53 protein-coding genes and 1 pseudogene (1 of these 54 only partly in view) are annotated in these 56,189 nt (G+C 70.0%); 29 read left to right on the top strand and 25 right to left on the bottom strand.

What is annotated here, in order from left to right:
* From U9R90_RS12630 to hutH, 4 genes are all read left to right on the top strand, one after another.
* On the top strand, positions 1–1,261 hold the 3' portion of the coding sequence (locus U9R90_RS12630; protein WP_411056533.1) for an adenylate/guanylate cyclase domain-containing protein. The gene continues 11 nt to the left of window position 1, outside the view; 1,261 of the gene's 1,272 nt are visible here — the last part of the coding sequence; its start codon lies beyond the left edge, outside the window; it ends in the stop codon at positions 1,259–1,261.
* A gap of 201 nt (positions 1,262–1,462) precedes the next feature.
* Entirely contained in the window at positions 1,463–2,260 is a 798-nt protein-coding gene (locus U9R90_RS12625) for an enoyl-CoA hydratase/isomerase family protein (RefSeq protein WP_411056532.1), read from the top strand.
* A gap of 100 nt (positions 2,261–2,360) precedes the next feature.
* Entirely contained in the window at positions 2,361–3,509 is a 1,149-nt protein-coding gene (locus U9R90_RS12620) for a diguanylate cyclase domain-containing protein (protein ID WP_411056531.1), read from the top strand.
* A 74-nt stretch (positions 3,510–3,583) separates the two neighbouring features.
* Positions 3,584–5,122, top strand: coding sequence for a histidine ammonia-lyase (gene hutH, locus U9R90_RS12615; protein WP_411057723.1), 1,539 nt, complete (start codon positions 3,584–3,586; stop codon positions 5,120–5,122).
* Between the two features lie 99 nt (positions 5,123–5,221).
* Here the strand turns inward: hutH and U9R90_RS12610 are convergent, their stop codons facing one another.
* Positions 5,222–5,497, bottom strand: a complete 276-nt coding sequence (locus U9R90_RS12610) for an LAETG motif-containing sortase-dependent surface protein (RefSeq protein WP_411056530.1) — start codon at positions 5,495–5,497, stop codon at positions 5,222–5,224.
* Positions 5,498–5,606: 109 nt separating this feature from the next.
* Between U9R90_RS12610 and U9R90_RS12605 the strand changes: the two genes are divergently transcribed.
* Positions 5,607–6,023 carry a hypothetical protein gene (locus U9R90_RS12605; protein ID WP_411056529.1) on the top strand — a complete coding sequence of 139 codons (417 nt, stop codon included), beginning with the start codon at positions 5,607–5,609 and terminating at the stop codon, positions 6,021–6,023.
* A gap of 160 nt (positions 6,024–6,183) precedes the next feature.
* A complete protein-coding gene (locus U9R90_RS12600; RefSeq protein ID WP_411056528.1) occupies positions 6,184–7,458 on the top strand; it encodes a L,D-transpeptidase in 1,275 nt (424 codons plus the stop codon).
* Positions 7,459–7,539: 81 nt separating this feature from the next.
* On the opposite strand, the gene U9R90_RS12595 is transcribed toward U9R90_RS12600, so the two are convergent.
* Positions 7,540–7,947, bottom strand: a complete 408-nt coding sequence (locus U9R90_RS12595; protein ID WP_411056527.1) for a YybH family protein — start codon at positions 7,945–7,947, stop codon at positions 7,540–7,542.
* Between the two features lie 219 nt (positions 7,948–8,166).
* On the opposite strand from U9R90_RS12595, the gene U9R90_RS12590 reads away from it, so the two are divergent.
* On the top strand, positions 8,167–8,493 hold the full coding sequence (locus U9R90_RS12590; protein WP_411056526.1) for a winged helix-turn-helix transcriptional regulator: 327 nt from the start codon (positions 8,167–8,169) through the stop codon (positions 8,491–8,493).
* Here the strand turns inward: U9R90_RS12590 and U9R90_RS12585 are convergent.
* Positions 8,483–9,370, bottom strand: coding sequence for a helix-turn-helix domain-containing protein (locus tag U9R90_RS12585; protein ID WP_411056525.1), 888 nt, complete (start codon positions 9,368–9,370; stop codon positions 8,483–8,485). The two genes, U9R90_RS12590 and U9R90_RS12585, sit on opposite strands and share 11 nt — an antisense overlap.
* A gap of 153 nt (positions 9,371–9,523) precedes the next feature.
* Here U9R90_RS12585 and U9R90_RS12580 point away from each other — a divergent pair, with 153 nt between their 5' ends.
* Together U9R90_RS12580 and U9R90_RS12575 are read left to right on the top strand one after the other, a co-directional pair.
* Complete coding sequence (locus U9R90_RS12580; protein ID WP_411056524.1) at positions 9,524–10,564, top strand: NAD(P)-dependent alcohol dehydrogenase; 1,041 nt, start codon at positions 9,524–9,526, stop codon at positions 10,562–10,564.
* Positions 10,565–10,702: 138 nt separating this feature from the next.
* On the top strand, positions 10,703–11,089 hold the full coding sequence (locus U9R90_RS12575; protein WP_411056523.1) for a VOC family protein: 387 nt from the start codon (positions 10,703–10,705) through the stop codon (positions 11,087–11,089).
* A 124-nt stretch (positions 11,090–11,213) separates the two neighbouring features.
* Here U9R90_RS12575 and U9R90_RS12570 read toward each other — a convergent pair whose 3' ends face one another.
* From U9R90_RS12570 to U9R90_RS12560, 3 genes are all read right to left on the bottom strand, one after another.
* A complete protein-coding gene (locus U9R90_RS12570; RefSeq protein WP_411056522.1) occupies positions 11,214–11,861 on the bottom strand; it encodes a DUF4360 domain-containing protein in 648 nt (215 codons plus the stop codon).
* 180 nt (positions 11,862–12,041) lie between these two features.
* Entirely contained in the window at positions 12,042–12,506 is a 465-nt protein-coding gene (locus U9R90_RS12565; protein ID WP_411056521.1) for a VOC family protein, read from the bottom strand.
* A gap of 103 nt (positions 12,507–12,609) precedes the next feature.
* Positions 12,610–13,350, bottom strand: a complete 741-nt coding sequence (locus U9R90_RS12560; RefSeq protein ID WP_411056520.1) for a D-Ala-D-Ala carboxypeptidase family metallohydrolase — start codon at positions 13,348–13,350, stop codon at positions 12,610–12,612.
* 214 nt (positions 13,351–13,564) lie between these two features.
* Here U9R90_RS12560 and U9R90_RS12555 point away from each other — a divergent pair, with 214 nt between their 5' ends.
* Together U9R90_RS12555 and U9R90_RS12550 are read left to right on the top strand one after the other, a co-directional pair.
* Positions 13,565–14,482, top strand: a complete 918-nt coding sequence (locus U9R90_RS12555) for a hypothetical protein (RefSeq protein WP_411056519.1) — start codon at positions 13,565–13,567, stop codon at positions 14,480–14,482.
* A 37-nt stretch (positions 14,483–14,519) separates the two neighbouring features.
* Positions 14,520–15,056, top strand: coding sequence for a 2'-5' RNA ligase family protein (locus tag U9R90_RS12550; protein WP_411056518.1), 537 nt, complete (start codon positions 14,520–14,522; stop codon positions 15,054–15,056).
* Positions 15,057–15,074: 18 nt separating this feature from the next.
* Here the strand turns inward: U9R90_RS12550 and msrA are convergent, their stop codons facing one another.
* Both msrA and U9R90_RS12540 read right to left on the bottom strand, forming a co-directional pair.
* Positions 15,075–15,737, bottom strand: coding sequence for a peptide-methionine (S)-S-oxide reductase MsrA (gene msrA / locus U9R90_RS12545; RefSeq protein WP_411056517.1), 663 nt, complete (start codon positions 15,735–15,737; stop codon positions 15,075–15,077).
* Between the two features lie 75 nt (positions 15,738–15,812).
* Positions 15,813–16,934 (bottom strand): hypothetical protein, encoded by a 1,122-nt coding sequence (locus U9R90_RS12540; RefSeq protein WP_411056516.1) that lies wholly within the window; start codon positions 16,932–16,934, stop codon positions 15,813–15,815.
* A 74-nt stretch (positions 16,935–17,008) separates the two neighbouring features.
* Between U9R90_RS12540 and U9R90_RS12535 the strand changes: the two genes are divergently transcribed.
* Positions 17,009–18,178, top strand: coding sequence for a cystathionine gamma-synthase (locus tag U9R90_RS12535; RefSeq protein WP_411056515.1), 1,170 nt, complete (start codon positions 17,009–17,011; stop codon positions 18,176–18,178).
* A gap of 31 nt (positions 18,179–18,209) precedes the next feature.
* Here U9R90_RS12535 and U9R90_RS12530 read toward each other — a convergent pair whose 3' ends face one another.
* The 3 genes from U9R90_RS12530 to U9R90_RS12520 all read right to left on the bottom strand — a co-directional run bounded on the left by U9R90_RS12530 (position 18,210) and on the right by U9R90_RS12520 (position 19,569).
* Positions 18,210–18,461: a hypothetical protein gene (locus U9R90_RS12530; RefSeq protein ID WP_411056514.1), complete on the bottom strand. Its 252-nt coding sequence runs from the start codon at positions 18,459–18,461 to the stop codon at positions 18,210–18,212.
* Positions 18,458–18,937: a sigma factor-like helix-turn-helix DNA-binding protein gene (locus U9R90_RS12525; RefSeq protein ID WP_411056513.1), complete on the bottom strand. Its 480-nt coding sequence runs from the start codon at positions 18,935–18,937 to the stop codon at positions 18,458–18,460. The genes U9R90_RS12530 and U9R90_RS12525 overlap by 4 nt, the downstream gene beginning before the upstream one ends.
* 131 nt (positions 18,938–19,068) lie before the next feature.
* A complete protein-coding gene (locus U9R90_RS12520) occupies positions 19,069–19,569 on the bottom strand; it encodes a MarR family winged helix-turn-helix transcriptional regulator (protein ID WP_411056512.1) in 501 nt (166 codons plus the stop codon).
* 145 nt (positions 19,570–19,714) lie between these two features.
* On the opposite strand from U9R90_RS12520, the gene ilvA reads away from it, so the two are divergent.
* The 6 genes from ilvA to U9R90_RS12490 all read left to right on the top strand — a co-directional run bounded on the left by ilvA (position 19,715) and on the right by U9R90_RS12490 (position 27,235).
* Positions 19,715–20,962, top strand: coding sequence for a threonine ammonia-lyase (ilvA, locus tag U9R90_RS12515; RefSeq protein WP_411056511.1), 1,248 nt, complete (start codon positions 19,715–19,717; stop codon positions 20,960–20,962).
* Between the two features lie 112 nt (positions 20,963–21,074).
* Positions 21,075–22,094 (top strand): ATP-binding cassette domain-containing protein, encoded by a 1,020-nt coding sequence (locus U9R90_RS12510; RefSeq protein ID WP_411056510.1) that lies wholly within the window; start codon positions 21,075–21,077, stop codon positions 22,092–22,094.
* Complete coding sequence (locus U9R90_RS12505; protein ID WP_411056509.1) at positions 22,091–22,942, top strand: ABC transporter permease; 852 nt, start codon at positions 22,091–22,093, stop codon at positions 22,940–22,942. The genes U9R90_RS12510 and U9R90_RS12505 overlap by 4 nt, the downstream gene beginning before the upstream one ends.
* Before the next feature lie 976 nt (positions 22,943–23,918).
* On the top strand, positions 23,919–25,163 hold the full coding sequence (locus U9R90_RS12500) for an ice-binding family protein (RefSeq protein ID WP_411056508.1): 1,245 nt from the start codon (positions 23,919–23,921) through the stop codon (positions 25,161–25,163).
* A gap of 349 nt (positions 25,164–25,512) precedes the next feature.
* The gene (locus U9R90_RS12495; protein ID WP_411056507.1) at positions 25,513–26,097 is read left to right on the top strand and encodes a DUF5819 family protein; all 585 of its coding nucleotides are present in this window, start codon (positions 25,513–25,515) and stop codon (positions 26,095–26,097) included.
* Between the two features lie 61 nt (positions 26,098–26,158).
* The gene (locus U9R90_RS12490) at positions 26,159–27,235 is read left to right on the top strand and encodes an HTTM domain-containing protein (RefSeq protein ID WP_411057722.1); all 1,077 of its coding nucleotides are present in this window, start codon (positions 26,159–26,161) and stop codon (positions 27,233–27,235) included.
* A 58-nt stretch (positions 27,236–27,293) separates the two neighbouring features.
* On the opposite strand, the gene greA is transcribed toward U9R90_RS12490, so the two are convergent.
* Positions 27,294–27,791, bottom strand: a complete 498-nt coding sequence (gene greA / locus U9R90_RS12485) for a transcription elongation factor GreA (RefSeq protein WP_411056506.1) — start codon at positions 27,789–27,791, stop codon at positions 27,294–27,296.
* A gap of 143 nt (positions 27,792–27,934) precedes the next feature.
* Complete coding sequence (locus U9R90_RS12480) at positions 27,935–28,327, bottom strand: DUF4307 domain-containing protein (protein WP_411056505.1); 393 nt, start codon at positions 28,325–28,327, stop codon at positions 27,935–27,937.
* Between the two features lie 145 nt (positions 28,328–28,472).
* On the opposite strand from U9R90_RS12480, the gene mca reads away from it, so the two are divergent.
* A complete protein-coding gene (gene mca / locus U9R90_RS12475) occupies positions 28,473–29,354 on the top strand; it encodes a mycothiol conjugate amidase Mca (RefSeq protein WP_411056504.1) in 882 nt (293 codons plus the stop codon).
* On the top strand, positions 29,347–29,595 hold the full coding sequence (locus U9R90_RS12470) for a hypothetical protein (RefSeq protein ID WP_411056503.1): 249 nt from the start codon (positions 29,347–29,349) through the stop codon (positions 29,593–29,595). The genes mca and U9R90_RS12470 overlap by 8 nt, the downstream gene beginning before the upstream one ends.
* A gap of 429 nt (positions 29,596–30,024) precedes the next feature.
* On the opposite strand, the gene U9R90_RS12465 is transcribed toward U9R90_RS12470, so the two are convergent.
* The 3 genes from U9R90_RS12465 to U9R90_RS12455 form a co-directional block, all read right to left on the bottom strand.
* Positions 30,025–33,222 (bottom strand): tetratricopeptide repeat protein, encoded by a 3,198-nt coding sequence (locus U9R90_RS12465; RefSeq protein WP_411056502.1) that lies wholly within the window; start codon positions 33,220–33,222, stop codon positions 30,025–30,027.
* A gap of 165 nt (positions 33,223–33,387) precedes the next feature.
* The gene (locus tag U9R90_RS12460) at positions 33,388–34,635 is read right to left on the bottom strand and encodes a PQQ-binding-like beta-propeller repeat protein (RefSeq protein ID WP_411056501.1); all 1,248 of its coding nucleotides are present in this window, start codon (positions 34,633–34,635) and stop codon (positions 33,388–33,390) included.
* 234 nt (positions 34,636–34,869) lie between these two features.
* Entirely contained in the window at positions 34,870–35,163 is a 294-nt protein-coding gene (locus U9R90_RS12455; RefSeq protein ID WP_411056500.1) for a hypothetical protein, read from the bottom strand.
* A gap of 185 nt (positions 35,164–35,348) precedes the next feature.
* On the opposite strand from U9R90_RS12455, the gene U9R90_RS12450 reads away from it, so the two are divergent.
* Entirely contained in the window at positions 35,349–35,780 is a 432-nt protein-coding gene (locus U9R90_RS12450) for a hypothetical protein (protein ID WP_411056499.1), read from the top strand.
* Positions 35,781–35,976: 196 nt separating this feature from the next.
* On the opposite strand, the gene U9R90_RS12445 is transcribed toward U9R90_RS12450, so the two are convergent.
* From U9R90_RS12445 to U9R90_RS12430, 4 genes are all read right to left on the bottom strand, one after another.
* Entirely contained in the window at positions 35,977–36,273 is a 297-nt protein-coding gene (locus U9R90_RS12445) for a hypothetical protein (protein WP_411056498.1), read from the bottom strand.
* A gap of 505 nt (positions 36,274–36,778) precedes the next feature.
* Complete coding sequence (locus tag U9R90_RS12440; RefSeq protein ID WP_411056497.1) at positions 36,779–37,372, bottom strand: hypothetical protein; 594 nt, start codon at positions 37,370–37,372, stop codon at positions 36,779–36,781.
* Positions 37,365–37,883, bottom strand: a complete 519-nt coding sequence (locus U9R90_RS12435) for an RNA polymerase sigma factor (protein WP_411056496.1) — start codon at positions 37,881–37,883, stop codon at positions 37,365–37,367. The genes U9R90_RS12440 and U9R90_RS12435 overlap by 8 nt, the downstream gene beginning before the upstream one ends.
* Before the next feature lie 146 nt (positions 37,884–38,029).
* Positions 38,030–38,596, bottom strand: coding sequence for a Uma2 family endonuclease (locus tag U9R90_RS12430; RefSeq protein ID WP_411056495.1), 567 nt, complete (start codon positions 38,594–38,596; stop codon positions 38,030–38,032).
* Positions 38,597–38,737: 141 nt separating this feature from the next.
* Between U9R90_RS12430 and U9R90_RS12425 the strand changes: the two genes are divergently transcribed.
* From U9R90_RS12425 to U9R90_RS12400, 6 genes and pseudogenes are all read left to right on the top strand, one after another.
* Complete coding sequence (locus U9R90_RS12425; protein WP_411056494.1) at positions 38,738–40,765, top strand: thioredoxin domain-containing protein; 2,028 nt, start codon at positions 38,738–38,740, stop codon at positions 40,763–40,765.
* Between the two features lie 176 nt (positions 40,766–40,941).
* The gene (locus U9R90_RS12420; protein WP_411056493.1) at positions 40,942–42,195 is read left to right on the top strand and encodes a glycosyltransferase; all 1,254 of its coding nucleotides are present in this window, start codon (positions 40,942–40,944) and stop codon (positions 42,193–42,195) included.
* Positions 42,192–43,883: an ArnT family glycosyltransferase gene (locus U9R90_RS12415; RefSeq protein WP_411056492.1), complete on the top strand. Its 1,692-nt coding sequence runs from the start codon at positions 42,192–42,194 to the stop codon at positions 43,881–43,883. The genes U9R90_RS12420 and U9R90_RS12415 overlap by 4 nt, the downstream gene beginning before the upstream one ends.
* On the top strand, positions 43,880–45,184 hold the full coding sequence (locus U9R90_RS12410; protein WP_411056491.1) for a glycosyltransferase: 1,305 nt from the start codon (positions 43,880–43,882) through the stop codon (positions 45,182–45,184). Before U9R90_RS12415 ends, U9R90_RS12410 begins: the two co-directional genes overlap by 4 nt.
* Before the next feature lie 27 nt (positions 45,185–45,211).
* Positions 45,212–47,662 (top strand): galactose oxidase-like domain-containing protein, encoded by a 2,451-nt coding sequence (locus tag U9R90_RS12405; protein WP_411056490.1) that lies wholly within the window; start codon positions 45,212–45,214, stop codon positions 47,660–47,662.
* A 121-nt stretch (positions 47,663–47,783) separates the two neighbouring features.
* A pseudogene (locus tag U9R90_RS12400) lies at positions 47,784–48,563 on the top strand (phosphoenolpyruvate carboxykinase domain-containing protein); the annotation flags it as partial.
* A gap of 9 nt (positions 48,564–48,572) precedes the next feature.
* Here U9R90_RS12400 and U9R90_RS12395 read toward each other — a convergent pair.
* From U9R90_RS12395 to U9R90_RS12380, 4 genes are read right to left on the bottom strand one after another with little or no spacing between them, the layout of a single operon-like run.
* Positions 48,573–49,220 carry a hypothetical protein gene (locus U9R90_RS12395; protein WP_411056489.1) on the bottom strand — a complete coding sequence of 216 codons (648 nt, stop codon included), beginning with the start codon at positions 49,218–49,220 and terminating at the stop codon, positions 48,573–48,575.
* Complete coding sequence (locus U9R90_RS12390; RefSeq protein WP_411057721.1) at positions 49,207–50,754, bottom strand: substrate-binding and vWA domain-containing protein; 1,548 nt, start codon at positions 50,752–50,754, stop codon at positions 49,207–49,209. Before U9R90_RS12390 ends, U9R90_RS12395 begins: the two co-directional genes overlap by 14 nt.
* Before the next feature lie 53 nt (positions 50,755–50,807).
* The gene (locus U9R90_RS12385; protein WP_411056488.1) at positions 50,808–52,037 is read right to left on the bottom strand and encodes a toxic anion resistance protein; all 1,230 of its coding nucleotides are present in this window, start codon (positions 52,035–52,037) and stop codon (positions 50,808–50,810) included.
* Between the two features lie 30 nt (positions 52,038–52,067).
* Entirely contained in the window at positions 52,068–53,192 is a 1,125-nt protein-coding gene (locus tag U9R90_RS12380; RefSeq protein WP_411056487.1) for a hypothetical protein, read from the bottom strand.
* Positions 53,193–53,381: 189 nt separating this feature from the next.
* On the opposite strand from U9R90_RS12380, the gene U9R90_RS12375 reads away from it, so the two are divergent.
* Positions 53,382–53,849 carry a hypothetical protein gene (locus U9R90_RS12375; protein ID WP_411056486.1) on the top strand — a complete coding sequence of 156 codons (468 nt, stop codon included), beginning with the start codon at positions 53,382–53,384 and terminating at the stop codon, positions 53,847–53,849.
* 234 nt (positions 53,850–54,083) lie between these two features.
* Positions 54,084–54,707: a DUF4142 domain-containing protein gene (locus tag U9R90_RS12370; RefSeq protein ID WP_411056485.1), complete on the top strand. Its 624-nt coding sequence runs from the start codon at positions 54,084–54,086 to the stop codon at positions 54,705–54,707.
* 94 nt (positions 54,708–54,801) lie between these two features.
* Here U9R90_RS12370 and U9R90_RS12365 read toward each other — a convergent pair whose 3' ends face one another.
* Positions 54,802–56,013, bottom strand: coding sequence for a pyridoxal phosphate-dependent aminotransferase (locus U9R90_RS12365; protein WP_411056484.1), 1,212 nt, complete (start codon positions 56,011–56,013; stop codon positions 54,802–54,804).
* Between the last annotated feature and the right edge of the window lie 176 nt (positions 56,014–56,189).

The raw sequence follows: 56,189 nt of genomic DNA, 5'->3' as shown, positions 1-56,189 counted from the left end.
CGACACGGGCTCCGGCACGGGCACACACCCTGCCTCCCGGCATGCCGACGAAGCTGGCTCCGCCCCCGCCTCTCGCGCTGCCGGTGGCCCTGACTCACCGCAGGCCGACGACCCCGCAGCCAAGGGCGACGAGCCCGCCCCGCTGAGCGCCGGAGCCGCCCACAGAGGCGACGATCCGGCCCCCAGGCACCTCGACGACGACTCCGGCGGACACGCCGACGACCCCCTCGCGCTCCGCCTGGAGCAACTGATCCTCGGGGCCGAGCGCCGCTACACGGCCTTCCAGGCGGCCCGTACGGCGGGCGTCTCCATGGAGCTGGCGTCCCGCTTCTGGCGGGCCATGGGCTTCCCCGACATCGGCCAGGCCAAGGCGCTGACCGAGGCGGACGTGCTCGCGCTGCGCCGCCTGGCGGGTCTGGTCGAGGCGGGGCTGCTGAGCGAGGCGATGGCCGTGCAGGTGGCCCGCTCCACCGGCCAGACCACGGCCCGCCTCGCCGACTGGCAGATCGACTCCTTCCTGGAGGGCCTCACCGAGCCCCCCGAGCCGGGCATGACCCGCACCGAGGTCACGTACCCCCTCGTCGAACTCCTGCTGCCCGAGCTGGAGGAGTTCCTGGTCTACGTCTGGCGCCGCCAGCTCGCGGCCGGGACCCTGCGGGTGGTCCAGGTCGCCGACGACGAGGAGATGGTCGACCGCCGGCTGGCCGTCGGCTTCGCCGACCTGGTCGGGTTCACGCGGCTGACGCGGCGGATGGAGGAGGAGGAACTCGGCGAACTGGTCGAGGCCTTCGAGACCACGGCGGCCGATCTGGTCGCCGCGCACGGAGGGCGGCTGATCAAGACACTCGGCGACGAGGTCCTGTTCGCGGCGGACGACGCGGGGACCGCCGCGGAGATCTCGCTCCGTCTGATCGAGACGATGGCGGGCGACGAGACGATGCCCGAGCTGCGGGTCGGGATCGCGTTCGGGACGGTCACCACGCGGATGGGCGACGTCTTCGGTACGACGGTGAACCTGGCGAGCCGGCTGACGTCGATAGCGCCCAAGGACGCGGTGCTGGTCGACAGCGCGTTCGCGGAGGAGCTGTCGCGTACGGGTGACGCGCCGGCCTCCGAGGCGGAGGCGGCGGCCGAGGCCGAGAAGGCGGCTGAGGCAGGGGACGAGCCTCCCGCGTACCGCTTCGGCCTGCAGCCGATGTGGCAGCGGCCGGTGCGCGGCCTGGGCGTCATCGAACCCTGGATGCTCTCGCGTCGGGTGTAGTGCGGGCCAGGTGCGGGCCGGTGGTGGGTGCCGGTCAGGGAGTGTCCCCCACCCCACCCCGCCCCTTCCCTAAAGGCCTCGCAGGCCGGGCTCAAAGATGTCCTCGATCGCCGGACGGGCTGGTTTTCTCGCCCTTGGCCCAGCCCCCACCCTCCTGACATGATCCGGGTAACGGTCGTTAACCAGCAGGGTGGAGGGCACATGGCGGAGCAGCGCTTCGGGGAGTTCATCGGCGTGCGGCGGCACGGCGACGGCGGCCACGTCGCCGAGTTCGTACTGGACCGGCCGAAGGCCATGAACGCCGTGTCCACGGAGATGGCCCGCAGCATCGCCGCGGCCTGCGACGCCCTGGCCCAGGACCGCGACATCCGCACCGTGGTCCTGACCTCCAGCAACGACCGCGCCTTCTGCGTCGGCGCCGACCTGAAGGAGCGGAACTCGTTCTCCGACGCGGAGCTGGTGCGCCAGCGCCCGACCGCGCGGGCCGCGTACACCGGCGTACTGGAGCTCCCGATGCCCACCATCGCCGCCGTGCACGGCTTCGCACTCGGCGGCGGCTTCGAGCTGGCGCTCGCGTGTGACGTGATCGTGGCGGACGCGAGCGCCGTGGTCGGACTGCCCGAGGTGTCGGTCGGCGTGATCCCCGGCGGCGGCGGTACGCAGCTGCTGCCGCGCCGGGTCGGCGCGGCCAGGGCCGCCGAGCTGGTGTTCTCGGCGCGCAGGGTGGCGGCCGACGAGGCGCGCGAGCTGGGCCTGGTGGACCAGCTCGCCGACGACGCCCGCACCGGCGCGCTGGAGCTCGCGGCGGGCATCGCGAAGAACTCGCCCGTCGGGCTGCGCGCCGCCAAGCGGGCGCTGCGGCTCGGGCAGGGCCTGGACCTGCGGGCGGGCCTTGAGGTCGAGGACGCGGCCTGGCGCTCGGTGGCGTTCTCGGGTGACCGGGCGGAGGGCGTGGCCGCCTTCAACGAGAAGCGGACCCCGCGCTGGCCTGGCGAGTAGACACGCGCCCCACGGCGACCTGGCGAAGAGGTGCACCCCGCCGCCCCCTGTTCGCCGCATCAATGTCCCAAACCAGGATGAATGTCCCTAACCTGGGTTAATGGCTGAGGAAGACCGGCTGCACGCCGTGGTCACCCTGGCGCAGGCCATGGCCGCGGCGCACACCCCGCGCGAGTCCTGGTCGGCCGCCGCGCAGGGCGCCCGGCACGCCCTGGCGGGGAGCTTCGCCGCGCTGTCGGTGTGGGAGCGCGAGCGCAGTCGGCTGCGGGTGCTGGTCAACGCGGGGGAGCGGGCGCCGGGGGAGGAGGAGTTCCCCGAGGGGGAGGCCTACCCGGTGCACCAGTTCCCGGAGATCACCGAGTTCCTGCACGAGCAGTGGGCGGGCGGCGGCGAACCGGACGCCTGGGTCGAGACGGCCGAGGGCCCCGCACCGGGCGCGGCCGGTGACGGCGGCTACTGCCACCAGCGGGTCGCCGCGCTGCGCCGCCGTGGCCGCGGCTGCTGTGTCGTCGCGCCGATCGTGCTGCACGGCAGGGCCTGGGGCGAGCTGTATGTCGCCCGCCCGATCGGGGCGCCGGTCTTCGACCGGGGCGACGCGGACTTCGCCACGGTGCTCGCCGCGGTGGTCGCGGCCGGGATCGCCCAGACCGAGCGCCTGGAGGAGGCGCGCCGCCTGGCGTATACGGACGCGCTGACCGGCCTCGCCAACCGCCGCGCCGTCGACGCCCGCCTGGACGAGGCCGTCGAGCAGCACCGCGCGGACGGCACCGTCGTCTCCCTGGTCGTCTGCGACCTGAACGGCCTCAAACGGGTCAACGACACCCGCGGGCACGCCGTCGGCGACCGCCTCCTGGAACGCTTCGGCTCGGTGCTCTCGCTGTGCGGCGCGATGCTCCCGGGCGCGCTCGCGGCCCGGCTCGGCGGCGACGAGTTCTGCCTGGTGTCGGTGGGTCCCGCCGCCGACGAGGTGGTACGGGCCGCCGACGAGCTCTGCGTACGCGCCGCCGAACTGGAGCTCGGCGACGGCGTGGCCTGCGGTGTCGCCTCGACCGGCGACCCGATCGGCCAGGTCCGTACCGCCCGGCGGCTGTTCCGCCTCGCGGACGCGGCCCAGTACCGGGCGAAGGCGGCCCGCTCCGCGAAGCCCGTGGTGGCCGGGCGCGAGGGCCCGGACGACCCGGTCGTACGGCTCGCGGACGCCCCCGCGCCGCCGCCGCCGTCGGCGGAGCGCCGCCGCTTCCGCAGGTGACGTAGGGCACGTACGGGCGCGAAAATCGCCTCGTGACAGCTGGCGATTCAATCCGTAGGGTGCTGAATATGGATATGCAAACTGTGGTGCTGGGGACCTCCGGGACGACGGCGTCCGACGTGGTCGCGGTGGCCCGCCAGAACGCCCGGATCGAACTCTCGGCTCAGGCCAGGTCCGCCCTCGCGACGTCCCGCGAGATCGTCGACGCGCTGGCCGCCAAGCCCGACCCCGTCTACGGCGTCTCGACCGGCTTCGGCGCGCTCGCGACGCGGCACATCAGCCCCGACCTCCGCGCCCAGCTGCAGCGCAACATCGTCCGCTCGCACGCGGCCGGAATGGGCCCGCGCGTGGAGCGCGAGGTGGTCCGCGCGCTGATGTTCCTGCGCCTCAAGACGGTCTGCTCCGGCCACACCGGCGTACGCCCCGAGGTCGCCCAGACCATGGCCGACATCCTGAACGCGGGCATCACCCCCGTGGTGCACGAGTACGGCTCGCTCGGCTGCTCGGGTGACCTGGCCCCGCTCAGCCACTGCGCCCTGACGCTGATGGGCGAGGGCGACGCGGAGGGCCCCGACGGGACCGTACGCCCGGCTGGCGAGCTGCTCGCCGAGCACGGTATCCGCCCCGTCGAGCTGCGCGAGAAGGAGGGCCTCGCGCTCCTCAACGGCACCGACGGCATGCTCGGCATGCTGGTCATGGCCCTCGCCGACCTGGAGCGCCTCTACCGCAGCGCCGACGTCACGGCCGCGCTTTCGCTGGAGGCCCTGCTCGGCACCGACAAGGTCCTCGCTCCCGAACTGCACGCGATCCGGCCGCACCCCGGGCAGGCCGCGGCCGCCGCCAACATGCTGCGGGTACTGGCGGGCTCGGGCCTGACCGGCCACCACCAGGACGACTCGCCGCGCGTCCAGGACGCCTACTCGGTGCGCTGCGCGCCGCAGGTCGCGGGCGCCGGGCGGGACACCATGTCCCACGCGCGCGTGGTCGCCGACCGCGAGCTCGCCTCCTCCGTCGACAACCCGGTGGTCCTGCCCGACGGCCGGGTCGAGTCCAACGGCAACTTCCACGGCGCCCCGGTCGCGTACGTCCTGGACTTCCTGGCCATCGCGGCCGCGGACCTCGGCTCGATCGCCGAGCGCCGTACGGACCGGCTCCTCGACAAGAACCGCTCGCACGGCCTGCCGCCGTTCCTCGCCGACGACGCGGGCGTCGACTCCGGCCTGATGATCGCCCAGTACACGCAGGCCGCGCTGGTCAGCGAGATGAAGCGGCTGGCCGTTCCGGCCTCGGCTGACTCCATCCCGTCATCGGCGATGCAGGAGGACCACGTCTCGATGGGCTGGTCCGCGGCCCGCAAGCTGCGCACGACGGTCGACAACCTCACCCGGATCGTCGCGGTCGAGCTGTACGCGGCGACGCGGGGCATTGAGCTGCGGGAGGGGCTGACCCCGGCCCCGGCTTCGCAGGCCGTGATCGCGGCGGCCAGGGCTGCGGGCGTCCAGGGCCCGGGCCCCGACCGCTACCTGGCGCCCGACCTGGCGGCCGCGGAGGCGTTCGTGCGTAGTGGGGGACTGCTCCATGCCGCGGAGTCGGTGACGGGCCCACTGGCCTGAGGTCAGGGATTAGTCCCCCACCCCGCCCCTTCCCGAAAGGCCTCGCCGGCCGGGCTNTGGGGGCTTGCCCCCAGTTACGGGAAGGGGCGGGGTGGGGGGCTAAAACCCTCCAGCCGTACCCGCGCCCGACTCCCGCCGCACCGAATAGACGACAAGCCCCGCCCCCGCCGCGAGCGAGACCGCCCCACCCAGCAGATAAGGCGTGGTGTCCACCGAGCCGGTCTCGGCGAGCCGGGGCCCGGTGGCCGCGGGCTCGCTGCCGGGCGCGGCCTGAGGCTCCTCCATCGTCGCGTTGGCGGATGGCACAAACCACAGGGCGCCCAGGACAGCGGCCGCTGCGGCGGACGTGAGCAACGGACGACGTGCTACGGACACGGAATCGATCCCCCTTGCGGAACTGGCGATTTGGCCGTGTGGGGCGATGCTAGTGAAAGTCGCGGGTCGTGGGAAAGTCGCGGCGGCCAGGCGCCGTACGCTCCGTCATATGAGCACTCCTGAGACATCCCGTTTTGTACGACTGCGAGTGGAACTGGTGTTGGAGGTCACGGACTCCACCGAGCTGACCGACGCCGCGCTGGGGCGCATCGCCCATGACGAGAGCATGCCCGATGCGGAGCGTGCGCACGCGGACGCCGCCGTACGCGAGGACGCGGCCGAGGCACTGGCGTATCTGGTCGACCCGTTCGACCTGGTCAGCGAGGTGCCGGGGGTGGACCTGGCGCAGGCCTCGTGGAGCAGCGAGCCGGTCGAGTACGACCCGGACGCCCCGGACTGGGACGACGACCTCGACGGAGACCTCGACGACGAGCTCGACGGTGATCACAACGAGGACCTGGACGGGGACCTCGACGAGGACCTGGACGGGGACCTCGACGGCGAGCCCATCGAGAGCAGGGCGTAGTCTCGTCGTCCACGCGCCGCACGTGGACAACGTGTCGTACCCCACATCCCAGCCAGACGTGGAACCGGGCGAACCGGAAAGCGTGTTGTAAGTGTTGGCGGGAGGTGTCGGCTCGGGGACCGGCAGCGCCCGCCAACGGGATTCTTGGGGATCGGCAACGATGGAGAAGCGTGTGATAACGGACAGCAAGCGGCGCAGAGGCCTCACGGCCGCGTCCGCACTGCTCGGTGGCGTGTTGGTGCTCTCTGCTTGCAGCGGCGACTCGGACGACGGCGACGGTGGCTCCGATGCCGCGAAGAAGCCGCAGTCGCAGTCCCAGGCCGACAAGGCGGCCGCCAAGGACGCATCGGCCGCCCGCATAAAGATCACGCCCAAGAACGGTGAACAGGGCGCCAGCATCAACAACGCGGCCAAGGTCGCGGTGACCGACGGCACCCTCAGCAGCGTCTCGATGAAGACCTCCGAAGGCACCGAAGTCCCCGGCACCATCGCCGCCGACAAGAAGTCCTGGAAGCCCGACGGTCAGCTGGAGCGAGCCACCTCGTACCAGATCACGGCCGAGGCGGAGGACGCCAAGGGCCGTAAGTCACACGAGAACTCCTCCTTCACGACCGTCTCGCCTGCCAACAGTTTCATCGGGAACTTCACGCCCGAGGACGGCTCCACCGTCGGCGTGGGCCATCCGGTGTCGATCGTCTTCGACAAGGCGATCACCGACAAGAAGGCCGTGCAGTCCGGGATCACCGTGTCCTCCGACAGCGGCCAGGAGGTCGTCGGCCACTGGTTCAACGAGAAGCGCCTGGACCTCCGCCCCGAGGACTACTGGAAGGCCAACTCCACCGTCTCGCTGAAGCTGGACCTGGACGGCGTCGAGGGCGCCGACGGTGTCTTCGGCGTCCAGCAGAAGACGGTCACCTTCAAGATCGGCCGCAGCCAGGTCTCCACGGTCGACGCCAAGACCAAGCAGATGACGGTCGTCCGGGACGGCAAGACCCTCAAGACCATCCCGATCTCGGCGGGCTCCCCGGAGAACAAGACCTACGAAGGCCAGATGGTGATCTCCGAGAAGTTCAAGGAGACCCGGATGAACGGCGCGACGGTCGGCTTCACCGACGACGACGGCAAGGGCGAGTACGACATCAAGGACGTGCCGCACGCGATGCGCCTGTCCACGTCGGGCACCTTCATCCACGGCAACTACTGGGGCGCCAAGTCCATCTTCGGCTCCGCCAACACCAGCCACGGCTGTGTCGGCCTGCAGGACAAGCAGGGCGCCGACGACCCCAAGACGCCGGGTTCGTGGTTCTTCGACAACTCGATGATCGGTGACGTGGTCGTCGTCAAGAACACCGGCGACGAAACCATCCAGCCGTACAACGGCCTCAACGGCTGGAACATGGACTGGTCCAAGTGGCAGGCCGGCTCCGCCGTCTGACCCGCTGATCAACCGTGTACGGAAACGGCCCGCTGGAGCGTGTGTGCTCCAGCGGGCCGTTCGTCGTCGTAGACCCCCGTGCTACGACGGCTCCCCCGTCCCCCCGAAGGGGCTGTCAATGAGGTACCGCCAGCAGCCGTCGGCCCCGCGCCTGGCGACATCGGTGGCCGTGCCCCGTACCGTGCTCTGCGCGCCGTGCTCGCCGACCTCCCAGTCGACGACCAGCAGCGCGATGTCGCCGTTGACGTGAACGTGCCGCGGGCGTACGGAGATCGGCTGCCCGAGCCCGAGGAACGGCGCGTTCTCGGCGGCGATGGCCTCGCCGCCGTACACCGCGGCCCCCGACCTCGGGACGAAGGCGGCGTCGGCCTCGTACAACTCCCGCACCGCTTGCGGGTCACCACTGTTGAAGCGCTCGGCGAAGACGGCGGGCACGTCCTGCGCGCGCCGGGGCAGCCCCGCTCCGTTACTCTCCAGACTCTCCAGCATGTGGCCACAGTAGGAGGCGAGTTCGTGACTCACCGAACGGTAGGCCACGCGCGCGTGGAGCGTCCTGGGCCGGAGAGGTGCCCTGGGCCGGGGGAGCGTACTGGGCCGGGGGAGCGCCCGGGACCGGAGGAGCGCCCGGGACCGGAGGAGCGCCCCGGACCGGGGGAGCGCCCCGGACCGGGGGAGCGCCCCGGACTGCCCGATGACCCGCGCGCGGCGGTGACCGCGCCCACCCCCACCTGCCCTGTCGAGATCACCCTGTCCGCGCTGCGCGGCCGTTGGACCACCCTGGTCGTACGGGAGTTGCTGCGCGACGGCCCGCACACCTACAGCGCGCTGGCCGCCGTGCTGCCCGCGCTCTCCGACAAGGTGCTGAGCGACCGCCTGGACCACCTCGTCGAGGCGGGCGTGGCCGAGCGCACCCGCACCGCGAGCTGGCCGCCCACCGTGACGTACGCGCTCACGCCGCGCGGCCGGGAGCTCGGCCCCGTACTGCAGGCCCTCTGGGACTGGGGCGCGGGTGCGGGCGGGGGCGCTACGAGCTGAGTGAGGCGTCCCCTTGGGGCTGGGCCGCGTCCGTGCCCCAGCTCGACAGCAGGCGCAGGGACTCCTGGGCGGCCGAGCCCGGCTCCGGGTGGAAGACGATCAGGGACTGGTCATGGCTGTCGGGAAGCTTCAGCGTCTCGTACGCGAGGGTCAGTTCGCCCACCAGCGGGTGGCGCAGCCGCTTGATCCCGTGCCCCTTCTCCTGCACGGTGTGCGCGGCCCACAGACGCCGGAAGTCGTCGCTCTTCACGGACAGTTCGCCGACCAGCGCCGACAGCTGTGGGTCGTCCGGATAACAGCCCGCCTCAAGCCGCAGCACGCTCACCACCTCGATCGCCTTGCACTCCCAGTCCAGGTAGAAGTCGCGCGCGGACGGGTCGAGGAACACGTGCCGCGCCACGTTCCGGTCCTCGGGTGTCTTCGCCGCCAGGTCGCCGAACAGCGCGGCCGCCATGCGGTTCCAGGCGATCACGTCGAGCCGCCGCCCGATGACGTACGCCGGAACCCCTTCCATGGCGTCGATGAGGTGCTGCACCTGCACCCGCACCTGCTGCGACTTGCCCGAGAACCGCTTCTTCTTACGGGTCAGCTTCGGCTTGGCCAGATGCGTCAGATGGTTGTGCTCGGCGTCCGACAGGCGCAGCGCGCGGGCGATCGAGTCGAGCACCTCGGCGGACACGTTGCGGCCGTTGCCCTGTTCCAGGCGGGTGTAGTACGCCACCGAGACCCCGGCCAGCTGCGCCAGCTCCTCGCGGCGCAGACCCGGCACCCTACGGTGCCGCCCGTAGTCCGGCAGCCCCACGTCCTCGGGCTTCAGCCGCGCCCTGCGGGTCCGCAGGAACTCACTGAGCTGGGCCTCCGCCGACTGACCATCCATGGCGCCCAGTATCCCGCCTCGCCACCGGTCGTACGAGGGTGAGCCTGACCCCGCCAGTAGTAGGACCACTGGACGTAGGCACAACAGAGGGCTGGGTGACCGGGCCGCGCGGCAGCAGGCTTGGGAGCAAGCCGAACCGAGGAGAAACACCACATGACCACCGTCGCCGCTTATGCCGCTCCCGCCGCCAAGGCTCCGCTGGAGCGCACCACCGTCGAGCGTCGCCCGGTCGGCGAGTTCGACGTCCTGATCGACATCAAGTACGCCGGAATCTGCCACTCCGACATCCACCAGGCCCGTGACGGCTGGGGCGAGGGCAGCTACCCCATGGTGCCGGGCCACGAGATCGCCGGTGTGGTCAGCGCGGTCGGCTCCAAGGTCACCAGGTTCGCGGTCGGTGACCGGGTGGGCGTCGGCTGCTTCGTCGACTCCTGCCGGGAGTGCGAGTACTGCGAGCAGGGCCTGGAGCAGTACTGCGTGAAGGGCGCCACCGGCACCTACAACGCCCTCGACAAGAACGGCCGGCCGACCTACGGCGGCTACTCCACCCACATCGTGGTCGACGAGAACTACACGGTCCGCATCCCGGACGCCCTCTCGCTGGACGTCGCGGCGCCGCTGCTGTGCGCCGGGATCACCCTCTACTCGCCGCTGCGGCACTGGAACGCGGGCCCCGGCAAGAAGGTCGCGATCCTCGGCCTGGGCGGCCTCGGCCACATGGGCGTAAAGATCGCGCACGCCCTCGGCGCGGAGGTGACCGTGCTCAGCCAGTCGCTGCGCAAGAAGGACGACGGGCTGCGGCTGGGCGCCGACCACTACTACGCGACCAGCGACCCGGCGACGTTCGAGCAGCTCGCCTCGTCCTTCGACCTGATCGTGTCCACGGTCTCCGCGCCCCTGGACATGGACGCGTTCATGTCCCTGCTCAAGACGGACGGCGCGTTTGTGAACGTGGGCGCGCCCGAGGAGCCGAACTCGCTCAACATGTTCTCGCTGATCGGCGGCCGCAAGACGCTGGCCGGTTCGATGATCGGCGGCATCGCGGAGACCCAGGAGATGCTCGACTTCTGCGGCGAGCACGGCCTCGGCTCGGAGATCGAGCTGATCCGCGCGGACCAGGTCAACGAGGCGTACGAGCGGGTCGTGGCGAGCGACGTCCGGTACCGCTTCGTGATCGACACGGCCACGATCTAGGCGTATCGCCGCGCAGCGTCCGTCCAGGGGCCTAGGCCGGAATGTAGGGGCCTAGGCCGGAATGTCGATGGTGTGCGCAGAGTTATGCGACATAGCGTCTTCCGTGACCACACAGGATCAGCCGGAGGGGGCAGCACCATGTCCATCAACCTCAACCACACCATCGTCAACTCCCACGACAAGCAGGCGTCCGCCGAGTTCCTCGCCGGTCTGCTCGGCCTCGAAGTCGGCAAACCGTACGGACCGTTCATCCCGGTCGAGGCCGACAACGGCGTCACGCTCGACTTCATGGACAGCGGTCCGGGCCCGATTACCGAGCAGCACTACGCCTTCCTGATCTCGGAGGAGGAGTTCGACGCCGTCTTCGCCAGGATCAAGGCGGCGGATGTCCCGTACTACGCCGATCCGTGGTTCCGGCGCGTCGGTGAGATCAACACCAACGACGGTGGTCGCGGAGCGTACTTCAGGGACCCGAACGGCCACGCCATGGAGATCCTCACCCGGCCGTACGGCAGTGGCGCCTGACGCCCGATGCCTGACGCCCGATGCCTGACGCCCGACGCCCGACTTCCGACCCCCGACGCTCAACGGCCGGCGGTGGAGCCGGGCCGCGCCGAGGGCACGCGGCCCGGCCCGGGCGCTCGCCGGATCAGGACTTCTTGCACTCCTTCCAGGCGAGCCGGTAGACGGTGTTGATGTCACCGTCCGTGGAGTCCATGGTCATGAAGCTGGTCTTGGTGCGGTCCGATGTGCCCGCGTCGACGCGCAGCTCAGTGTTGATGTTGAAGTTCCGCTTCACCCCGCAGGGCGCCCAGACCAGCTGCCCCCAGTCGGTCTCGTCGGTGGCCTGCCAGCTGTCGTTGTACGGCCCCGAGAACGGGTGGGTGATGGACGCGGTGTCCGGCGACCCCTGGAAGTAGTACGAGGCCTTCTGCTGGCTCCTGGCGCCGGGCTGCAGGGACGCGAACCCGCGGTAGTCGGCGCTGGCGACCGCGTAGGTGAAGCCGTGCGGGACGTGCACGATCAGGTTGAGCTGGCAGTTCTTCCGGAAGTCGACCGGGTCGGACGACCCGCCGACGCGGGCGAGGTAGTCGCTGTACGTCACGGTGAACGCGGTGTTGTCCCCGGACACGGCCACGGCGGCCGTCCCCTCGGGGCACCCCGACCCGTTCACCGTCGCGATCTCGATCACGATCTTGTCGGGCGGCGGGTCGGTGATCGTCGACGTGCCCTGCGGGGCGAGGGTCGTGGCGAACAGTCCGATCGCCGCACCACTCGTGAGAATTCCGCCGTACATGGGTCTCCCATCGGTTGCGTTGAGGTGGGGGGTGTTACCTGTGCCTCGTGCAACGTGCGACGGCATGCGCATGCCAAGACAACGGATCGTGCAGAATGGTACGGACCACTTTGGGGCTCGCCTAGAGCGATGTCCGGCCATCGACGCGGGACGTACGGCTTTCGGACAGGTGCCCGATCATCACTCGCCGACGCGCGGCTCGTAGCGGCGCTCGTCGTCAACGGGGCTCTTCAGGCCGACCTCGTTGCCGTCGGGGTCGACGACGATCGCGTAGCGGGAACCCCAGAAGGCGTCGTACGGCGGCTGGCCGACCTGGTGCCCCGCCGCTTCGACGGCCCGGTAGGTGCCGTCGACGTCGTCGCGGGCGTCGACCAGTAAACCGACGACGATGTTGCCGGCCGCGTTGCCCGCCCCGTTGCCCGCCCCGCGCTCGGCGTCGAAGCGGGTGTTCCAGATGCGCGCCATCTCGTGATTGTCGAAGGCGAGGTAGGCGCCGCCCGGCGTCGGCACCTCGACGTGCTTGGCCCCCGAGCCCGGCGGCCACTCGAACGCATCGGGCACGTCAAGACCGAGCAGCCGGTAGAAGGCGATCGTCGCATCCATGTCCCGTACCGGGATGTTGATGTGCCCGAACACCGTTGCCATGCCTGGCCTCCGGAGGTGTCGATGGACCCTGGTTCGACATTACTCCTCGGCAGGGGGGCGCTGGTCGGGTGCGAGGCCGGCAGCGACCTGTTTCCGCTCTGACTCAGGAGACGCCGCAGGTGGGTGCCGACCAGTAGCGGCTGGGGCGGAAGTCGAGGTGCGTGTGGTCGTTGTGGCCCGGGTAGCCGGGGCCGAGTATGCCCGGGAAGCCGTGGTAGCGGGCCCGCTTGGCCAGGGTGCACAGGGAGTGCGAACCGGCGCCGAGGTCGGCCGCGTCGCCGTACAGGTGGCGGCTGCCCGAGGCACCGCCGACCGCGCTGTTGCAGGAGTAGGAACGGAAGCCGCTGGTCACCCGGATCGGCTGGTCACCGAGGGCGTGCCGCAGGGCCTCCAGCTTCCACATCGTGCGCCGCGCGTTGGCCTTGGCGGTGGCCGCGCTCACGGCACCGCCGGACCAGGTGCTGTTGCAGCGGTTGAGCTCGGCGTACGAGAAGTGTGCCGGGGTGCAGTCGGCGTCCTGGAGCGCGTAGATCTTGCTGAAGGTCGCCGGGCCGGCGATGCCGTCGGCGGCGAGACCGTACGCGGACTGGAAACGCTTGACGGCGGCGGCGGTCGCGGGCCCGTACTGCCCGTCGACCGCGAGCACTTGGCCGTAGCCCGGATAACCGCCGACCCGGACCTGGAGCTGGCGGACGTCGGATCCGGACGAGCCCTGCGACAGCGTGCGGTTCCAGGTGTAGCACGCGTCGGCGTGCGCGGTACCGGCGCTCGTGGCTACCGTGCCGATCGTCAGACCTGCCGTGAGCAGGACGAGGCTGAGCGCGAGTCTGAGGGAGCGGGACATTCGCTGGAGCATGGGACCTCCGGGAGGGAGCCATGGGGGCGCGGAAGGCAAGCTGCAGACATGAGCACTGCATGCCATGGGCATGCCAGAACTGAGAATGTCGGGGAGGTCTACGCGAGTCAACCCCGCCGAGGTGAAGCCTGCTTGTCAGTGCGCGGGGATAGTTTGCCCCGCGCATGATCCAGCAGACCCGCTTCGGGAGGCTCCGAACACCGTGCCCCGCACCATCCCCGAACCGCCCTTCGAACTGTCGGCGCTCATACCGGAGTTCGCCGATCTCGCCAGGGAGACGACCCTGCTGTACCCGAGGAGTGGCAACCCCGGCGTCGAACAGAGCTCGATGGGCGGCCCGCTGCTCTGGCCTGCCGACGAACCGTGGCCGTACTGCGATCAGCCCGGCCACTGGACGTGCGGCCCGGGTTCTTCGGCCTGGGAGAAGGTCACCCCGGAGACCGTGCCCATGGTGCCGGTGATCCAGCTCTTCGCCCGCGATGTGCCCGGCCTCTCGTTTCCCCCGGGCAAGGACGTGGTGCAGTTGGTCTGGTGCGCTCTCCTCCACGAGCAGGACCCGGCCGGTGTCGTCCTGCCGAGGATGTACTGGCGCAATGAGGCCGAGACGGTCGCCGCGGGGCTGCTGGGTGACGCCCCCGCCCCTGACGAGGGCGAGTACGACGAAGACCTCATCCCCCGCCCGTGCACGGTCTGCCCGACTCCCGCGGTCGAGTACCCGCAGCGGGACCTCCCCGAAGGCCTGCTGCAAGCCTTGCTCCCCCGCCTCGAAGAGCTCGAAGAGCGCTACGGGTTCTGGTACTCGGAGGTCGCCTGCGCGTTGCAGAACAAGGTGGGCGGATATCCGGCCTGGACCCAGAGCCCGGACTGGCCGCACTGCTCACAGGGCCACCGTATGGAGCACCTGTTCAGCATCACGGGCGAGGTGGCCTACGGCCGTTGGCTCCCGCTGGACGAGCACCGGCCCGGGACGGCACAGCCGATTTGGGACGCACCCGCAGACCCGGAGATCTTCGACGCCATCGGCCCGGAGCTGGAGATCGGAGACGCGGGCGGTCTCTATGTCTTCCTGTGCCGCCGGTGCCCGGACCTGCCGTACGCGCACCGCTCCGACTGCCACTAGAGGTCACTGCCTCCGGTCCCGCTGATAGACATGTGCGATGGCAGGCGACGACTCCGGCAAGTTTCGAGCAGGGCAGTCAGGGCTGATCGTAAGGGTCCCTGAGGCGGAACATGTTGTTCAAGCATGGCGTGAGCGGCTGGACCCCTCGGCCCGTGCGGGTGTTCCAGCCCATGTCACTGTGCTCTTCCCGTTTCTCGACGACAGCCACATCGATAGCGACACCTGCGGTGCCATCGGTGAGGTGATCGGGCGCCACCGGTCCTTTGAGGCTCGGTTCGAGCACTGCGGGCGGTTCCCCGGAATCCTGTACCTTGCCCCCGAACCGGACACGCCGTTCCGTCGACTCACGGAGGCGATCGTGGATCGGTGGCCTGAGGCACCGCCGTTCGAGGGGAAGTTCGACGACGCCGTCCCGCATCTGACCATCGTCCAGGGTCAGGACGACGCCGTCTTGGAGGAGGTCGAGGCGGACCTTCGCAGCCGACTTCCCATCATCGCCCGGGTAACGTCGGTTGATCTCATGGTCCACGACGGAACGCGGTGGCAGCAGCGGGCGTCGTTCACGCTCCGCTGACGCCACTGCCGACCGGGCTCAGCTATCCGCTTTCGCGACACCAATCGGGCAGGAGACGCCCGTCCCGCCGATCCCGCAGTACCCGCCCGGGTTCTTGTCGAGGTACTGCTGGTGGTAGCCCTCGGCCGGGTAGAAGGGGCGGCCGTCCGCCGAGAGGATTTCCGTGGTGATCGTGCCGTGGCCGGAGGCCGTCAGGACCTGCTGGTAGGCGTCGCGGGAGGCGGCTGCTGCCGTGGCCTGGTCCGCGGAGTGGGTGTAGATGGCTGAGCGGTACTGGGTGCCTACGTCGTTGCCCTGGCGGAAGCCCTGGGTGGGGTTGTGGGACTCCCAGAAGAGCTTCAGGAGCGTGGCGTAGGAGACCGTGGCCGGGTTGAAGACCACGCGGACCGCCTCGGTGTGGCCGGTCAGGCCCGAGCAGGCCTCGTCGTACGTCGGGTTCGGGGTGTGGCCGCCCTGGTAGCCGACCAGGGTCGTCCAGACGCCCTCCGTCTGCCAGAACTTGCGCTCGGCGCCCCAGAAGCAGCCCAGGGCGAAGTCGGCCACTTCCAGGTGCGGCGGGTAGGGGCCGAGCAGCGGGTTGCCCAGGACCGTGTGGCGGTCGGGGACGGAGAACGCGGGCTCGGCGCGTCCGCTCAGGGCCTCCTCGGGGGTGGGGAGCACGGGGGTGCGACCGAACAGCATGGGGTTCTCCGGAGGGGTGAGATGTACGGGGACTCGTACAACGTCGGGGGAGCGGTGGGGATTCCGCGCCGCGCCCTACTGCGGCAGCGTCGCCGGGCTCCCGCCGTTCGCCTCGTAGCCGCCTACCGCCAGGGCGCGGTGGACCGCGTACGTGGCGGCCGGGTCCGGGGAGAGGGTCCAGGGGAGGGCGCCGACGTGGCCGTCCACCTCCACCAGCTGCTGCATGGCCTCGCCCCAGCGCTCGGAGCTGACCAGGAAGAAGACCAGCAGGTGGCGTACGTGCGCGAGCATCGGGTCATCGGGGCGGGCGGAGTGCACCGCGAACTGGGCGCCTTCGATGGCATCGCGGATCACCCCGCTCTCCCAGAAGCTGCTCACCAGTGCCACCTCGGGGAGGTGGTCGTACACCGCGAAGAGGGGGAGGGCGGAGAGGAGCGAGCCGTGCGGGGCGCGGGCCGCCGCGGCCTCCGCGAACTCGTAGGCGTGGGCGCGCGAGCCCTGCCACTTCTCGCTCACATACGGCAGCGCGGCCAGATGCGCCCCCATGTGCTGCGGCGCGCGGTCCAGGATCTTCAGCCAGAGCTGGTCGAAGTCGTCGCGGGGGTAGCCCAGTCCGCGGGCGATCGCCAGTTCGGTGATGTAGGGGATGGGGTCGCCCGGGGCGAGTTGCGCGGCCTGGGCGCTCGCCGCGCGGGCCTCGTCCAGGATGATGCGGTGCTCTTCCGTGCCGGGCGCCGCCGTACGGAACGCCTGCTGCACCAGGAACTCCGCGTACACGGCCGCGCCGCCCGCGTCCTTGGGCGCCTCGGACCGCCAGTTCCGCAACCACTGGGCGCCCTGCTTCTCCAGGCCGCCGCCCGGCCGCTCGGCCAGCTCCAGCGACGCGGCACCGGCGAACGCCTGCACCCGCTGCCAGCGCCGCTCGCCCTCCACCTCCGTGCCCGACAGGAGCTGTGCCGCCGCCCGCCAGTCCTGGGTGCGCTGCACCACGTCCAGGACGTCCAGCAGGTCCTGGTCGGGGCCCGGCATCCGGATGTCCAGCTCTTCCTGGCGTACGAATCCGTAGGCCGCCGGGTCGGCGGCGTCCGGCGCGCCCGGGGCGGCCAGCTGGATCCCGCCCGCGCCGCGCCTGCGCAGAATCATCGTGACGGCCGCCCCCAGCATCATCGCGGCCATCAGGGCCCAGAGAATCTCCATACCCCCAAGCGAACCAGACGGCTGTGACAAACGACGAACCAGAGGGGCCTCCGGCGCGACTACGCTCGGGGCCTATGAGCGACAGGCACACCACTGACAGCCACAGCGGGCAGAGTTTCGAGACGCTCGCCATCCACTCGGGCAACACCGCGGACCCCCTGACGGGCGCCGTCGTACCGCCCATCTACCAGGTATCCACGTACAAGCAGGACGGCGTGGGCGGGCTGCGCGGCGGCTACGAGTACAGCCGTAGCGCCAACCCGACCAGGACCGCCCTGGAGGAGAACCTCGCGGCCCTGGAGGGCGGCCGGCGCGGGCTCGCCTTCGCGTCCGGGCTCGCCGCCGAGGACTGCCTGCTGCGTACGCTGCTGAGCCCCGGCGACCATGTCGTCATCCCGAACGACGCCTACGGCGGCACCTTCCGGCTCTTCGCCAAGGTCGTCTCGCGCTGGGGCGTGGACTTCTCGGTCGCCGACACCAGCGACGTGGCCTCGGTGCGGGCCGCGCTGACCGACCGTACGAAGGTGATCTGGGTCGAGACCCCATCGAACCCGCTGCTCGGCATCACGGACATCGCCGCGCTCGCCTCCGTGGCCCGCGGGGCGGGGGTCAAGCTGGTCGTCGACAACACCTTCGCCAGCCCGTATCTGCAGCAGCCGCTCGCACTCGGCGCGGATGTCGTCGTGCACTCCACGACCAAGTACATGGGCGGCCACTCGGACGTGGTCGGCGGCGCGCTGATCGTCGACGACCCCGAGCTGGGCGAGGAGTTGGCCTACCACCAGAACGCGATGGGCGCGGTCGCCGGGCCCTTCGACGCCTGGCTGGTGCTGCGCGGCATCAAGACCCTCGCCGTACGGATGGACCGGCACAGCGAGAACGCCACGCGGATCGCCGAGATGCTCAGCGGCCACGCGCGCGTGACGCGTGTGCTCTACCCGGGGCTGCCCGAGCACCCCGGACACGAGATCGCCGCCAAGCAGATGAAGGCCTTCGGCGGCATGGTGTCCTTCCAGGTCGAGGGCGGCGAGGAGGCGGCGGTCGAGGTCTGCAACCGCGCGAAGCTCTTCACGCTGGGCGAGTCCCTGGGGGGTGTGGAGTCGCTGATCGAGCACCCGGGGCGGATGACGCACGCGTCGGTGGCGGGCTCGGCGCTTGAGGTGCCGGTCGATCTCGTCCGGCTTTCGGTGGGCATCGAGAACGCCGACGACCTGCTCGCCGACCTGCGGCAGGCGCTCGGCTGACGCGCCGGGCCCGGTTGCACGGGAGCCGCCGTCACCAGCCCGTCAGGGGTGGGGTCGTCTCTGATGGCGGCTCCACCCAGGGCTGGGCGACCGACACCCAGATCACGAAGGCCAGCAGCGCCGCGGTCAGCAGGAACCAGGTCAGGCGTCGCGTCCAGCGTCGACGCCTCAGCAGGCGGCCGCCGCGGCGTACCGCGTCCGCGTACAGCTGGGGCGGTACGGCGGGCGGCGGGGCGTCCAGGATGCGGCGGACCTGGATCTCCTTGCGGTCGGGCGGGCTCATAACGGCGCCACTTTCACGGCGGCGCCCGCGGCCCCCGCGCGCGGGTGGCTCAGCAGGGCCGACATCCCACGCATGGTGAGCGTACGGACCCGTTCCATCGGGAGGCCGAGCTGCGCCGCGGTCTGCTCCTCGGCGACGCCCTCGTAGAACCTCAGCACCAGGACCAGCCGCTCGCGCGGGGTGAGCTTGGCCAGCACGCCCGTGCCGCCGCGCTCGGCGTGCCAGCCGCCGCGGGCGAAGCGGGTGGCGAGCTCCTGGCGGGCGTGTTCGTACGGGTCGTCGCCGCGCAGCCGGTCCCAGCAGGCGTACGTCCTGGCGAACGCGGCGGTCAGCAGGCGCCGCGCGCGGGGGTTGGCGTCGGGCGGCTCGGCGGTGAGCAGCGTCGCGGCATGCAGCAGCCGCCCTGCCGCGCCCGCGACGAATGCCTCGAACTCCCGGGCACGACGGGCGTCCTGAGCCGCCTGCCGCTGTCGCACCGAGCCTCCACCGGGCCCGTGGCAACGGAGTACCAAGGGCCTGATCTCATATCAGGCCAGGTACCTGTTCCAGGTCAAGAGGCGGGAAGCACCCAGTAAGGCCCAGTACGGCTCAGTACGGCCCAGTACGGCTACGAGGACTCGCCGGTCGCCGACGCCCCGGCCTGCCTGGCCGACAGCGCGGAGTTGAAACGGGTCAGCAGCGTGCAGAACGCCTCGCGCTCCTTGGGGGCCCAGTCCTCGGTCAGCTGCGCCATCAGCTCGCGCCGCGAGGACCGCACCTCCTCCAGCCTGGCCAGCCCGCGGGGCGAGAGCTGCAGAACGACGGCGCGGCCGTCCTCCGGGTGCGAGGCGCGGTTCACCAGACCGCTCTCCACCAGCGGGGCGACCTGCCGGGTGACGGTCGACGAGTCGATCCCCATGCTGGCCGCGAGCGCCTTGACGCCCATCGGGCCTTCCTTGTCGAGCCGGTTGAGCAGCAGATACGCGGCACGGTCCATGGAGTTGCGCACCTGGCCGACTCCACCGAGCCGGGTCTGTTCGGCACGGCGCGCGAAGACGGCAACCTCGTGCTGCAGGCTGTCGAGGAGGCCGGGGCTGCCGGCGGTCGTCATGTCCGAAGGTGTGGGCATGGCCGGGGGCTCACTTCATGCGAGGGCAGTGGGATGGGGGACAGGGTACGCGGCCAAAGGCCCGCCCGTACCTGCGCGGGGCAAACCCGTGGTGCTCCCTTCGGGCCCCTGCGCCCCGCGAGCCGTCAGGTGCCAGACTTGCGTCATGAGCTACGGCAGGCCTGACTCCTTTCCCACCTCGGATCCCGCCGCGACGGTGACGCTCGACGACGTGCGCGGGGCACAGAAGATGCTCTCCGGGGTGGCGCGGGTGACCGCGATGGAGGGCAGCCGCCACCTGACCCAACTGGTGGGCTCCCCGGTCCACTTCAAGTGCGAGAACCTCCAGCGCACGGGCTCCTTCAAGCTGCGTGGCGCCTATGTGCGGATCGCCGGCCTGATCGCCGAGGAGCGCGCGGCCGGGGTGGTCGCGGCCAGCGCCGGCAACCACGCCCAGGGTGTCGCCCTGGCCTCCTCGCTCCTCGGGGTGCGCTCCACGGTGTTCATGCCCGTCGGGGCCCCGCTGCCGAAGGTCGCGGCCACGCGCGAGTACGGCGCGGAGGTACGGCTGCACGGGCAGGTGGTTGACGAGACTCTCGCCGCCGCCCAGGAGTACGCCCGTAAGACCGGTGCCGTGTTCATCCACCCCTTCGACCACCCCGACATCATCGCGGGCCAGGGCACGGTGGGCCTGGAGATCCTGGAGCAGTGCCCCGAGGTGCGCACGATCGTGGTCGGCATCGGCGGCGGCGGTCTGGCGGCCGGGATCGCGGTGGCGGTCAAGGCGCTGCGGCCCGATGTGCGGGTCATCGGGGTACAGGCGGCGGGCGCGGCCGCGTATCCGCCCTCGCTGGCGGCCGGACGCCCGGTGGCGATCGAGAACCCGGTGACGATGGCGGACGGCATCAAGGTCGGCCGCCCCGGCGACGTCCCGTTCAAAATCATTGGCGGACTGGTGGACGAAGTCCGTACGGTCTCCGAGGACGCGCTCTCCAGCGCGCTGCTGCTCTGCCTGGAGCGAGCCAAGCTGGTGGTCGAACCGGCCGGCGCGAGCCCCGTGGCGGCGCTGCTCGGTGACCCGGAGGCCTTCGAGGGGCCAGTGGTGGCGGTGCTGTCCGGCGGCAACGTCGACCCCTTGCTGATGCAGCGGATTCTGCGGCACGGCATGGCGGCGGCGGGGAGGTATCTCTCGCTGCGGCTGCGTCTTACCGACCGGCCGGGGGCGCTGGCCACACTTCTCGGGGTGTTGTCAGTGGTGGATGCCAATGTGTTGGACGTCAGCCACGTACGGACCGACCCACGGCTCGGACTCACGGAGGCGGAGGTGGAGCTGCATCTGGAGACGAAGGGTCCTGAGCACTGTGCCGAGGTCGGTACGGCGCTGCGGGACGCGGGCTACACCGTCATGGCGTGACGCGATGTATCGCGTTACGCTGAACTGCGCGTTGCCGTTCCACCAGGCGGGGCAGGTCCGCCAAACCTAGGATTTAACGCGGAAAATCACCCAAAACACTGGGAGAGTTCACATGCCAGGCGCCATCTACGCCGAAGGGCTGGTCAAGCACTTCGGTGACGTAAAGGCTCTGGACGGCGTCGATATCGATGTCCCCGAAGGCACCGTCCTCGGCCTCCTCGGGCCGAACGGTGCCGGCAAGACCACCACGGTGCGCTGCCTGACGACCCTGCTCACGCCGGACAGCGGCAAGGCGGTCGTGGCGGGGATCGACGTCCTCAAGCACCCCAACGAAGTGCGGCACTCCATAGGCCTGTCCGGTCAGTTCGCCGCCGTCGACGAGTACCTCACCGGCCGTGAGAACCTCCAGATGGTCGGGCAGCTCTACCAGATGAGCGCGCGGGACGCGAAGAAGCGGGCAGGGGAGCTGCTGGAGCGGTTCAACCTCGCGGACGCCGCCGACCGCCCCTCCAAGACCTACTCCGGCGGTATGCGCCGCAGGCTCGACCTCGCCGCCGCCCTGGTGGTCTCGCCGCCCGTGATGTTCATGGACGAGCCGACCACCGGCCTCGACCCCCGCAACCGCCAGGCCCTGTGGGACGTCATCAGGGAGCTGGTCGGCGGCGGTACGACCCTGCTGCTGACCACCCAGTACCTCGAAGAGGCCGACAACCTGGCGCACGACATCTGCGTCATCGACCACGGCCGGGTCATCGCGCGTGGCACATCCGACCAGCTCAAGTCCCAGACCGGCGGCGAGCGCGTCGAGGTCGTGGTGCACGACCGCGAGCAGATCGCACCCGCTGACGAGGTGCTGCGCGGCTTCGGCAAGGGCGCCACCACGGTCGAGGAGCACACCCGCAAGCTGACCGTCCCGGTCACCGGCGGGGCCAAGCTGCTCGCCGAGGTGATCCGCGAACTGGACACCCGGGGCATCGAGATCGACGACATCGGCCTGCGCCGCCCGACCCTGGACGACGTGTTCATCTCGCTCACCGGCCACCACGCCGAGACGGCCGGGCCGGAAGACGCCGAGGGCGAGTCCGTAGCGGACGCGAAGCCCCGGCAGGGCGCGAAGGAGGACGTCAAGTGAGTGCCGTAACCGAAGCCGTGAAGCCCCGGGCTCCCCTGGCCAGCGGCGGAGTCAGCCAGTCGGTCCGGGACTCGCTGGTAGTCGCCAAGCGCAACCTGATCCGGATGAGCCGCATCCCGGAGATGGTCATCTTCGGGCTGATTCAGCCCGTCATGTTCGTCATCCTGTTCACGTACGTGTTCGGTGGCTCGATGAACATCGGCGGCACCACCGACCCCGGTGTGTACAAGGAGTTCCTGATGGCGGGCATCTTCGCCCAGACCGTCACCTTCGCCACCGCGGGCGCCGGCGCAGGCATCGCCGACGACATGCACAAGGGCCTGATCGACCGCTTCCGCTCGCTGCCCATGGCACGCGGCGCGGTGCTCACCGGCCGCACCCTGGCGGACCTGGTGCAGACGGCCCTGACCCTGTTCGTACTCGCCATGGTCGCGCTGCTCGTCGGCTGGCGCACCCACGAGAACCTCGGCAAGGTGGCCGCCGCCTTCGGGCTGCTGCTCCTCCTCGGGTACGCCTTCACCTGGGTCGGCGCGCTGATCGGCCTCTCGGTCCGCACCCCGGAGGCGGCGACCTCGGGCGGACTGATCTGGCTGTTCCCGGTCACGTTCGTCTCGAACGCCTTCGTGGACTCCAGCAAGATGACGCCCTGGCTGCGCCATGTCGCGGACTGGAACCCGTTCAGCGCCACGGTCCAGGCCTGCCGCGAGCTCTTCGGCAACCCTGGTGTCTCGAACTCCAGCGCCTGGCCGATGGAGCACCCGGTCATCGCCTCGGTGCTCTACTCGGTCGCGATCATCGTGATCTTCCGGACCCTCGCGGTCCGCAAGTACCGCTCGGCCACTGTTTGATCAATGCACGCTGATGGCTTCCGGGCGGGGGTCCACTGGATGGCAGTCCAGCGGGCCCCCGCCCTTACGGCTGGAGGGTGTCAGTCGCCGGTACCGGCCCAGCCAGGCGAAACGTCGCTCGATCACCCAACTCCCGGGAAGCACCGATAACATCGGCACCTCGCGCGGCGGGGCGTCGGCCTTGGCCCAGGTGCTGCGGAAGCCACCGGCCTTGTGCTGCACGATCCGGATGGTGATCCCGATCTCCTCATGGACCCGGGCCAGGAAGTTCTGGCCGCGCCAGCCCTGGTCGGCCCACAGGTGCCGCAGCCGCGGGAACTTCCCAGCCGCTTGATGCCCTGTACCTTCTTGCCGCCGTCATACCCGTGCCAGCCGCCCCGCTCGGTGGCCTTGACGCTCTGACTGTTCCTCGCCCCGCGCCGGAGCGCCTCCAGGGCATGCGGGATGAGCGAATGCCGCCACGAGAATCACGATGGCGATGATCAAGACGAGAGGCGCGGTGTGGCGCTGTCGTGACACCACCCTGATATCGGGTGCCGCTCGGTCGGTTCCGCTGTCCACAGCCGCAGATCCGGAATCCGGAGCCGACTGGGCGGGTGTTTCGGCCGGCCTCTGACATCCGGGGGACATCCACTGGCCCCTTTTCCCATTGCGCGGCAGCGCCTCCCAGCCGAGGGAAAGCACTTATCCGAGTGAATCACGGGCCTTCCTTTCCCTCCCGTGCCGGGCGGGCGCCATTGATCGATGCGACGGAAGGCGACACTGGATTCGCGATGGCCCACCGCACGGAACAATGACAGCCATTCGGCTCAGCATTTGGTCATACATTCTTTGGTGGATATTGATGATTCCGGCGCCACCACTCGGTGAATCCTCGCCCGATGTGGATCCCTGCGTAATATGCCACCGGCAGAAGCGGCGATTCTGTTCAACAAGAAACGCCGGATGTCACCAACCCACAGGAGTTGGCTCCTCGATGAGACTAGATACTGCCGATGTGTCGCATCGGCGCACAATGACAGCCTGGATTGCGGGGGTACTCACCCTGCTCGTCGCCGTTGCCGTTGTCGCGGTGACGCCTACACGGGCAAGTGCCGTCGCGACGGAAGTGGAACTGGGAACGGCGGAAAGCTTTGCGGTACTGGGTGGTTCCGCAGTCACCAACACCGGCCCCTCGGTGATCAACGGAGACCTCGGAGTAAGTCCGGAGTCGTCCGTCACCGGATTCCCTCCCGGAATCGTGAACGGGGCTACGCATGTCACGGATGCAGTGGCTGATCAAGCCCAGAGCGACCTGACGACGGCGTACAACGATGCGGCCGGGCAGGCACCGGACGTAGTGTTCCCCGACGATCCTCCGGTGGAGCTCGGTGGTAGGACGCTGGCTCCAGGCGTCTACAACGCCCCTGTCAGTGCCGCCATCACCGGCACGCTCACCCTGGACGCCGACAACGACCCCGACGCCGTCTGGGTGTTCCAGGTCGGTTCGACGCTGACGACGGCATCCGCCAGCGACGTGTCCCTCATCAACGGCGCATCGCCGTGCAATGTGTTCTGGCAGATCGGAAGCTCGGCCACCCTCGGAACCGGCTCCACCTTCGTGGGCACCATCATGGCCCTGGCCTCCGTCAGTGTCACCACGGGGACGAACATCGAGGGCCGCGCGCTGGCCCGTAACGGCGCCGTGACGCTTGACACCAACGTGATCACCCGACCGCTGTGCGAGGGCGACACCACCACCACCGGTGATGACGCTGCCACCACCGGTGATGACGCTGCCACCACCGGTGATGACGCTGCCGCGACCGGTGATGACGCTGCTGCGACGGGCGACGATGCTGCTGCTGCGACTGGTGATGACGCTGCCGCGACTGGTGATGACGCTGCTGCGACGGGCGACGATGCTGCTGCTGCGACCGGTGACGACGCCGCTGCCGCAACGGGCGACGACGCTGCTGCCGCGACCGGTGACGATGCCGCTGCCGCGACCGGCGACGATGCCGCTGCCGCAACGGGCGACGATGCCGCTGCCGCGACCGGCGACGATGCCGCTGCCGCAACGGGCGACGATGCCGCTGCCGCGACCGGCGACGACGCAGCCGCCGCAACCGGTGACCACACGGGTGGTTACGGCGACGACCACGACCACCCCGGGAAGCCCGACAAGCCCCGCCCTTATGGCGTGAAGCCCCAGGGAAACAAAGTGCACACCCACCACTGAGTGAGCTCTTCCCCCCCCGCAGTTCGGCGGGAGCGACGAGTCGCGCGTGAATCCCTTCGGCGGAATGCACGCACGGGTCGTCGCCCCCACACGCGAGTAAGGGGTGGCGCGCGGCGGATCGGCGTCGATTCCGTCGCACGCCACCCGGGGAAGCCGGAGCAGCAGGTGCGAGCAGTCGCGATGGGAAGGACAGGGTGGAGCCGTGCTGGGCGGCGTTGAGTCGACGAATGTGAAGGATTCACAGCAGGCCGGCACCGCGTCGGCAGCGCAGGACGGTGGCGAAGCACCACGGAGGGCGAGTGGGAGTTCAGGGCCACCCCACCTGCTGATCGCCGGAACGGGAGTCGCGGTGGCCCTGTTCCTTGCAGTGACCCTGGTCCATGTGGTCCTGGTGTTTCTGTACGTGGCACCTTCGAACACCATCTCGCAGGCGTACAACCAGCAGATCAACGCGTGGGTCCGGCCCTGGTTCTCGCAGAACTGGCGTCTCTTCGCCCCCGATCCGCAGTCCGTCAACAGGCAGATCTCGGCGAGGGTCGCGCACACGGCACCGAACGGCACCACACAGGTCAGCGACTGGATCGACGTGAGCTCCATGGACGCTTCCGCCGTCAAGCACAACGCCTTCCCGAGCCATACGGCACAGAACCTGCTGCGCCAGGCCTGGAATTCCTATCTCAAGACGCACGGCAGCGACGACCGGCCGCGCTCGGAGCGGGCGCTTCTGATCCAGAGGTACCTCAGCAACATCGCGGCGGACCGCGTCACCGCCCAACGAGGCGGCACCTTCGACTCCATCCAGCTACGGGTGACCACGCGTCCCATCGCCGCTCCCCACCAGGCGAACGGATCCCGTCCGGCCGCCGCGGCACCTGCGTCGGCCACACCCCGGTACCTGCCCTGGTGGAAGGTGGACGCGCATGAAGCGGACTGAGAAGGCGCCGACCACGGCGCCCATGGCGCCACGAGGAACCAACGAGCAGGCCGCCGTACCCATGCTCCAGCGCGTGTTCGATCGGATCCAGGCGTTCCTCGTCATCCTGACCGAGCGTCCGGTCTCCCTGTACGCGGCGGCGATGTTGCGCATCGGGTACGGGCTGCTCTATCTCGTCTTCCTGCTCCGGGAGTTTCCGCACCGCGACGAGATGTGGGGACCCGGTTCGCCATGGACGCCCGAACTGGCACGACTCATGTACGACCAGAGCGGATGGGCCAGCGTCCTCCTCCTGTCCGACAGCCCGGTGTACTTCGAGATCTGCTACGCCGTCGCTCTTGTCACGTGTGCGCTGTTCGTACTGGGCTGGCGCACGCGTGCGGTGTCCGTGCTGTTCGCGGTCGTGGTGGTGTCGTTCCACGCCAGGGCGATCTACCTGGCGGACGGCGGGGACAACCTCATGGTCCTCATGGCCGTCTACCTGGTCTTCACCGCGTGTGGTCGTCGCTGGTCCCTCGACGCTCGCAGAGCCCGGCTCAACGCCGCGGCCGGCAAGCCAGCAGCCCCGCGCGGCAACGGCCTTCGGCACCAACTCGGCGATGCCCGCGTCATCTTGACCACCGTGCTGCACAACTGCGGCATGTTCGTCATCGCCGCCCAGGTCTGTTTCCTCTACGGATGCGCGGGCCTGTACAAGGTGCAGGGCCACAAGTGGGGCGACGGCACCGCCCTCCACTACGTCCTGAACATCAACCTGTTCCGTCCCTGGCCTGAACTGTCCCAGGCGATCGACGGCCACCATCTGCTGCTCACCGTCGTCGGCTATCTGACGGTGCTGGTGCAGGTCGCCTTTCCGTTCGTCCTCTTCAGCAGGCTCAAATACCCTGTACTGATCCTGCTGCTGGGCATGCACGTGAACATCGCGGTGCTCATGGGACTGCCGTTGTTCTCCGGCGCGATGATCGTCGCCGATGCGGTGTTCCTGCCGGACCGCTTCTACCGCGCCGTGGGACGGCTATGGCGGCACGGCATCCGACGGACAGGCGTCACGGCTGCGGAATCCTCCCCCGGCTCCGGGAGGACACCTGCCGCGGTGCCGCCGCAGCCGGCAGCGGATGGCGGCTGGCGGCACGCATGAAGAAGCCCCCTGCCGGGGAGACCCGGCAGGGGGCTTCGCCGTGTTCAGTCAGCGTGCGTCAGCCGTCATACGGCTTGGCGTCGAGGATCTTCACCGAGGCGAGCTTGCCGTTCGGCAGCTCGTACTCGGCGGTCGCGCCGACCTTCTGGCCGTTCACACCGCTGCCGAGCGGGGACTGCGGCGAGTAGGTGGCGATCTCCTCGGAGGCGTACTCGCGGGAGGCCAGCAGGAAGGTCACGGTGTCGTCCTCGTCGCCGTCGAAGGCGATCGTGACGACCATGCCGGGGGCGACCGTGCCATCGGCCGCCGGGGCCTGGCCCACCTTGGCGTGCTCGAGCATCTGCGTGAGCTGGCGCACGCGGAGCTCCTGCTTGCCCTGCTCCTCCTTGGCCGCGTGGTACCCGCCGTTCTCCCGCAGGTCGCCCTCCTCGCGAGCCTCCGCGATCTTCGTGGCGATCTCGGTGCGAGCAGGACCAGACAGATACTCCAGCTCGGCCTTGAGCTGGTTGTACGCCTCCTGGGTCAGCCAGGTGACGTTGTCGCTGGTCTGGGTCACAGGTGCTCCTCGTCGGTACTGGGAAATACAAAGCATCGCCCTACCCCCAAGGATGTTCCCTCATGGGTGGGCGAAACCACGAGCCTAACAATTCAGCGGGAAAAGGGGGAGGACGTAAGCCGCGGTTTTCGCGTCAGCGCAGGTCAGACGGCACTACACGCCAGCAGGTCGACGCTGGTCGCCTTGCCGGTCGTACGCATCCCCACGTGCTCGACCACCAGCTTCTCGCGCTGGTCGAACGAGAAGTCCTTGCGGCCGACCTCGGCGCCGCTCTCGGCGAGCGCGCGCAGGGTGCAGACGCCGGGCGTGTCCGGGTCCTTACGGATCTCCAGGCGGGCCGTGACCTCGGTCTCCGAGACCACCTTGAACGTGATCATCTCGCCGCTGAAGGCGTTGCCCGCGGAGACGTAGTGGAAGCCGAGCCAGCCGACCACACCGAGCAGCAGGGCGCCGAGCGCGGCACCCACGATCTTGAGCTTCCGGTCGGCGCGGGCGTCGGCGGAGCGTCCGTAACGGCCCTCGGGCACGGCGCTCATGATCGTCCTCTCCGGTGGGGCCGTACGGGAACTTGCTGGGCGCCCGAGGAATTATCGAGCCCCTACTACGTTCACTATAGAAGTCGCCGAACGCGCCGAATCACCGAGGGCACACTCGAGGCGCCCGATATACGAGGATCGAGTCTTGACTGAGCAGCTGCGACTGATGGCCGTGCATGCCCACCCCGACGACGAGTCGAGCAAGGGCGCGGCCACGATGGCCAAGTACGTGTCCGAGGGGGTGGACGTGCTGGTCGCCACCTGCACGGGTGGTGAGCGTGGCTCCATCCTCAACCCCAAGCTCCAGGGGGACCCCTATATCGAGGAGAACATCCACGAGGTCCGCGCGAAGGAGATGGACGAGGCGCGCGAGATCCTCGGCGTCAAGCAGGAGTGGCTCGGCTTCGTCGACTCCGGGCTGCCGGAGGGCGACCCGCTGCCGCCGCTGCCCGAGGGCTGCTTCGCCCTTGAGGACGTCGACAAGGCGGCAGGCGCGCTGGTCCGCCTGATCCGCGCGTTCCGACCGCAGGTCATCACGACGTACGACGAGAACGGCGGGTACCCGCACCCCGACCACATCATGACCCACGAGATCACGATGGTGGCGTTCGACGGGGCGGCGGACGGGGAGAAGTACCCCGAGTCCGAGTTCGGCCCGGTGTTCCAGCCGCAGAAGCTCTACTACAACCAGGGCTTCAACCGTCCGCGCACCGAGGCGCTGCACGCCGCGCTGCTCGCCCAGGGCCTGGAGTCCCCGTACGGGGACTGGCTCAAGCGCTGGGACGAGTTCGAGCGCGTGGAGCGGACCCTGACCACACACGTTCCGTGCGCCGAGTTCTACGAGATCCGCGACAAGGCGCTGATCGCGCACGCCACGCAGATCGACCCCGACGGCGGCTGGTTCCGGGTGCCGATGGAGCTCCAGAAGGAGGTCTGGCCGACGGAGGAGTACGAGCTCGCCAAGTCGCTCGTGGATACTTCCCTCCCCGAGGACGACCTCTTCGCGGGCATCCGCGACAATGCCTGATGTGAACGTGAATCTGGCACTTACGCAGCTTGTCCCGCTCGCCGAGGAGCTCGACAAGAACAAGGTGACCCCGGGCGTCCTCGGCTTCGTCGTCTTCGCAGCGCTTGCGGGTGGTGTGTGGCTGCTGATGAAGTCGATGAACCGGCACATGGGCAGGGTCTCCTTCGAGGAGCCCCCGGCCGCGGCCCCGGCCCCTGCCTCCGCGGAGGCCCAGCCGCCGAAGGGTACGCAGCAGGGCTGACCCCGCCGAGCTCGGGCGGGTGAGGTGCCCCTCGGGCTCGGTAGCTCGGTGCCCCGTGGCGGGGTGAGGGTGCCCCTCGGGCTTGTGTTCACGGTGCCCCGTGGCGGGGGGAGGGTGTTGCCCTTCGGGCTTGGTGGAACGGGTGCACCCGTGGCGAGGGGTTGTGCCCACCCTCCCCCTCTCGACTTCGCTCGAGCGGGAGGTGCCCCCCTCGCCCTGCGGAACGATTGCCCACAACGGGCGGGGCGCGAGCCCCCACCGGCCGGTAGTCGCACTGCCGGCCGGAGGGGACGGGGCGGGGGGTGCGCGCGCAGCGCCGACGGTCCACACCGGGATCCATGTGCCATCACCGGATCAGACGTCGGCGTGAGCACGTACCCCCCGACGCGGCCCCGCCCCACAACGAAACAGCGCGCACCCGGCACACACCTAGCGCGGCGACGCCGGCACCCGTACGCCCATCACCTCGCGAGCATGCCGGTTCGGAACCAGGCCGAGGCGCCACGCCTGCCACCCCGCCGACAGCTCGACACCGCGGTCCAGGACCAGCCAGTACGTCGACAGGTGATCCGTCAGCTTGGCGTCGCGCGTGGCGTGGGGCGACTTCGTGAGGTGGGCGAGTTCCTCCTGGGCCACCGCAGAGCCGACCTCGGAGCCACCAGGAGACGCATACGGCAGCAGCGTGCAGCGCAGGAAGCGGGCCCAGTCCTCACCACGCCGGTCGCCGTAGCCCGCGAACAGCGCCACCGCCTCGTCGCAGAGCGCGAGCGCCTGCTGCGAGCGAGTGTTCCCGGCGTCCACCACGGCCAGCTCCAGACAGGTCCACGCCTCGCCATGCGCGACCCCGATGCGCTGAAAGTCCGCGCGGGCGTCGGACAGCAGTTGCCGGGCGAATCCAGAGTTGCGCAGCGAGCCGGTACGGGCGGCGCTCTGATCACGGGTGACCCGCCCCGAGTGATGCCGGGCGCAGGCCAGCCCGTAGACGTCCCGCATCCGCGAGAACATCGTCCGGGCGCGCTCCAGCTCCCGGACCGCGTGGTCCAGGACACCGGTCTCCTCCAGGGCCTGCCCCAGGTAGTAGTGCGTCCAGGCCTCGCCGCGCGCGTCCTCGTTGTCGCGGTGCCGCGACAGCGCCTGCCGCAGCCCGTCCACGGCCGGCGCCGGATCACCCGCGACCAGCCGGGCCCGCGCCAGCTGGGTCAGCGCCCACGCCTCGCCACGGGCGTCCCGGGTCCGCCCGTACAGCTCCAGGGCCCGCCCCAGCTCGCCCTCGGCGCGCGGTACGTCGCCCATGCGCAGGCACACCTGACCCAGCTGGAAGTGCGCCCACGCCTGGCCGTGGACGGACTCGCTCTCGCGGTGCAGGACGAGCGCGTTCTGCAGCAGGGTCAGCGCCTCGGCCACATGGGCCCGGTCGCGCTCGACCGCCGCGAGCGCGTGCAGGGTCCACGCCCGGTCCCCGGCCAGCTCCTGCGCACCCTGCAGATCGAGCGCCTCGCTCAGCTTCGTCGCGGCCTGCGACAGCTGACCCTGGTGGTGCAGCGTGATGCCGAGCGAGCAGAGCGCCCGGGCCGCGCCCGCCTCGTGGTGCGCCTCGAAGTAGAGATCCACCACGGAGGACAGTGAGGTGCGCGCCTTCTCGAGCTCGCCGAGCTGGCGGGCCGCGATCCCCGTACGCCACTGCACGGACCGGCCGAGCAGCCCCTGGTCCACCGCCTGCGTCAGCTCGCTGATCTCACCGAGGCGGTACAGGTCGCCGCGGAGCAGGCAGTAGTCGCACAGCGCGCCCAGCAGGTCCAGTACGGTCCGCTGGTTCACGCCCTCCGCGTGCCGCAGCGCAGCCGTGATGAAGCTCGACTCGTCGTCCAGCCAGCGCAGCGCGGCGTCCAGCGACGTGAAGCCGTGCGGGCCCACCTGGTCGGCGCGGGTGGAGGTCTTGCCGTCCACCAGCCGGATCACCGAGTCCGCGAGCTCCGCGTAGTGGGCGATCAGCCGTTCCTGCGCGGCGGTACGTTCCTCGGCCGACTCCTCGTCCAGGAGGCGGGCCTGGGCGAAGGCACGGACCAGGTCGTGCAGCCGGTAACGGCTGCCCGGTACCGCGGTCACCAGACCCGCCCGGGCCAGCGCCGAAAGCTGTCGCCCCGCCTCCACATCGTCGCCGCCGAGCAGCGCCCCGGCCGCCGGCGCCCCCAGCGAGGCCCGCCCCGCGAGCGCGAGCCGCCGCAGCAGCCGTCGCGCCGACTCGCCCTGGTCGGTGTAGCGCAGCCACAGCACCCGCTCGACCGGCTCCACGGGACCGTACGCCGCCAGATCACCGGCCAGCTGCCGTGGCGTACGGGGCCCAAGGGACGAGCCCGCGGCGCGCAGGGCCAGTGGCAGTCCGCCGCACAACTCCCGTACCTCGTCGCACGCTTCGGCGTCGTACGGGCCGCTCGGGTCCTGTGCGACCTCCCGCAGCAGCTCCTCGGCGCCCGCCGAGTCGAGAGGGTCGACCGGGAGTTGGTGCACCCACGCCGGGAGGTCGGTGGGCAGTTCCAGCGGCTTCGCGGCCGTGACCAGGACCAGGCTGTCCGACCGCTCGGGCACCAGCGCCCGTACCTGCTCAGCGTCGCTCGCGTCGTCAAGGATGACGACCACCGCCAGTCCCGTCAGGTGCTGGTGGTACAGCTCGATCAGCCGCTTCAGGTGCTGCTCCTGTGACGAGCGCTCCCGGAACAGCAATTGTTCGCGCGGCGCCCCGAGCCGGTTCAGCAGATGCAGCAGCGCGTCGCGCGTGGACCGCGGCTGCTCCGCCTGGTCGCCACCGCGCAGGTCCACTACGCAGGCGCCCCGGAACTGGTCCTTCAGCTCCTGCGCCGCCCTGACCGCAAGGGTCGTACGTCCCGATCCGGGCGCGCCGTGCAGCACCACGACCGTCGCCCGGGTCTGGGTGGACGCCCGCGCGGCGTGCACCCACTGCGCGATCCGGGCCATCTCCTGGCGGCGACCGGCGAACGGACCACTTGGCTCCGGTAGTTGGCCGAACGACTTCTCCAGGACGTTGCGCCGACGGGCCGCCGCGCTCTTGTTCGTACGCCGCTGGGGACGCTTGCCGCCTGTGCCGGTCGCCGCGGCGACCATCCGCTGCTGGTCCAGGAACGGCCGGATGCCCCGCACCTCCAGCGCGGTCAGCCACTCAAGCTTCAGCTGCTCGGGCCCGCCGGGCTGGCTCAGGGCCGCGGCCCGCCGGTGCGCGGCGGGCCAGTGCACCGCGGCCACCCGGCCCAGGGATGCCGCCGCGCCCGCCGTCGCCACCACGGCCCCGGCACCGAGCGCGGCCGCTGCGCCGGTACCGAGCACCACGTCCGCGACGACCGCCGCCGCGGCCGCGACCACCGTCACGGACAGGGCGGTTCCGCGCTCGGCGGCCAGCCGCTCGCCGAACGACCGGGCTGCCGACTCGCTCTCGTCGACGGCCCGCACATACGCGTCGTACTCCTCGCCGGCCGTCCGCCCGATCGTGTCCAGTGCCCCGCGTGCCCGTACCAGTAGCGCCTTGCCGTCGACCTGCCCACCCGAGCGCCGGACCTCCTCCTCCACCGCCCGTACCAACAGCCGCTCGGCCTCGCTCCGATGGCTGTCCCGCATAGCACGTCCCCCTCTGAGAGTCCTGTCGCGGTAACAAGTGTCCTGCGGCACAGGCGAGTTTGCGAGGGACTTGGAGCCGGTGCGGGGGTCACAGGGGGCGCATGGGGCACCTGCGACTGTCGTCAACCAACCACGGCACCGCTGGCTGGAAGGAATGAGAAGGAATTAGACGGGCAGGGCGTGCAGCTTCTCGCCGTGCAGGGCGAAGACGTGCTTACCGTCGGTGGCCACCAGCCATGCGTGATGGTCGCCGGACTTGTCGTTGAACGTCCAGCGCAGCTCACCGGTCTTCGCGTCGATGGCGTGTACGCCGCCCTGCTTGTCGAGGTCGGTGGCTCCGTAGAGGCTGCCGCCCACCTTGACGAAGTGCCGGGGCACCTGGGCCTTCGCGTCGGCGAGGGCCTTGGACTGCCAGACCTTCTTGCCGGTCTGCGGCTCGATGGCCCAGAGTGTTCTCCCGCTGTCCGCGACGTAGAGCATGTCCTCCAGGACGGTCGGCTCCTTGAAGGAGTTGAACTTCTCAGTCTGTACGGACCACTTCTCGGCGCCGTCCGAGAGGTTGAAGGCCTGGACCTTCTGCCCCTGTGGGATGATCACCAGGTCCTGGTGGATGGCGAAGAAGCCGTAGTTCGTCTTCGTCGTCTTCTGGGTCCACACCTGCTGGCCGGTGGCGGTGTCGCGAACCGTGAGGTTTTTCTTGAAGTCGGTGTAGACGAGGTAGCGGCCCTGTACGACGGCTTGGACGCCGTTCTGCTTGGTTCCGACGTCCCGCTGCTCCTTCCACGCCACCTTGCCCGTAGCGCTGTTCAGCGCGGCGATCACGTTGGTGCGGGACGAGCCGTCGGCCTCAAGGATCTCGGCGATGACGTACACCTGCTTCTCGTCCACCGCGATCGGCCTCGGCTGCCGGTACTCCTTGCCCAGACGGCTGCTCCAGGTCTCCTTTCCCGAGGCCGGGTCGTACCCGCCGACGGTGCCGTCGTACTTGCTGCTGGCCAGGTACAGGGTGCCGTTGCCGAGCAGGAGCGGCGCTCCGGGCACCGTGCCGCCCTCCAGCGACCACCGCTTCTCGCCGGTCTTCGCGTCGAGGGCGGCAAGCGGACTGCCCGTCGCGATCACCACGCCCGCCGCGGCCACGAGCTCGTCGTTGTCCCCGTACGTCCGCGCCGAGGTCGACTTCGTCCACAGCGGCTTGGGGGCCTGCCCGTCCTCGGCGGCGGCGCCCTCGGACGGGGTGCCGCCCCCAGGGGTCGCGGAGCCCCCGTCGTCGGCCGTGTCGTCCTCACGGCAGCCGGCGGCTCCGGCCCCCAGCACCGCCAGCGTGAGACCGCCCCCGGCCAGCCGCAGCATCCGGCGCCGGTTGGGCCTGCCGTCCGATGAGTTCTGGTCCCTTGAGTTCTGGTCCTTCGACATGTCGTTGTCCCCCGTGGAGTCGTGTGAGCAGCAAAATGAGCAGGCCGCGCTCTCGCATCGGTGCGCGGTCCCGGCGGTCGGGTACGTTAGCCGCTGCCGGGCGGTTGCGGTGACGTCGGGACTTGCCGGAGACGACGCTGTGAACGAATCGGTACGTTGATCACCGCGGTGCGTGAGGGCCTACGCCGCCGCGCGGTGCCCCGGCAGAACGCTCTTGCGGCGCTGGATTTCCCGTCAGGGCCGGTACAGCGACTTCAGGCTGGTCACCTGGCCCGCTCCGTCGAAGACCAGGTCGTACCCGATGCCGTCGTAGAGACGGGAGTCCAGCCGGTTCAGCAGGGTGACGAACTGGGCCTGGGAGTACGGCAACAGCTCGGCGCGGCTGCCCCCGGCGACCTCGTCGCGAACCGGGCAGGTCAGCTGAGCCTGGGCGTTCTTGGCCATGGGCACCGTGGTGAACGGACCGGTGCCCGAGCTGATCTCCCAGGTGTCGAACTGGGTGTTGATCTTCTTCTGGGCGGGCCGCACCGANGCCCCCGGCGACCTCGTCGCGAACCGGGCAGGTCAGCTGAGCCTGGGCGTTCTTGGCCATGGGCACCGTGGTGAACGGACCGGTGCCCGAGCTGATCTCCCAGGTGTCGAACTGGGTGTTGATCTTCTTCTGGGCGGGCCGCACCGACAGATAGGTCCGTCCGCCCTCGGTCCAGGCCCTATTGATCGTCACGAACTGCTTGGTGCCGGCGAAGGGGGCCTGGCTGGACGAGGCCGATCTGCCCTTCGCCGCCTCGCTGCTGTCGGACCGGGTGCCCGCCTGCGGGGAAGGTGGCTGTGTCTTTGCGGCCGTGGTGGGCTCCGCGGACTTCTGGCCGCCGTCCGACCGGTTTTCCGAATTACCGGCAGGTGCGGAAGGCGACGCCTTCTTCGTGGCCTCTGCAGAGTCCGCGGACTTCTTTCCGCCATCGGGCCGGGCGTCCGTCTTGTCGGCCGAAGTGGAAGACGACTTCGGCTTTGCGGCCGCGGCGGGGTCCATTCGGTCCGCGGGCTTCTCGCTGCATCCGGTCAGGGCAATGGCGCCGAGGGCGACAACGGTGAGCCAGCGCTTGGTGGTCCGGCGGCGTGAGGTGTTCATCGTCAACTGCTCCTGAATCCGGTGTGGTTGGGTTACATGGTCTCTACGCCCTACACCCTCCACCGGGTTGCATCCCGAGCAGATTATTTTTTTGGGAGTTTCGCCAGCGCACCGAACGGTGATGTCGCCGCATTCCCCACGCAACGACAAAGTTCCCGACGGTCAAGAAGATCGGCGGGTTCTCGTTATCGTGAGGCTCAGGCGTGCGCGACTCACGGCTTGTACAGGGACTGCAGCTTGGTTACCCGACCCTCTCCGTCGAAGCTCAGGTCGTACCCGATGCCTGCGGAGAGTCCGGAGTCCAGTTGCTTCAGCAGGGTGACGAACTGGGCCTGGGAGTACGGCAGAGGCTCGCTCCGGCCGGCACCGGACGCATCGTCGCCGCGGACCTGGGCCGTCAGCAGCACCCTGGCGTCCTTGGCCATGGTCACCGTGGTGAAGCCCCCCTTGCCGGGGATGATCTCCCAGGTGTCGAACTGGGTGTTGATCTTCTTCTGGGCGGGCCGCACCGATGATCTCCCAGGTGTCGAACTGGGTGTTGATCTTCTTCTGGGCGGGCCGCACCGACAGATAGGTCCGTGTCGAACTGGGTGTTGATCTTCTTCTGGGCGGGCCGCACCGACAGATAGGTCCGCCCGCCCTCGGTCCAGGCCTTGTCGATCGTGACGAACTGCTTGGTCCCGGCCCACGGGGTCTTACTGGTCGACGCCTCCGTGCCCCGCGAACCCTCGCCGTCGTCCGACGGGGCGGCCGTCCCCCCACCGCCGGCCGGTGCGGTGTCCGTCGCCGCGGCCGTGAGGGGACCCGTGGGCTCCTTGCCCTTCTCGCCGCAACCGGTCAGGACAAGCGCGCCGAAGGCCATAACGGTGAGCAGGCGCATGGTGGCCCGGCGGCGTGAAGCAGACATGGTCAACGTTCTCCTGGAAGCCGGTGCGGTGGGGTTACACGGTCTCTACGCCGCACACCGTCCCCCGGGTTGCATCACGGTCAGACTTTCTTGGCGCCCGCCGAAGCTCACTCGACGGTCAGCCAGAACGCTTCCCGCAGCGACCGAATCTCGCCCTCACCGTCGTAGTCGAGGGCGAACACCCACCGTGGCCCGCCACGCAGCCGGTCCACCAGCTCCCCCAACCGCATGTCCCCAGGCTTCCCACCGGCCATCTGCTCCACCTCGACCGGGGTCTGCGGCGACAGGGTCACCTGGTGCACCACTCCGGTGGGTACGGCCTTTCCCCGCTCGGTACGAAGCTGCTCCACGGTGACCTGGACCGCGTCCTCCAGCACCCTCGCGTCGTACACGTAGCCGATCTCGCTGGCGTACTCCTCACCCGGGGCAGGCGTCGGGGGTACGAACCGGGGAGCACTGTGCGACGGTGTCGGCTTCGCGGCGGTCGGTGCCGACCACGGACCGGGCAGGCCCAGCGACAGGCCTCCCACGGCGACGGCGGCGGCCACCAGCACGCCGCCCCCGATCTGGGCTGCCCGCTTACGGCGTCGACGCCGGTCACCGCGCACCCGGATCTGCTCCGCGGCCAGCGGCACGGCGGACCGTCGGCCCTCGTCGGCAAGGTCGGCGAGGTGTTCATCCAAACCGGTCTCGTCAACCATGCTCCACCTCCGAAACCCGGCCCGCCCGCGGATCCAGCTCAGTATCGGCCAGAATCCTCGCCAGCGCGGCCCGCCCCCGGCTCAGCTGTGCCTTGACCGTACCGACGGGGGAGTTGGTCTCGGCAGCCACGTGTTTCACCTCCAGATCGCACAGGTGGTGGAGCACGATGGCCCGCCGCTGCGCCGCGGGGATCTGCCGCAGCGCCTGCACCAGCAGCACATGGTGGGTGTCCGGCGGCGGTACGTCCGGGGGCGGGCCCTGGCGCCGTGCGAAGGAGAGCGCGGTTCGCACGCGCCGCCACCGGCTGACCGCCAGCCGCCAGGCCACGGTACGCACCCATGCCTCGGGTGCACCGTCCTTGTCCAGCTGGGCCCGGTGCTCCCAGGCCCGGACGAAGGCTTCCTGGACCACGTCCTGCGCCTCGGCGCGGTCGCCGATCATGGCGTACAGCTGGCCGATAAGCCGCCCCACGCTCCCGGTGTAAAAGGCGTCGAACGCCTGCTCGTCCATCCCCCGCCTGCGGTTCCTGGTGGCCGTACATCGTTCAATCGTGCGAACAGTGCCATCCGCCAAGCCTGCGGCGCAAGGACCGTCACGTCACCGAGACCTGGTCTACGACGGAACCGAGACTGCCGGGCGCCTGCGGACCAGTTGGTTCAGATTGCTCCCAGGTCGACAGTGACGGAGAACGGCGCGGCAGCCTTGATCACGCCGGTGAACATCTCGCCGTCCCTGTAGGCCTTGGTGGCGGGGTCGAGAACGTAGGTGTAGATGATGGGGACACCGGTGGCGGCCTGTTCGACGCGCCAGTAGAAGGGGATGCCGGCCTTGGCGTACTGGTTCACCTTCACGATCCGGTCGGTGGTTTCCGAGCCGGGCGACACGACCTCGACGACCAGGAGTACGTGTTCGGGGCGGGTGGGCGTGAGATCGATGGTCTCCGCCCGGTAGACGACGACGTCCGGACGGCGGTTGGTGAGCGGAACGTCCTGCAGGCGGACGTCGAAGTCCGTGTCGGCGTTCCAGTCCGGGCCTGCGGCGGCGTCCAGGGCATTGGCCAGGATTCGGGCCAGCCGGTGGTGCCGCTTGGAGGCGCTCGGGCTCACGACGACCATCCCGTCCACGATCTCGATGCCGGCACACTGTTCCTCGGACCAGGAGTCGTACTGCTCGGCGCTGATCTGGGTGTGCATCCACGCGGGCGCCACCATCTCGGCGGTCATGGTGTGCCTCCTTCGAGGAGCCTCAACAGTTCCAGCGCTGCTGGGCTCAGCCTACTGTCCTGTGATGGCGGGGCGCCCGAGCGAGGCAGGGCCCGTGCGGGCTTCGCCGACGGCGTTGGGCGTTGTGAGAGGCTGGGGCGTATGAACCGGCTGGCTGGTGTGACCTCGCCTTATCTGCTTCAGCACGCTGACAATCCGGTCGACTGGTGGCCCTGGACGCCGGAGGCATTCGAGGAAGCACGACGGCGTGACGTACCCGTCCTGCTGTCGGTCGGCTACTCGGCGTGCCACTGGTGCCATGTCATGGCGCACGAGTCGTTCGAGGACGAACAGACCGCGGCGCTCATGAACGACCACTTCGTCAACATCAAGGTCGACCGCGAAGAGCGCCCCGATGTGGACGCCGTCTATATGGAGGCCGTCCAGGCCGCCACCGGACAGGGCGGCTGGCCGATGACCGTCTTCCTGACGGCGGACGCCGAGCCCTTCTATTTCGGTACGTACTTCCCGCCGGAGCCTCGGCACGGCATGCCCTCCTTCCGGCAGGTCCTCGGTGGCGTGCACTCCGCCTGGGCCGACCGGCGCGACGAGGTCGCCGAGGTCGCCGGGAAGGTCGTGCGGGATCTGGCCGGGCGCGAGTTGTCGTACGGGGGTGCCAAGCTGCCCGGCGAGGAGGAGCTGGCGCAGGCGCTGCTCGGGCTGACGCGGGAGTACGACGCGACGTACGGCGGGTTCGGCGGGGCGCCGAAGTTCCCGGCGTCGATGGTGGTGGAGTTCCTGCTGCGGCACCACGCCCGTACGGGGGCCGAAGGGGCCCTGGAGATGGCGCGGGACACCTGTGAGCGGATGGCGCGCGGCGGGATCTACGACCAGCTGGGCGGCGGGTTCGCGCGGTACTCCGTGGACCGGCAGTGGGTCGTGCCGCACTTCGAGAAGATGTTGTATGACAATGCGCTGCTCTGCCGGGCGTACGCGCACCTCTGGCGGGCGACGGGGAGTGAGCTGGCCAAGCGGGTGGCCCTGGAGACCGCCGACTTCATGGTGCGTGAGCTGCGCACCAACGAGGGGGGCTTCGCCTCCGCGCTGGACGCCGACAGTGATGACGGGCACGGGAAGCACGTCGAGGGGGCGTACTACGTCTGGACTCCGGCGCAGCTGCGTGAGGTGTTGGGGGACGAGGACGCCGAGTTCGCCGCCGCCTGCTTCGGGGTGACCGAGGAGGGGACCTTCGAGGAGGGGGCCTCGGTTCTTCAACTACCTGCCACGGACGAGCCGGTGGACGCGGAGCGGCTCGCGGACGTACGGGCCAGGCTGCTCGCCGCGCGCGAGGAGCGGCCGCGGCCCGAGCGGGACGACAAGGTGGTCGCCGCCTGGAACGGCCTGGCGATCGCGGCCCTCGCGGAGGTGGGCGCGTACTTCGAGCGGCCCGACCTCGTGGACGCCGCGCTGACCGCGGGCGATCTGCTGGTACGGCTGCACATGGGGCCGGACGCGCGACTGTCCCGTACCTCCAAGGACGGCCACGGCGGCGCCAACGCGGGGGTGTTGGAGGACTACGCGGATGTCGCCGAGGGGTTCCTGGCACTGGCGTCGGTCACCGGCGAGGGCGTCTGGCTGGAGTTCGCCGGGTTCCTGCTCGACATCGTGATCGACCAGTTCGTGGGCGAGAGCGGGACGTTGTACGACACGGCGCATGACGCGGAGCAGTTGATCCGGCGCCCGCAGGACCCGACCGACAACGCGACCCCGTCGGGCTGGTGCGCGGCCGCCGGAGCTCTGCTGACGTACGCGGCGCACACCGGAGCCGAGCCGCATCGCACCGCCGCCGAGCGGGCGTTGGGTGTCGTGGCGGCGCTCGGGCCACGCGCCCCGCGCTTCATCGGGCACGGCCTGGCGGTGGCCGAGGCGCTGCTCGACGGCCCCCGCGAGATCGCCGTCGTGGGCCACCCCGACGACCCCGCCGCCCGTGAACTGCACCGCGCGGCGCTGCTGGCCACAGCGCCCGGCGCGGTGGTGGCGCTCGGTCAACCAGGCGGTACGGAACTGCCGTTGACGGCGGACCGCCCTCTGGTGGACGGCCGCCCCGCCGCCTACGTGTGCCGGAACTTCACCTGCGACGCACCTGTCACAGATGTGTCGCACCTCACAGATCGGTTGAGGCAACCCTGAAGAGCGCAAAGCAGTCGTACCCCCGTTAGTACCGAGGTAGGGGCTGCGGGGCGCCACGGCGAAACATGGCATTTTTCTGAACAGTGTCTGGGTTTCACATGATCCCCCTATTCTCGGTGCAGTGATGGGGGTGGCACGGCTGACTGGCCGTGCTTCAGGGGGTCTGGGGGGACTCATTGTTCACGTCCGTACTAATCGTCTGTGTTTCGCTGACGCTGTTCTGGATGGCGGCCTTCACGCTCTGGTGGCAGATGCACGCCTGGCGTACGCCCGAGACGCTCGCGTCGACCCGCTTCGAACCACCCGGGGGCGGCATCGGCCTCTCCTTCTCGCTCCTGGTGCCGGCCCGCCATGAGCAGGCCGTACTCGACCACACGATCCAACGGCTGCTGGAGTCCAGCCACGCCGACTTCGAGATCCTCGTCATCATCGGCCACGACGACCCGGAGACCGCCGAGGTCGCCTTCGACGCGGCGGCCCGCGACCCGCGGGTGCGGGTCGTCACCGACACCCACGACGTCAAGAACAAACCCAAGGCGCTGAACACCGCGCTGCCGGAGTGCCGCGGCGATGTCGTCGGCGTGTTCGACGCCGAGGACCAGGTCCACCCCGAACTGCTTACCCACGTGGACCACGCGTTCCGCTCCACCGGCGCCCATGTGGTCCAGGGCGGGGTGCAGTTGATCAACTTCCACTCCAGCTGGTACAGCCTGCGCAACTGCCTGGAGTACTTCTTCTGGTTCCGCTCCCGGCTGCATCTGCACGCCCAGAAGGGGTTCATCCCGCTCGGCGGCAACACCGTCTTCGTCCGTACGGACGTCCTGCGGGAGGCCGGCGGCTGGGACCCCAACTGCCTCGCCGAGGACTGCGACCTGGGCGTACGGCTCTCCAGTACGGGCAAGCGCGTCGTCGTCGCGTACGACAGCGACATGGTGACCCGCGAGGAGACGCCCGGCAGCCTGATATCCCTGCTCAAACAGCGCACCCGCTGGAACCAGGGCTTTCTGCAGGTCTACCGCAAACACGACTGGAAACAACTCCCGGGCCGCGGCCAGCGGATGCTGGCCCGCTACACCCTGATGACCCCCTTCCTCCAGGCGTTCACGGGCGTGGTCATTCCGCTCAACGTCGCCGTCGCCCTCTTCCTCGATGTCCCCGTGGGCATCGCCTTCTTCACCTTCCTGCCGCTGATCACCGCCATCATCACCTTCGTCTTCGAAGTGGTCGGGCTGCACGACTTCGGCAAGCAGTACGGACTCCGGGTCCGTCTTGTGCACTACCTGAAGCTCATCATCGGCGGGCCCTTCTACCAGATGCTCCTGGCCGGCGCGGCGATCCGCGCGGTCTGGCGGGAGCAGCGGGGCCGCAGCGAATGGGAGCTGACCAGCCATGTAGGGGCACATCTCAGTCACGAGGAGACCGTTAGGTGACCTCCACCCTCCACACGGCGGGCGCTTCCGGCACCGCCGCGCAGTCCACCCGCGCGCCCGAACGGCCCACGCCGCCAAGGCAACGGAAGCCCGCACCGGACACCCCGCCGAACTCCGCCAAGCGCATCCTCACGTCACGGCCCGTCATACGTTTTCGAAGCTCGCCCCCCGACCTGCTGCTCTGCGCCGTCCTGCTCGCCGCGATCCTCGTCGTCCAGGGCTGGAACATCGCCGCCTACCCGACCCTGAGCGACGACGAGGGCACCTACCTCGCCCAGGCGTGGGCCGTCCAGCAGGGCGAGGGGCTCGCCCACTACACGTACTGGTACGACCATCCGCCGCTCGGCTGGATCCAACTCGCCCTGCTCACCTACATACCCGCGAAGCTCTCGCCCGACCTCATGACCGTCGGGCACATGCGGGTCGCGATGCTGCTGGTCAGCGCCGCGAGCGCGGTCCTGCTGTACGTCCTCGCGCGCCGGCTGTGGCTGCCGCGCTGGGCGGCGGGCCTGGCCATGGTGCTCTTCGGGCTCTCGCCGCTCGCCGTCGTCCTGCAGCGCGAGATCTTCCTCGACAACATCGCGGTGATGTGGATGCTGCTGGCGTTCTGCCTGGCCGCATCCCCCAACCGGCACCTCTGGCACCACATCGCGGCCGGGATCGTCGCCGCCGTCAGCGTGCTCACCAAAGAGACGATGCTGATCGTGCTGCCAGCGCTGCTGGTCACCATGTGGCGGCACAGCCACCACGACACCCGGAAGTTCGCCGTCACCGGCGCGGTCACCTCCTGCGCGCTGATCGGCCTCGGCTATCCGCTGTACGCCCTGCTCAAGGGCGAGTTGTTCGCGGGCGAGGGGCATGTGTCGCTGTGGGACGGCATCACGTACCAGATGACCCGGCCCGGCTCCGGCTTCATCCTGGACGCGGGGTCCGGGTCGCACGGCGTCCTTGAGGCCTGGCTGTACTACGACCGCATCCTGCCGCTCGGCGGGCTCGCCGGAGCGCTTCTGCTGCTGCTCGTACTGCGCTGGTCGGTCACCGCGCGGGCGCTGGCCGGGCCCGCGCTCACGGTGGCGGTGCTGGCACTGGTGGCGATGCGCCCCTCGGGCTATCTGCCCGCGATGTACATCATCCAGGCGCTGCCGTTCCTCGCCCTGGTGCTGGCCGGAGCGGCGGCCAGCGTGGTCCACGGCATCCTGCGGCGGCTGCGCGGCCCCGACGAGCGGCGGGTGTTCACCGGGCTGCGCTGGGCCCTCGCCCTCGCCCTGGCCGGTCTCGCGCTCAGTTACGCAGCGCCCCGCTGGTACGACGGCAACCGCACCGCGATGACCGTCGACGCCAACGGCCCCTACCGCGCGGCCGCCGCCTGGATGGCGAGCGAGGTGCCGAACCCGGCCGACACGCGCGTACTGGTCGACGACTCGCTCTGGCTCGACCTGGTGCACGCGGGCTACGAACCGGGCGGCGGCGCGATCTGGTTCTACAAGGCTGACCTCGACCCGGCGGTCACCAAGACGCTGCCGCGCGGCTGGCGGGACGTGGACTACGTCGTGTCCTCGCCGACCGTACGACGTGACTCGCCCCAGCTGGCCACGGTCAGCGCGGCGCTCAAGCACTCGACGCCCGTCGCCGTCTTCGGCGAGGGCCCGGACCGTATCGAGATCCGAAAGATCGAGGGAAGCCGATGAGCACCGTGCCCACGCCCGCGGAGGACGCGCTCGGCGCCTTGACGGAAACCGAGTTGGCGGACGTACCCGAACCCGGTGCCGTCACCGTGATCATCCCGACCTTCAACGAGTCGGCGAACGTGGGGGAGTTGCTCCGCCAGATCACCGTGTCGGTGCCCGCCCGGCTGCCCTGCGAGGTGATCTTCGTGGACGACTCCACGGACGACACCCCGCAGCTCGTCCAGGAAGCCGCCCGCACCTGCCCGTTCCCGGTCACCGTCATCCACCGCGACCAGCCCGACGGCGGGCTCGGCGGCGCGGTCGTCGAGGGAATGAAGGCGGCCACCTCCGACTGGATCGTCGTGATGGACGCCGATCTCCAGCACCCGCCGTCCCTGGTACCGGAGTTGGTGGCCACCGGTGAGGAGCGCGGCGCGGACCTCGTCGTCGCCAGCCGCTACACCAAGGGCGGCAGCCGCGCCGGACTCGCGGGCGGCTACCGCATCGCGGTGTCCCGCGGCGCCACCTACCTCGCCAAGAGCCTCTTCCCGCGCGCACTGCGCGGCATCAGCGACCCGATGAGCGGCTTCTTCGCGATCCGCCGCAGCGCGGTGACCGCGGACGCGCTCAAGCCGCTCGGCTACAAGATCCTGCTTGAGCTCGCGGTGCGCTGCCGTCCCGGCACGGTCGCCGAGGTGCCGTTCGTCTTCCAGGACCGGTACGCGGGCGAGTCCAAGTCGACCGCGAGGGAGGGCCTGCGCTTTCTGCGCCACCTAGTGGAGCTGCGTACGGCGTCACCGCTCGCCCGGATGGTGGCCTTCGGACTGATCGGCGTCACCGGCTTCGTACCGAACCTGGCCGCGCTGTACGCACTCACCGAGACCGGCATGCACTACCTGCCGGCCGAGATCCTCGCCAACCAACTCGGCGTGGCCTGGAACTTCCTGCTGATCGAGGTCCTGCTCTTCCGCGACCGGCGACAGCACCGGCACTGGGCGGACCGCACAGCACGCTTCGCGGTGCTCGCCAACGCCGACCTGGTACTGCGCCTCCCGTTGATCGCGCTGCTGGTGGGGGCGTGGGGCGTCGCGGTCCTGCCCGCGACGGTGATGGCGCTGCTGGTCACCTTCGTACTGCGGTTCGTGGCGACGGAGGCGCTGATCTATCTGCCGCGTAAGAGCGGTAAGAGGAGCGAGAGCAGTACGAGCAGCAAGAGCCGTAGGAGCCGCAAGAACGCCAAGCACCGCAAGGGCGCACGCTCCACGAACAGCACCACCGCAGCAGCTGCGACCTCCGCAGCACCCGCAAGAGGAAAGGCGTAACGAGCCGCACCACGAGGGGAACACCCAGTGACACCCAGCCGAACATACCGACGCACCACACCCCGACGCAGATTCCGCACCGCCCTGCTGGCGGTCGGCGTACTCACCGGCGGCCTGCTGATCTCCGTACCGCAGCAGGAGGCGGCGGCCGCGCCGAACCTCATCAAGAACCCCGGCTTCGAGACGGCCGGAGCGGGCGATATGCCCGCCTGTTGGACCCAGTCCGGCTGGGGCGACAACGACTTCACCTTCGAGGCCGTCGCCGACGCACACTCGGGCGCCAAGGCGATGAAGGTCGAGCTGACCCGCCGCGTCGACGGCGACCGCAAGGCGCTGATCACCGAGTCGGCCGAGTGCGCGCCGACCGTCGCCGAAGGCAAGCAGTACGACCTGTCGCTCTGGTACAAGTCGACGACCCCGGACACCTCGGTCACGCTCTTCCGCAAGGACGCGACGGCCGGCTGGCAGTACTGGACCGACCTCAAGACCCTCCCGGTGAGCGCGGCCTACGCCGAGACCGAGGTACGTACGCCGCCCGTTCCGGCCGGTACCGAGCAGATCACCTGGGGTGTCTCCGTCTTCGGCGTCGGCTCCGTCACCACGGACGACTATGTGATGGAGGAGGTCGCGGAGCCCGTTCCCGACCCGGACTGCACCGGCACAGCCGAGGAGTGCGCGAACGGCAAGTGGGAGGTCCTGCCGACCCAGAACCCGGTGCGCTCGATGCACTCGGTCGTGCTGCACAACGGCAAGGTGCTGCTGATCGCGGGCTCCGGCAACGACCCGGAGCGGTTCGAGCGGGGCGAGTTCGAGACGACGCTGTACAACCCCGAGGACGGCACGTACAAGGACATCCACACGCCGAAGGACATGTTCTGCGCGGGCCATGTGCAGCTGTCCGACGGCAGGGTGCTGGTGATGAGCGGCACCAGTGGTTACTCGGCGGACGACGGTTCGATCGGCTACCAGGGGTACAAGGACTCGTACATCTTCGACCCGGAGACCGAGTCGTACATCAAGACCAACGACATGAACGACGGCCACTGGTACCCGTCGGCGACGATCCTCGGCAACGGCGATGTGCTGTCACTCGGCGGTCTGCGTGAGGACTCCACGGGCTCGGTGACGGCCGAGCTGTGGTCGGCGGAGCAGAACAAGTGGCTGCCGACGAACGAGGTCAACCAGACCTGGTCGTTCTGGGGCCTGTACCCCTCGATGGTCCTGATGCAGGACGGGCGGCTCTTCTACTCGGGCAGCCATGTGTTCGGCAACGGCACCCCTGGCACGGGCGCGTCGATCTACGACTACGACGCCAACACCATCACCGACGTACCGGGTCTGCAGAAGAAGGACGAGCGGGACCAGTCGGCGAGCGTGCTGCTGCCCCCGGCGCAGGACCAGAAGGTGCTGACCATCGGCGGCGGCAACATCGACTCCAACCCCGACGGCAACCGGCTGACCGACATCATCGACCTCAAGGAAGCCAACCCGGCCTACCGCAACGGCCCGTTGCTCCCGCAGGGGAAGGTGGACCTGGGTAACGGTCCGGTGGACCAGACCGGCGACCAGGGCAAGATGTACGTGTCGGCCGTACTGCTGCCCGACGGCAAGGTCCTGGAGACCGGCGGCGGGCTGCACAACCGCGCCGACCCGGTCTTCGAGACGTCGATCTTCGACCCGGAGACGGAGACGTTCGACCAGGTCGCCACCGACCCGGAGGCGCGCGGCTACCACTCTTCCGCCTTCCTGCTGCCCGACGGCCGGGTGATGACCACGGGCGACAACCCGGGCGACGGCTCCTGGAACCACAACGTGTCGGTCTACACGCCGCCGTACCTCCTCAAGGGCGAGCGCCCCGAGATCACCTCCGTCATCAACAAGGAGTGGAAGTACGGCGACACGCAGCGGATCACGGTGGACCGGCCGATCGCCAAGGCCGAGCTGATCAAGCCCGCGGCCGTGACGCACTCCTCCGACCCCAACCAGCGGTTCGTGGACCTGCCGCTCACGGTCGACGGCAACAACATCGACCTCAATGTGACGTCGAACCCGAACCTCGCGCCGCCCGGCTGGTACATGCTCTTCGCGGTCGACGCGAACGGGGTGCCGTCGGTGGCGGAGTGGGTCAAGCTGGGCGGTCCCGCGGCGCTGGCCGAGGACGCGCCGACGCCGCATATCCACGACTTCGCGGGCGAGCCGGAGAAGTCGGCGAAGAAGCTGCCGAAGAAGCGTGAGTCGGCGCCGGTCAGTACGCAGGTCTCGGGGTGCGACCGGCACTACGGCAGTGCCAACGTCTGCGTGCCGACGGTCTTCCCGAAGACCGTCGCGGCGACGACGGCGGCGCGCTGCGAGTGGCTGGCCGATCACGACTACGGCCGCCTCAGGGTCAACGGCAAGGAGGACCCGCTGAGCCTGGACCCGAACGGGGACGGGAAGGTGTGCACCAAGGCGGACCTGAAGGGCAAGGGCAAGGGTTAGCCCGGACCCCGTTGGCCTCAAACGCCGGCCGGGCTGAAATTCAGCCCGGCCGGCGTTTGAGGCCGTCTTTTCGCCGTCCGCAGGACTTTCGGGAAGGGGCGGGGTGGGGGATCAATCCCTNCTCACCGACGACGGCGACGTCTGGTGGGAGGGCCTCACCGAGGAGACCCCGGCCCACCTCACGGACTGGCGCGGCAACGACTGGACCCCGGAGTCCGAGACCCCCGCGGCCCACCCCAACTCGCGCTTCACCACCCCCGCCGCGCAGTGCCCGATCATCGCGCCCGAGTGGGAGGACCCCAAGGGCGTCCCGATCTCCGCGATCCTCTTCGGCGGTCGCCGGGCCTCCGCGGTCCCGCTGGTCACCGAGTCCTTCGACTGGAACCACGGCGTCTTCCTCGGCGCCAACGTGGCCAGCGAGAAGACCGCGGCCGCCGAGGGCAAGGTCGGCGAGCTGCGCCGCGACCCGTTCGCGATGCTGCCGTTCTGCGGCTACAACATGGGCGACTACATGGCCCACTGGATCAAGGTCGGGGCCGACAAGGACCAGGCGAAGCTCCCGAAGATCTACTACGTCAACTGGTTCCGCAAGAACGACGCGGGCAAGTTCGTCTGGCCCGGCTTCGGCGAGAACAGCCGCGTCCTCAAGTGGATCGTCGAGCGCCTGGACGGCCGCGCGGAGGGCGTCGAGACCCCCATCGGCGTCCTGCCGACCAAGGAGGCCCTCGACACGGGCGGCCTGGAGCTCTCCGACTCCGACCTGGACTTCCTGCTCACCGTCGACAAGGAGGTCTGGCGCGAGGAGGCCGCCCTGGTCCCCGAGCACCTCAACACCTTCGGTGACCACACGCCGACCGAGCTGTGGGACGAGTACCGCGCCCTGGTCAAGCGCCTGGGCTGAGCGCGCCCCTCAGGAGGCGCCGGGGCGGTGTCCCCGGCGCTCCTCCAGATAGCGCGTGTGCGTCTGCTGGCGGTGGGACTCCGTTTCGCGGAGTGCCACCGCCAGCGTGTCCGCCTCGTCGAAGAGCACCCCGAGCTGCCGCACCAGATGCCGCTCGGGTGGCTCCGAGGCCGGTGCGAGCCGGGTCCACCACCGGGTGCGGACGTACGCGTCGACGGCCTCGGGTACGTCCTGGCGGACGGCGCGCGCGAGTACGTACACCGACTCCGGGTCCGTGGCGAGCGCGTCCGCGACCCAGCCGGGGTCGAGCAGCGCCTCGTACCGCGTGAGCAGCTCTGTGAGCTGCCCGGACGCGGCGGGCGGCAGCTCCACGGACGTGAGGTACTCCCGCAGAGTGATGAAGTCCCCTCGGACCTCGTCCAGTTGGCTGGAGGGATCGGGGAACGCGGGTGCGGCAGGGCGCTCCGGTGGGGCGATCAGCGCGCCCGCCCCGTACAGCCCCGCCACCACGATCGGCCAGTAGGCGCCCGCGATGCCGGTGAAGGTCAGGGCGAGCCCGACGAGCCCGCAGGCGCTGCCGGTCAGGTTCTTCCGCGACTCCAGACAGGCCAGCACGCGGTGTGCCCTACTGGCACCCGCTTCTCTACTGGTAGCCACGGATCTCCTTGAACGCCTCGTCCAGGGAACCCCGTTGGGCGTCGAACAGCCGCCCGCCGGTCAGCCGGGCGATGTCCCCCAGCTCCTTCTTGTCCGAGTCGCCGAACAGGATCGGGAAGACCGGCGTCTCGCGCGCCGCGGCGGGCAGTTTCCGGTAGTGCGCCTCGAAGGCCGCGACCCCGTCGCCCGCGGTGTTCTCGCCGTCCGTCATCAGCACGATCGAGGTGAAGACGTCGGAGTTGGCGGGCCCGAGGTGGTCGTAGGCCTCGCGCAGGCTGCTGTAGATCGCCGTGTTGCCCTGCGCGGTCAGCGTGCGGGCGTCCTTGCGGATCGCCTCGAACCCGGCCTCCGGATCGCCCGGCCGCACCACATGCGTCCGTACCCACTTCACACCGGACCCGAAGGGGATCAGGGTCACCTCCTCGCGGTCCCGGAAGTCCCCGGTGAGGCTGGTGATGGCCTTCTTCAGCCGGGCCAGCCGGTCGCCGCGCATCGACGTCGAGGTGTCCAGGACGTACACCGTGCGCGAGGGTCGCCGCAGCTTGTTCTCGTAGGCGTCGAGCAGCCCGTCGGCCACCGACTTGCTGGCGGGGAAGGGGAGTTCGCGCCGTCTGCCGCCGGAGAGCTCCTTGGCGGGCGGTACGGAGGTGACCACGGGCCGCCGCAGAGTCTCTGCGGTCAGGGCCCGTTGGGCCTCGGGCCCGCGCAGATACTCGGTGAGCGCACGGGTCGCGTCGCGCGCGTCCGCCTTCGCCGAGGTGAGCGCGGAGAGCGGATAGGTGGCGGTGACCACGCCGTCGCGCGGCCGGATCACAGTCAGGTCCCTGCCCGGGCCCGCCGTACCGTACCGCTTCATGGACAGCAGTACGGACTCGTAGTTGATCAGCGCGTCCACGGTGGAGCGCTGGGCGTACGCCTCGGCCAGCCAGCCCGACGACCCGGAGGTCAGCCGCTGCCCGGCGAAGAACTCCGTCAGCTTCGGGCCGGCCTTCTTCACCTCGGCGTCGGTGAGCGCGGACTGCGCCCCCGAAAGCCCCGAGGTGACCGAAACCAGTGCGGAGAAACCAGAGTTGGAGCGCGCCGGATCGGTCATCCCGTACGTCAGCTTGCCGTCGGTGACCGCCCGGTGCACCTGCGACCAGGTCACGTCGTCCGGCTTCCAGCCCAGGCGGCGTACGGCGGCGGAGCTGACGCCGAGCGCGACCGGCGAGGACATCACGGACGTCTCGGAGACGACTTTGCGCTCGGCGCCGTCCCGCAGCCGCAGATAGTCGTTCGACGACAGCCACACCGCGTCGTACTTCCCGTCCGCGCGCCCCGAGGCGATCTGCTCCACCGCGTCCAGCGTCCCGGACCAGGTCGCCTTGACCTCGATCCCGGTGGCCGCGCGGGCCTGGTCCAGGACCGAATTCGTATCGGCGAGTTCACTGGAGGCGAGCACCCGGAGCGTCGTACCGTCCGCCTTCCGGCTCTCCTTCTCCGAACCGTCCGGCGGCCCGGAGGCGCAGGCCGCGAGCAGCCCCACCGCCGCCATCGCGCCGACAAGCGCCCGCCGCCTCACGACGGCCCGCCTCGCGGCAGCCCGCCTCACGAGAGCCCGCCTCGTGGCAGCCCGCCCTCGGCCGCTGCCCCGGAGGCCCGCGACCGTTCCAAGTGCACGCTGGCCTCCTGGAGTTCGGCTGTCAGCGACTCCACCGTCGCCGCCATCGACTCCGTGGCCCGCACCTTGTACATGTCGATCGCGTCCAGCGTCCGGTAGATCTGCTGGAACGCCGTCCGCAGCGTCTCCGCGCCGACCGCCGGGTCGGCGGCGATGGCCTGGATCTCGCCGGACTGGGTGGCCAGCATCTCCGCGTTCCCCCGGATCAGCTCATCGGTGGTCCCGCGCAGGGCGTTGACCTGCTCCACGACCTTGCGCTGGCTGTCCAGAGCCGAGGACAGCATCACCGCGATCCGCAGCGCGGACACCGTGGTGGTCGCGGCCCGGTCGACGCCCTTGATCAGCTCGTCGTTGTTGCGCCGCACGACGTCCATCGCCAGATAGCCCTGCGCGCACACCGCGAGCTGGGTCAGCAGATCCTGGTGCTTCTGCCGTACGGGGAAGAGCACATCGGCCCGCAGCGCGTCGGCCTGGCCGCCACCGCCGCTCTGGTCCGTCTCCTCCACCCCGGTGATGTGCGCTTCCAGCGCCGTGTCCAGTGCCTCGGTCAGTACGGCGTACTCCTGGAGCTTGCCCATGGTCTCCCAGAGGCGTACCCGCTCGGTCTGGAGCGCCGCGTTGTCCCGGCGCAGCTCGTCCTGGCCGCTGCGCAAGGTGGCGACGATGTGCTGCAAAGTGCCCTGCGCCGAGGCGTACTTGGCGAGGTGGTCGCGGAGCCGGTTGCCGCCGGGGAGCTTGGAGAGCAGCCGTCTGGCCCTGCCGCCCGGCAGGTCGCGCGGGTCCAGGTCGTCGACGGTGCGGCGCAGCTCGACCAGCGACGAGGCGACCTTGGTCTGCGCGTCCGCGGCCTCCCCGCTCTTACCTCTGCTGCCGCTGCCCGGCAGGTTGCGTACGGTGCGCTGGAGCATCCGGTTGGTCTGCTGTGTGGCGCCGCGCATCTCGCCGGAGCCGAGCGCCACCACCTCGCCGATCCGGGAGGTGAACTCGGGGGAGCGGGCGTCGAGCGCGGCGAGCCCGTCCACGTACTCGGCGGCCTTGCGCGCCATGTCCTCGCGTACGGACTCGTCGACCGGCACCAGACCGCTCGCCTTCGCGCGGGGTACGGGCGCCACCGGCTCGGGCGGCGTGAGGCTGAAGTCCTGTTCTTCTGTGGTCACTTGCTGTGTCTCCTAGAGGCCGGTCCGGGCCTAGCCGCGGGCCCGGCGCGCCATCTCGTGCAGCACCGTGGAGGTGGGCACGGGCGCCTGCCGGACACCGGTCAGCCGGTGGTTGAGGTAGGTGGTGTGCTTGGCGTACGCGGCGGTGAACTCGCGGGCCGCGCCCTGCGGCCGGAACCCGTGCCGCACGGCCAGTTCGCGCAGCCGCTCGTCGGTGCCGAGCAGCTCGCCGAGCGCGCGGCCCTCGGGGGTCAGCGGTACGAGGGTGTGGTCGCTGGACACCGTGGTGTCCGGGTAGAGGACGGTGAGGTCGCCGACGTCCTCGCCGCGCGCGAGCAGCGCGGCGACCTGCGACTCGTACACCAGGACCAGCGGGTTGCCGACACCGCTGACGAAGTCCCTGAACGGGGCGTCGGAGCTGGACTGTTGCGCGCCCTGGACGCCGATCAGCTTGCGCATCAGCGGCGCGGTACGGGCGATGTCCGCCTTGTTCGCGGCGACCCGGCCGCCGTCGGCCACGTAGGAGGCGGCGGCGAGATAGAGCGCGCCGGAGTTGGAGCTGAGCGGGTCGCTGGTGGTGATGAAGAGCGTGCCGGTCAGCTCGGCGTGCTGGTCGGCACCCTTGAGCTGCTGCCAGGTGCGGTCGGCTTCGGCGGCCTTGAGGAAGGCGCCGGTCCTGAGGATGCCGGTGCTCTTGCCCGTGCTCCGGCCCGTGCTCTTGCCGGTGCCCTTGTCGCCGTCCTTACCGCCTACGTCGGCGAGTTCGTTGGCGGCGAGTACGTCCACGGCGTCGCGCTGTGCCACGACCACCAGCGGCGAGTAGAAGGGCCGGGGCAGGGTGCCCTTGACCCCGTACTTCTTGGCGAGTTCACCGGCCGGGGCAGTGCTGCCGGGGAAGGCGAAGTCGTACCCCTTGAGGTCGCGGTGTTCCATCGCCCAGGAGCCGGAGCTCTCCGGCTTCACGGTGTAGCCCTTGGCGGCGAGGGCCTTCACCACGTCGGGATCGGCGAAGAAGTCCGCCTTCTCCGATCCGATCAGTCCGCGCACGGTCGTCGTTGCCGTGCTCGTGTCCTGCTCATCGCGGCCCGCGACGACGGCTGCCACCACACCGCCGATCAGCAGCACCGCCAGGACCAGTCCCAGGATGCGTTTCACAGCGTCAGCGTGCTCCCGGAACCGAACATTCCGAGAGGTTCCCGGTGAACGGGTGGTGACCGGTCCATCCCAATACGTAACGGGACTGTGCCGCTCCGGTGAGCCCTGGCGGTTTGGCTCAGGACCCGGCGCAACTTTAGACGGGATCTAAGGTAGGATGGGTTTCACCGCATCCCAGGAGGCCGTCCCATGTACGAACCGATCCGCACCAAGTCGGTCCACAAGGCGGCCGGCGCACGCTCCCACTCCGGCCCCGGCTCCGGCTCGGGACCCGACTATCCGCACCGCTCACGCGAGGAGGAGCTGGACATCCAGCTCGCCGGTCATCTCGCGGCACTGCTCGCCGTCACCGACGAACTGCGCGCCCTCACCACGGACACGGACCGCGCGGCCGATCTGACCTCGGCGGCCGAGCAGTTGGCGCGGCAGATCGCCCGGCTGCGGGGCGAGGTACAGCCTGTGCGGGCGACCGTCGCCGCCGCGATCCACGAGCCGCACATCGCGGCCCTGCACCAGCGCGCGCACGCCCTCGCGGGCCGCGCCCTGGTCGTCGCCGCGTCCCGCGCGGACACCGCCGCCGCGATCCTCGCCGCCGAGCGGATGGACGCGCACGAGGCGGCACTCGCCGCGCCCCGAGAGCTGACCGGCGCCCACTGAGACCGGCCCCGGTCCGCGCCGCACCCGCATGCGCGCGGACCGGGCGCCAGCGTTGCGTTCGTCCGGCGCAGCCCGATAAGCGGACTGCCACGCGGACCGAGACATATGGGGCGTGAGTGAACGCGGGCCGATACGTGTGAGGCGTGAGTGAACACGGGCCGCCCCGCATCCGTACGGGACGCCATGAACGCACACGCGCGAAGCCTCACGTCCCAGTACCCACGCGGTCTCGTCATGGCTGTCGTGGCGACGCTCGTCATGGTTCTCGCCGCCGCGGCCCTGTGGGCCACGCGTGGCAGTGCCAGCGCCTCGGAACCGATAACCGCCGACTTCCCCAGTGCGGCGCCCGTCGCCCCCGGTGGGGAGGTGACCACGGGTGGCGAGATCAGTGAGTTGGACAAGACGCTGCTGGCCAAGGTGCGGCAGGCCAATCTCTGGGAGGCGCCGGTCGGTCGGCTGGCCCAGACCCATGCGTCGAGTGAAGCGGTCAAGCGGGCCGGGCTCCACCTGATGGAGGGGCACAGCAAGCTCGACGCGAAGGTCCGCGAGGCCGCCCAGACCCTGAACGTCACCATCCCCGACGAAGCCACGCCCGAGCAGCAGGCCCTCGTACGGAAGTTGCAGAACGCCAGTGGCGCGGAGTTCGACAAGCAATTCGCCAACATCCTGCGCGCCTCGCACGGCAAGGTGTTCCTCACGATCGCGCAGGTCCGCGCCACCACCAAGAACTCGGTAGTCCGTGACTTCGCCGGCCAGACCAACCTCACCGTGCTCGACCACCAGAACGTGCTGGACGACACGGGTCTGGTGAGCGACGCGACCTACGACGAGATCGCCGCGGCCGTCGTCCCGCAGTGATCCTGCGGCGTTCCGCAGGGCCTCTACGGCGCCCGTCGTCCCGTAGGGCCCCTGCGGCGCGTCTCGCAGTGCCCCTGTGGCGCCCGCAATGTCGCTACGGCTGGCTGTAGCCGTCCAGGAAGTTGCCGATCCGGGTCACGGCCTCCGCCAGGTCCGCCGCCTGCGGCAGCGTGACGATGCGGAAGTGGTCCGGCTCGGGCCAGTTGAAGCCCGTGCCGTGCACCACCATGATCTTCTCGCGGCGCAGCAGATCGAGCACCATCTGCCGGTCGTCCTTGACCTTGAAGACCTTCGGATCGAGCCGCGGGAAGAGATACAGCGCGCCCTTCGGCTTGACGCAGCTCACGCCCGGGATCTGGGTCAGCAGGTCGTACGCGGTGTCCCGCTGCTCCAGCAGTCGCCCACCGGGCAGCACCAGATCGTTGATCGTCTGGCGCCCGGTGAGCGCCGCGACCACCCCGTGCTGGGCGGGCATGTTCGCGCACAGCCGCATGTTGGCGAGGACCGTCAGCCCCTCGATATACGACTCGGCGTGCGCCCGCGGCCCGGAGATCACCATCCACCCGGAGCGGTACCCCGCCACCCGGTACGCCTTCGACATGCCGTTGAAGGTCAGCGTAAGGAGGTCAGGGGCAAGGGCGGCGGTCGGGGTGTGCGTCGTGCCGTCGTACAGGATCTTGTCGTAGATCTCGTCGGAGCAGACCAGCAGATTGTGGCGGCGGGCGATGTCGGTCAGCCCGCGCAGCATCTCGTCGCTGTATACGGCACCGGTGGGGTTGTTCGGGTTGATGATCACGATCGCCTTGGTGCGGTCGGTGACCTTCCGCTCCACATCGGCGAGGTCCGGCATCCAGTCCGACTGCTCGTCGCAGCGGTAGTGCACGGCGGTACCGCCCGACAGCGACACGGCCGCCGTCCACAGCGGGTAGTCCGGCGCCGGAACCAGCACCTCGTCGCCGTCGTCGAGCAGGCCCTGCATGGCCATCACGATCAGCTCGGACACGCCGTTGCCGACGAAGACGTTCTCGACGTCCGACTCCACACCCAGGGTCTGGTAGTGCATGACCACCGCGCGCCGCGCCGCGAGCAGCCCCTTGGCGTCGCCGTACCCGTGCGCGGACCCGAGGTTGCGCAGCATGTCCTCGAGGATCTCCGGCGGGCACTCGAACCCGAAGGCCGCGGGGTTGCCGGTGTTCAGCTTGAGGATGCGGTGACCTGCTGCTTCGAGCCGCATCGCCTCCTCGAGCACCGGGCCCCGGATCTCGTAACAGACGTTTGCGAGCTTCGTCGACTGAATCACCTGCATGCGGCAACTTTACGGGCGCGTTTCCTGGCGGCGCGCGGTGTTTATCGCCATACGGGCACCCTGGGGCCGCGTGCGGGTCGCCCCGGCCTTCCATCGCAATGCGGCCGTCGGTGTTCGCACGCGGAACGCAGGTCCGGATGGGGCGCGGGCTTGGAAGTGCCGTCGGGGTGGGTGGG

The sequence above is a fragment of the Streptomyces sp. E11-3 genome (assembly GCF_046540415.1).
Lineage (GTDB): Bacteria > Actinomycetota > Actinomycetes > Streptomycetales > Streptomycetaceae > Streptomyces.
The sequence above is the reverse complement of the archived record's forward strand: the minus strand, read 5'-3'. Positions and strand labels throughout refer to the sequence as shown.

Coding starts and splice junctions, on each gene's coding strand:
- U9R90_RS12585 (WP_411056525.1), bottom strand. CDS start 9,370: ATGGATGGTCAGTCGGCGGAGGCCCAGCTCAGTGAGTTCCTGCGGACC.
- U9R90_RS12370 (WP_411056485.1), top strand. CDS start 54,084: ATGGCTGTCGTGGCGACGCTCGTCATGGTTCTCGCCGCCGCGGCCCTG.
- ilvA (WP_411056511.1), top strand. CDS start 19,715: ATGAGCTACGGCAGGCCTGACTCCTTTCCCACCTCGGATCCCGCCGCG.
- U9R90_RS12510 (WP_411056510.1), top strand. CDS start 21,075: ATGCCAGGCGCCATCTACGCCGAAGGGCTGGTCAAGCACTTCGGTGAC.
- U9R90_RS12535 (WP_411056515.1), top strand. CDS start 17,009: ATGAGCGACAGGCACACCACTGACAGCCACAGCGGGCAGAGTTTCGAG.
- U9R90_RS12520 (WP_411056512.1), bottom strand. CDS start 19,569: ATGCCCACACCTTCGGACATGACGACCGCCGGCAGCCCCGGCCTCCTC.
- U9R90_RS12480 (WP_411056505.1), bottom strand. CDS start 28,327: ATGAGCGCCGTGCCCGAGGGCCGTTACGGACGCTCCGCCGACGCCCGC.
- U9R90_RS12580 (WP_411056524.1), top strand. CDS start 9,524: ATGACCACCGTCGCCGCTTATGCCGCTCCCGCCGCCAAGGCTCCGCTG.
- U9R90_RS12575 (WP_411056523.1), top strand. CDS start 10,703: ATGTCCATCAACCTCAACCACACCATCGTCAACTCCCACGACAAGCAG.
- U9R90_RS12435 (WP_411056496.1), bottom strand. CDS start 37,883: ATGGACGAGCAGGCGTTCGACGCCTTTTACACCGGGAGCGTGGGGCGG.
- U9R90_RS12430 (WP_411056495.1), bottom strand. CDS start 38,596: ATGACCGCCGAGATGGTGGCGCCCGCGTGGATGCACACCCAGATCAGC.
- U9R90_RS12620 (WP_411056531.1), top strand. CDS start 2,361: ATGGCTGAGGAAGACCGGCTGCACGCCGTGGTCACCCTGGCGCAGGCC.
- U9R90_RS12570 (WP_411056522.1), bottom strand. CDS start 11,861: ATGTACGGCGGAATTCTCACGAGTGGTGCGGCGATCGGACTGTTCGCC.
- U9R90_RS12460 (WP_411056501.1), bottom strand. CDS start 34,635: ATGTCGAAGGACCAGAACTCAAGGGACCAGAACTCATCGGACGGCAGG.
- U9R90_RS12540 (WP_411056516.1), bottom strand. CDS start 16,934: ATGGAGATTCTCTGGGCCCTGATGGCCGCGATGATGCTGGGGGCGGCC.
- U9R90_RS12470 (WP_411056503.1), top strand. CDS start 29,347: ATGCCTGATGTGAACGTGAATCTGGCACTTACGCAGCTTGTCCCGCTC.
- U9R90_RS12465 (WP_411056502.1), bottom strand. CDS start 33,222: ATGCGGGACAGCCATCGGAGCGAGGCCGAGCGGCTGTTGGTACGGGCG.
- U9R90_RS12410 (WP_411056491.1), top strand. CDS start 43,880: ATGAGCACCGTGCCCACGCCCGCGGAGGACGCGCTCGGCGCCTTGACG.
- hutH (WP_411057723.1), top strand. CDS start 3,584: ATGCAAACTGTGGTGCTGGGGACCTCCGGGACGACGGCGTCCGACGTG.
- U9R90_RS12500 (WP_411056508.1), top strand. CDS start 23,919: ATGAGACTAGATACTGCCGATGTGTCGCATCGGCGCACAATGACAGCC.
- U9R90_RS12565 (WP_411056521.1), bottom strand. CDS start 12,506: ATGGCAACGGTGTTCGGGCACATCAACATCCCGGTACGGGACATGGAT.
- U9R90_RS12490 (WP_411057722.1), top strand. CDS start 26,159: ATGCTCCAGCGCGTGTTCGATCGGATCCAGGCGTTCCTCGTCATCCTG.
- msrA (WP_411056517.1), bottom strand. CDS start 15,737: ATGCTGTTCGGTCGCACCCCCGTGCTCCCCACCCCCGAGGAGGCCCTG.
- U9R90_RS12625 (WP_411056532.1), top strand. CDS start 1,463: ATGGCGGAGCAGCGCTTCGGGGAGTTCATCGGCGTGCGGCGGCACGGC.
- U9R90_RS12390 (WP_411057721.1), bottom strand. CDS start 50,754: ATGGCGGCGGTGGGGCTGCTCGCGGCCTGCGCCTCCGGGCCGCCGGAC.
- U9R90_RS12600 (WP_411056528.1), top strand. CDS start 6,184: ATGGAGAAGCGTGTGATAACGGACAGCAAGCGGCGCAGAGGCCTCACG.
- U9R90_RS12375 (WP_411056486.1), top strand. CDS start 53,382: ATGTACGAACCGATCCGCACCAAGTCGGTCCACAAGGCGGCCGGCGCA.
- U9R90_RS12550 (WP_411056518.1), top strand. CDS start 14,520: ATGGCAGGCGACGACTCCGGCAAGTTTCGAGCAGGGCAGTCAGGGCTG.
- U9R90_RS12365 (WP_411056484.1), bottom strand. CDS start 56,013: ATGCAGGTGATTCAGTCGACGAAGCTCGCAAACGTCTGTTACGAGATC.
- U9R90_RS12425 (WP_411056494.1), top strand. CDS start 38,738: ATGAACCGGCTGGCTGGTGTGACCTCGCCTTATCTGCTTCAGCACGCT.
- U9R90_RS12595 (WP_411056527.1), bottom strand. CDS start 7,947: ATGCTGGAGAGTCTGGAGAGTAACGGAGCGGGGCTGCCCCGGCGCGCG.
- U9R90_RS12530 (WP_411056514.1), bottom strand. CDS start 18,461: ATGAGCCCGCCCGACCGCAAGGAGATCCAGGTCCGCCGCATCCTGGAC.
- U9R90_RS12440 (WP_411056497.1), bottom strand. CDS start 37,372: ATGGTTGACGAGACCGGTTTGGATGAACACCTCGCCGACCTTGCCGAC.
- U9R90_RS12560 (WP_411056520.1), bottom strand. CDS start 13,350: ATGTCCCGCTCCCTCAGACTCGCGCTCAGCCTCGTCCTGCTCACGGCA.
- U9R90_RS12605 (WP_411056529.1), top strand. CDS start 5,607: ATGAGCACTCCTGAGACATCCCGTTTTGTACGACTGCGAGTGGAACTG.